Source organism: Pseudomonas sp. PSKL.D1 (assembly GCF_028898945.1).
In the GTDB taxonomy this organism is placed as follows: Bacteria; Pseudomonadota; Gammaproteobacteria; order Pseudomonadales; family Pseudomonadaceae; genus Aquipseudomonas.
On the sequence record NZ_CP118607.1, the window covers coordinates 1,140,593 to 1,195,520 of the forward strand.

Below are 54,928 nucleotides of genomic sequence, written 5' to 3' on the forward strand. Positions count from 1 at the left end.
TCACCGGCGGTTTGCCTGATCGGCGATGGCGGGTTGCAATTCACCTTGCCGGAACTGGCCAGTGCGGTGGAAGCCCAGGTGCCGCTGATCGTGCTGCTGTGGAACAACCAGGGGTATGAGGAAATCAAGAAATACATGGTCAACCGCGCCATCGAGCCGGTTGGAGTGGATATCCATACCCCGGACTTTATCGGCGTGGCGCGTGCGTTGGGTGCCGAGGCTGAGGATGTGGCAGATGTGGAACAGTTGCAGGCCGCGCTTGGGCGGGCAGTTGATCGTAATGGGCCGACGCTGATTCAGGTTGATCAGAACCGGTGGCAGGCGTCGGTTTGCGGTTAAGGCTGCCGGCCTGTCGCGGATGAATCCGCTCCTACAGGGGCTGCGTTGTAGTTGTAGGAGCGGATTTATCCGCGAGAAGCCGGGCCAGGCAGCGCAAAAACGTCACCCTGCACTCGACCTCAACCGCGCCACATCCCGAATCGGCGGCGCGCCATAAAGCCGGCTGTACTCCCGGCTGAACTGCGACGGGCTTTCGTACCCCACCCGGTACGCAGCCACCGCCGCCTCCAGCCCGTCGTTAAGCATCAGGCGCCGTGCTTCCTGCAGGCGCAACTGCTTCTGATACTGCAACGGGCTCATCGACGTCACTGCCTTGAACCGGTGATGCAGCGTAGAGGTGCTGAGGTTGACCTCCCGCGCCAAGTCCTCGATACGTAACGGCAGCTGATAATTCTGGTTGAGCCAGGTGATGGCTTGGCTCACCCGATGCGTTTGGCTGTTGGCCAAGGCGATTTCATACAAGCGGTAGCCTTGGGGGCCGCGCAGCAGCCGATACAGGATTTCACGGCGGCACAGGGGCGCCAGCATGGGGATATCCCGTGGCGTATCCAGCAGGCGGATCAGCCGCAGCAAGGCGTCCAGCAGCTGCGGATCAGTGCGTTCTACATACAAGCCACGCCCAGACGGCAGATTCGGCACCAGCATCGGCCCGCTTTCAGCAATCAGTTGGCTGATTTCGGCTGCGTCCAGATCAAGGCGCAGGCCCAGGCTGGGGTGCTCAGGGCTGGCGTCGAGCCTCACGCCGCTGACGGGCAGGGTTACCGATACCACCATGTAGTGCAGCGGGTCATAAGCGTACTGCTCATCGCCGAGGAACAGGCTCTTGCTGCCCTGGGCAAGAATGCACAACGCGGGTTGGGCGAGCGTCGGCACCGAGCGGACATTTTCGGTGTAGCGCACCAGGTACAAGTCATCGATGGCTGAGGCAGGGCCATGGGGTTCACCGGCATGCCGGCAAATCAGCTCGGCCAGTTCCTGGCGCTGTACTTCCAGGGTCGGATCGATGGACGGGGCGTTGGTCATGGTGGTGTTCCTCTGCTGACCGTCGCAGCATAGGTTTGGGCAATGGCGGGCGCTAGTCGAAACCTGCACGGCGATTGCCTGATCCTGCCGCGCTGCAGGATCAGGCAATCGACAGGCAGTATCGGCCTAACGCGCCGCGCGGGTAAGCCCCTAACCTTGGCAGCCTGGCTTTTTCGTCCGTCTGCTTCAAGGAGATCGTGCAATGACCCTACGACAACCGGTCACACACTTGGCTTTCATCCGCGCCAGCAACGGTCGTTCGGCTGAGCTGGGCGCGCGCCTGCGCGATATGCTCGAACCTTCGTTGCGTACCCCGGGGTGCCTGAGCTTCAACGTGCAGCGTTCGCAAACCGATGACGACCTGTGGCTGCTCAGCGGCAGTTGGCGCGACCAGCAGGCGATGAGTGGTTACTTTGCTTCGCCTACCCTGCAAGTTTTTGGTGAGTTGCTGCAGGAACAGGTGGTCAGCAGCCTTGACCTGCATACCTTTGATTGATGGCTTGGCGCTAGAATGCCGCCTTCGATGAATCAAGCGGAAGGCAACATGGCACGTAGAGAGTTCCCGCAGTTTGAAGCAGTTTCGGCAATGGTCCCGGTGCAAGGTGGGGGTTACAACGCTGCCATTGCAGTCAAGGCGCTGGTCATGGGCGGCGCACCACGTTTTCACAAAGTGCTGGATGGCCAGGTGTTCAGCAGCGCAGTAGCGGCTGACGAAGCCGCCTGCGCCGAACTTGCCCGCCTTCAGGGTGTGTCCGAGGAAGGCGAGCTGGTCTGGTGATCACACCTGTGGGCGGCTCATTTTGAACAGGTTGCCCAGCTCGAAGTAATCCGCCGGGCCACCACCACGCAGGATCGGCTCGGCGGCAGCGGTGTCGTAAATGCCGTTCTTGAGCAGGTGTTCGGCAATGTGCACCGCCACCACTTCGCCCAGAATCAGCCAACTTGGCACCAACTCCTGGTCGGCCCGCTTGAGCTGCACGATCTGGCTTACCTTGCATTCGAAAGCTACCGGGGTCTCGGCCACTCGCGGCACGCTGACGACTCGCGATGGCGCAGTGGTCAGGCCGCTCAGTTCGAACTCATTGATATCGGCCGCCACGGCGGCGCAGCTCTGGTTCATCTGCTCGGCCAGGGGGCGGGTCGCCAGGTTCCACACGAATTCGCCGGTTTGCTCGATGTTGTTCAGGCTGTCTTTGCGCCCGACGCTGCAGAAGCCAATGATCGGCGGGATGTAGTTGAAGGCGTTGAAGAAGCTGTACGGCGCCAGGTTCAGTTGGCCGTCGCTGCTTTGGGAGGAGATCCAGCCGATCGGGCGGGGGCCGACGATGGCATTGAAGGGGTCGTGGGGCAGGCCGTGGCCTTTGGCGGGTTCGTAGTAATACATCTGCGCTGGGCTTGCTGGCCCTACCTCTTGGGGGGTGAGGTGCCTAGTGTGCCAAGCCTTTTGCCACCTGAAAATGATCAAGCCCGGCCGAAGCCGGGCTGGTTGCACGCATCAGGCATCAGCTGATGCGGTGGGCGTTGGTGCGGTCGAAGCCATCTTCGGCGAAGCGTTGGCCGCCGGTGCGGTCGAAGCCGTCTTCGGCGAAGCGTTGGCCGCCGGTGCGGTCGAAGCCGTCTTCGGCGAAGCGTTGGCCGCCGGTGCGGTCGAAACCATCTTCAGCGAAGCGCTGGGCGCCAGTGCGGTCGAAGCCGTCTTCAGCGTAGGTAGCAGACTGGGTCTGAGCTGCGGCGAAGGTGTGGGCGCTAGTGCGGTCGAAACCGTCTTCGGCGTAAGCGCCAGCAGCGAATACCGACAGGGCCAGGGTGAGGATCAGTTTGTTTTGCATGGTCGTTGCTCCGTTGGGTTTTGAGGTTGTTTGTTTCTATGGGTTTAATGCTACGCCGATTAATTTGATTAAAAAGCTCAAAAAATAGCGTTAAACAATCAACTTTATAGATGTATAGGGGCGCAAAAATACTTATCCAGTTCCATGTTGCTGCGCGCTGGTCACGCACAAGCCTCAAGGCGAAGCACAAGCTTCGCCAGCCATTGCAGATTGGGGGCGTAGAATTAATGGCCGGTTAAGGCAGCAAACAATGGCGCGAAAGGCATCAGTTGCTGGAAATGCCCTGCACATTGATCTGGTAACGAGTACTGCGCCCGCCGCCGGGGAGGCGTGTCAGGCAGGCTTTCTCGAGGAGGTCCGCAAGATGGCGGGTTGCAGTGGCCTTGGAGACCTTTGCTACCGCTTGGTACTGGGCAGCACTGATACCGTCCTCAAAACCTCGTGGCCCGCCATCCATAAGCCGGTTGAGCACTTTGACCTGTTCGGGCAGCAAGTTGTCGGCACGGTGGGCATGCCAGAACCTGGCTTTGATCAGTACTCGGTCGACGCGCAGCAACGCCTGATCAAGGCTGCGCAGCAATGTGTCGAGGAACCAGCCCAGCCATTCGGTAATGTCCACATCGCCTTTTTGGCTGCTTTCCAGTACACGGTAATAGCCGGCACGGTCCTCCAGAATGCTCGCGGACATGGCATAAAAGCGAATCGCCTGGCGCTCACCCTGAGCGAGTGCCAGGTCGGTAATGGCGCGCGTCAGCCGTCCGTTGCCATCGTCGAAGGGGTGCAATGTCACGAACCAGAAGTGTGCGATACCGGCGCGTATCAGTGGGTCTAGGCCTGTGGCATGCCGGCTTTCGCTGAACCAGTGTAGAAAACGCTCGAGTTCATCTTCAAGGCCGCTGCGGGGCGGGGCTTCGAAGTGGACGGTGGGTTTGTCGATACGCCCGGAAATGATTTGCATTGGTGCATCGTCACGCAACTGGCCCACCAGTAACGGCTTAGCCAGGAGGTCGTTGTTTTCGGGAAACAACCAATGATGCCAGCTGAACAGGCGTTGCAGGGTCAGGGGGCGTGAGTAACCCTGCGTGGCATCGAGCATCAACGCTGCCAACCCTTCACTGCGTGCATTTGTGGGGCCAGCGTCATTGATACCCAGCCGCCGAGCCAGCGATGAACGTACCGAACCTACGTTCAGCTGTTCACCTTCGATTGCAGAGGAAGTGACGATGTTCTGCAGCAGTGTGTCGAGGATGTTTTCACTTTCGTCGAGTTCGTCTACCGCGCCGACCCTGCCCGACAAGCGACCTTGAGCTTCGACGCAACTGCGCAAAACGGGCGCAAGCTGCGCCTCGTTCCAGCGGAAGTCAGGCCAGTCCGGCTGTTGCCAGACCCAGAAAGGGGCGGTCATGAGTACCTCGACTCGGGGGCGTGAGCCGAATAATAGCGCTATTCGGCTCATTTGATGAGCCGAATAGCCGGATCAGTCGGCTCACGAGAATGGAAAAGGGGGCGTATCGTGTGGATACGCCCCCTTCGTCGAGCCCGTGAACCCCACTCAGTCAGTAGTAATCCGCGAATGCTGCTTGGTGTCTTTCATGGTTGCATACACCAGCAACGAACAGGCGATGCAGCCCGTCACGTACCAGTAGAAGCCGGTTTCCATGCCGTTGCTCTTGAACCACAGTGCCACGTACTCGGCGGTGCCGCCGAAGATCGACACGGTCAGTGCGTAAGGCAGGCCTACACCCAGGGCGCGGATTTCGGTAGGGAACAGTTCGGCTTTGACCACGGCATTGATCGAGGTGTAGCCGCTGACGATGATCAGCGCTGCCATGATCAGGAAGAACGCGCCCCACCAGGTCTGCACGGTGTGCAGGGTGCTGAGGATCGGTACGGTGAACAAGGTGCCCAACACGCCGAAGGCGATCAGGATCGGGCGACGGCCGATCTTGTCGGACAGCCCACCGATCACCGGCTGCAGGCACATGAACAGGAACAGGGTGGCCGCCGAAATGGTGGTTGAGTCACTGATGCTCATGCCCACGGTGTTGACCAGGTACTTCTGCATGTAAGTGGTGTAGGTGTAGAAGGCCAGGGTGCCGCCCATGGTCAGGCCGACCACGGTCATCAGCTCTTTCGGGTGGCGCATCAGTGTGCGCATCAGGCTTTCCTTGGCCTTTTCCTTCTTGGTGAACGAGGCGGTTTCTTCCATGCCGCGACGCAGGTACAGGGCCACGACCGCGCACAGGGCGCCGATCACGAACGGTACACGCCAGCCCCAGGCATACAGCTCTTCGGTGGTCAGTACGTTCTGCAGAATGATCAGCACCGCCAGGGCAATGAGCTGGCCGGAGATCAGCGTCACGTACTGGAAGCTGGAGAAGAAGCCACGGCGGTCCTTGCTGGCCATTTCACTGAGGTAAGTGGCCGAGGTGCCGTATTCACCACCCACCGACAGGCCCTGCAGCAGGCGGGCAAGTACCAGCAGGATGGGCGCGGCAACACCGATGGTTTCGTACCCTGGGGTCAGGGCAATCACCAGCGAACCTGCGCACATCAGTAGTACCGATGCCATCAGTGCGGCTTTACGGCCTTTGCGGTCAGCGTACAGGCCCATCAGCCAGCCACCGATCGGGCGCATCAAAAAGCCCACGGCGAAGATCGCGGCGGTGTTGAGCAACTGTGCGGTGGAGTCGCCGGCGGGGAAGAAGGCTTTGGCGAAGTACAGCGAGAATGCAGCGTAGACGTACCAGTCGTACCATTCGACCATGTTGCCAACGGAGCCGCTGAAGATCGACTTGAGGCGGCTGGCGGTGGATTTTTCCGCGGCGGGCGCAATGGCCGCCCCGGCGGGCAGGGAGGTGGCGTTATCCATCAGGGATACCTTCTCGTTGTTTTTGTGGAGCGCGCCGTAGCGCAGCTTGCCAGGGCAATTGCAGAAGGTGTGCCAAATGGGGGGGGCAATGATTCATTTGAGGGCATGGATGCCCCCAAATGCAGCAGCATCGCGGTCTACGTAGGGGCGAGCTTATCTCGCCAGTAATGGGAAAAGTCGCTTGGAATGTTCAGAAAAGCCTCATCGCAAGCGGATTATTGCCTATTGAAAGCCTTCAATAAGCGGATATCCGCCTATTCACGTATCACAAAATCTTCCCGCACCAACCCATGCCGCTGCATCTTTTCGTTCAGCGTCCGTCGCGGTAGCAGCAGGGCTTCCATGACGCCCTTGATTTCGCCCTTGTGATGGCGCAACGCCGCCCGCAGGCATTGCGCCTCGAACGCCTCCATCTGGTCGGCCAGTGATTGCCCGGCAGGTGCCACCTCAAGGTTTGGCGCCCCCAGCCCAAGCGCATGGCGCTCAGCCGCGTTGGCCAGTTCGCGCACATTGCCCGGCCAATCGTGAGACAGCAGTTGTGCCAATTGCGCCCCCGGCAGTGGCGGGGCGGTACGGCCAAGCTTTTCGGCAGCCGCGCTGGCGAAATGCTCGAACAGCAAAGGGATGTCCTCGCGCCGTTCACGCAAGGGCGCCAGGCGCAATTCGGCCACATTCAGGCGGTAGGCCAGGTCTTCACGGAAGCGCCCGGCGCGGGCTTCTTCCAGCAGGTCGGGCTTGGTTGCGGCAATGATGCGCAGGTCGACGCTGATGCTTTGGTTGGCACCCAGCCGTTCGAGCTTCTGTTCCTGAATCACCCGCAGCAGCTTGGCCTGTTGGGCCAGCGGCATGCTTTCGATCTCATCGAGGAACACCGTACCGCCATTGGCATACTCAAGCTTCCCGATGCGCTTGCCTTGGGCTCCGGTGAATGCACCGCTTTCATGGCCGAACAGCTCGGCTTCGAAAAGCGCCTCGGGGATGGCAGCACAGTTCAGGGCCACGAAGGGCTTGTCGGCACGCGGGCCGAAGTCGTGCAGGCAGCGCGCCACGCGCTCCTTGCCGCTGCCGGTTTCGCCACGGATCAGTACATTGACGGGCAGGCTGGCAAGGTCGAGTACCTGCCGCCGTAATTGCTGCAAGCCTTGGGACATGCCCAGCAACGTGGTTTCCAGGCGTGACTTGAGGTCGGCCTGTTCATGCAGGCGGCGGTTCTCCAGCACCAGCTGGCGCTTTTCCAGCGCCCGGCGCAGGCTACCCAGCAGGTGTTGTGGGGTGAAGGGCTTTTCCAGGAAGTCATAGGCGCCGTTGCGCATGGCTTCCACGGCCATGGGCACATCGCCATGGCCGGTGAGCAGAATCACCGGCAAGTCGGGGTCGTCTGCTTGCAGGCGTTCGAGCAGTTGCAGCCCCCCAATGCCCGGCATGCGCACATCGCTGATGATCACCCCGGGGAAATGCGGTGGCAGATGAGCAAGGCAATCTTCCGCCCGGGCGTACAGCTCAACGCTGAAGCCGGACAGGCTCAGCCACTGTTCAACGGCGCTGCGGATGCTGGCTTCATCATCGACGACGATCACCGAATTCAACATATAGGCTCCAGGTCGCGTGGCAGGGTAAGGCTCAGGCGGGCTCCGCCGGGCAGGTTCTCCACGCACAGTTGCCCACCGGCTTCAGTGATGATGCCATAGGAAATCGCCAGCCCCAGGCCTAGGCCTTCGCCCACGGGTTTGGTGGTGAAGAACGGGTCGAATACCTTGGCCAGGTTGGCTTCGGCAATGCCGCCACCGGAGTCAATGACGCTCAGGCGCCATTGCTCGCTGTCGGGTTCGATACGGACTTCCAGGCGTTTGAAGCGCTTGTCGGCCATGGCATCGAGGGCATTGCGCAGCAGGTTGATCAGGACCTGTTCGAGGCGGATGGCATCGCCACGCACCCAGGCGGGGCGCGCCAGGTAAAGGGCGACTTCAACTTCGTCGCTGCGGATGCGGGTGTCCAGCAGGTGCAAGGCCTGGTCGACCACGTTTGCCAGGTCCAGGCGCTCACGCAGGCCAACGGGGCTGTTGCGGGCGAAAGTCTTCAGGTGACTGGTGAGCGCAGCCATGCGCGTGAGCATCTGCTCCAGCGGTTCCAGGGCCTTGCGCGCGTCGTCGTATCGGCCATGGTCAAGCAGCAGGCGCAGGGTTTCCAGTTGCATGCGTTGGGTGGTCAGCGGCTGATTGATTTCATGGGCCATGGCTGCCGACATCTGCCCCAGTGCGGCCAGCTTGGCCGATTGCACCAAACCTTCCTGGGCCGTGCGCAGTTCGCGGGTGCGCTCTTCAACCTGGCGCTTGAGCTCTTCCCGGCTGCGCTGACGCAGGCGGGCCAGGCGCAGGCGCTGGCTTACGAACAGGGCAGCGAACACCAGGCTCAGCCACACCGCGGCGGCGCCCAGCGCAGCGTTGCGGCCGTCGGCGGCCACCTGTGGCTTGCGCAGCAGGTGCAAGGTCCAGGCCTCGCCTGCGAGGGGCAGGCTTTCCCAAAGGTACTCGGCGTTGCCGTCCGGGCCTTGCACGCGGCTCAGGTGGCTGTTGCTGCCAAAGCGGGTGAGCACGTGATGTTGCAGGGGCACCAGCGGCTGCTTGTCGTACTGCCGGGTTTCGGCCAGTTCGGCGCGGTCGGCACCGGTAAGCGGGTGCAGCTCGCGGTAGCGCCAGCCGTCCTGGTTGGCGATGAAGGTGATGCCGCGCGCGTCGCTGACCAGCAAAATGTCGCTGCCTTGGCGCCATTCGCGCTCAAGCTCCGGGAACTCCAGCTTCACCACCATGGCGCCGAGAAAGCGCCCGTGCTCATCCGTTACGGCGCTCGAGAGGAAGTAACCCGGCACACCGCTTGTCACGCCCACCGCGTAAAAGCGCCCGCTGCCTTGGCTGCGGGTTTGTTTGAAATAGGGGCGAAAGCCGTAGTTGGACCCTACATAAGTGGTCGGCAACCGCCAGTTGCTGGCCGCCACGGCCAGGCCGGTGCGGTCGAGCAGTTCAAGGGTGGAAGAATTTGCCGCACCATTGATGCGCTCCAGCTTACGGTTGAGCGCACCTTGTACCGGCTCGGTGATCGGGCCGCGCAAGGCGTCAATCAGTTCAGGGTCCAGGGCCAGCACCGCGGGCAAGGCACGGTAGCGCTCAATCAGGGTGTGCAAAGTGTTGGCGTACAGCCCCAATTGCAGGCTGGCGCGGCGGGCGTCTTCTTCCATGGCCTGGCGCTTGGCTTTTTGCATTGCCCAGCCGGCGCTCAGGGCAGTGCCAACCACAATCAGCAGGGTGATCAGCCCCAGGCGCAGGGCACGAATGGTGAAGGCCATGGGGCAGGTCCGGGATGAATGGGATATCGAAGCAGGCCTTTTCACAGGGCGCACCCCGTGAAAAGGCTGATACAGCATTACCGCAATTCAAAGCTCTGCTGCTGCACTGCCTCGGAATCCAGCCCGATCTGGACATTGAATTCCCCTGGTTCGGCAACACGCTGCAACTGGCCATTGTAGAACTTCAGATCTTCCTCACTGATGCGGAAGCTGACCGTGCGCGATTCGCCCGGCTTGAGCATCACTTTCTGGAAGTTCTTCAGCTCTTTCACCGGCCGGCTCATCGAAGCCGAGACATCCTGCAGATACAACTGCACCACAGTTTCGCCATCACGCTTGCCAGTGTTTTTCACGACCACCTTGGCATCCAGCGAGTCGCCGCGTTTGAGGTCCGTGTGCGACAGGCTCAGGCCTGAAAGCTCGAAGCTGCTGTAGCTCAGGCCATAGCCGAACGGGTACAGAGGGCCATTGGGCTCTTCGAAGTACTGTGAGGTGTAGTTGCCGGGTTTGCCTGGCGTGAATGGGCGACCGATGCGGGTGTGGTTGTAGTGCATCGGAATTTGCCCAACCGAACGCGGGAAGGTGATTGGCAGCTTGCCCGAGGGGTTGTAGTCGCCAAACAGCACATCTGCAATCGCGTTACCGCCTTCAGTGCCGGAGAACCAGGTTTCGAGAATGGCATCAGCCTGTTCGCGCTCCCAGCCAATCGACAGCGGGCGGCCGTTCATCAGCACCAGCACCAAAGGTTTGCCGGTAGCTTTGAGGGCTTTGATCAGCTCGCGTTGGCTGGCCGGGATTTCCAGGGTGGTGCGGCTCGACGATTCGTGGGACATGCCGCGGGACTCGCCCACCACAGCGACCACCACATCGGACTGTTTGGCGGCCTTGACCGCTTCATCGATCAGCACGGCAGCAGGGCGTGGGTCGTCGACGATTTCCGGGGCGTCGAAGTTGAGGAAGTTCAGGTAGTCGACAATCGCCTTGTCGGCGGTAACATTGGACCCCTTGGCATACACCAGCTTCGCCTTGCCTTCGACGGCGCGGCGCAGGCCCTCGCGTACGGTCACCGAGTGCATTGGCTTACCGTCGGCGGCCCAGCTTCCCATCATGTCGATGGGGGCATCGGCCAGCGGGCCGACCAGGGCGATGGTGCCGGCTTTTTTCAGCGGCAGGGTCTGGTTGCGGTTTTCCAGTAGCACCAGGCTGCGGCGTGCCACATCGCGGGCTGCGTCGCGGTGCAGGCGATCGTCGGTGTAGTAATCTTTCAGGTCGGCTTCGGCCTTGGCAATGCGCACGTATGGGTTTTTGAACAGGCCCATGTCGTACTTGGCGCCGAGCACTTCGCGTACGGCCTGGTCCAGTTCGCGCTGGGTCACTTCGCCGGACTTCAGCAACCCTGGCAGTTCTTCACCGTACAGGGTGTCGTTCATGCTCATGTCGATGCCGGCCTTGATCGCCAGCTTGGCTGCCTCACGCCCGTCACGCGCCACGCCGTGGCGGATCAGCTCCTGGATGGCACCGTGGTCGCTGATGGTCACGCCCTTGAAGCCCCACTCTCCGCGTAGCAGGTCGTTCATCAGCCAGGTGTTGGAGGTGGCCGGCACGCCATTGATCGAGTTCAGCGCCACCATCACACCGCCAGCACCGGCGTCGAGCGCGGCGCGGTAGGGCGGCAGGTAGTCGTTGTACATCTTGGGCAGGCTCATATCGACCGTGTTGTAGTCGCGCCCGCCTTCCACCGCGCCGTACAGGGCGAAGTGCTTGACGATGGCCATGATGCTGTCCGGGTTGGCCGGGCTGCTGCCCTGGAACGACTGCACCATCACCTGGCCGATTTTCGAGGTCAGGTAGGTGTCTTCCCCAAAACCTTCACTGGTGCGGCCCCAGCGGGGATCACGGGCGATGTCGACCATTGGCGCGAAAGTCATGTCCAGTGCGTCGGCGGAAGCTTCGATGGCCGAAGTGCGGCCGACCTTGGCCACGGCGTCCATGTCCCAGGTTGACGCCATGCCCAGCCCGATCGGGAAGATGGTGCGCTCGCCGTGGATGGTGTCGTAGGCGAAGAACATCGGGATTTTAAGGCGGCTGCGCATGGCAGCGTCCTGCATGGGCCGGTTTTCGGGGGCGGTGCGCGAGTTGAACGTGCCGCCGATACGCCCGGCGGCAATTTCCTCGCGGATTTTCGCCTTGGGCATCTCCGGGCCGATGCTGATCAGGCGTAGCTGGCCGATTTTCTCGGCTTCGGTCATCTGGCTGATCAAGTGCTCGATGAAAGCCTGCTTGTCCTGCAGGGGCGGGGCGGTGGGGGCGGCGAGGGCCGCCTGACTGGCAAGGCCCATGGCCAGGCCCAGCAAAGACAGTTTCATCATCAATTCCGTTGTCGAGGCCTATGCCGTATCCACAGTGATACGTGCGCGGCCGAAGTTTTCAGGCGGCTATTGTTGTACGATTCACAGGCAATTCTTCCAGCGGCGGATTATGCCTGAATATGTCGCTTGCGGAGGAACACCCGAATGCCGGGACAACAACTATAAGAACGCCAAGAGACCGAAGGCATGACCCCCCTGAATGAATACGAGCAGCGCCAGATCGCCGAGGCCATTGCCCGGGCGGAGCGGCGTACCGATGCGGAGCTTGTGACCGTGCTGGCCCGGCGGGCCGATGATTACGCCTATTTGCCACTGTTCTGGGCTGCGGTATTGGCGCTGGCCTTGCCTGGGCTTATGCAGGTGATCCTCGGATGGCCCGGCATGCGTGGGCTGCTGGTGGCTAATATTGTGCTGTTTGTCGGCTTGTGCCTGATGCTGCGTCACCCCGCCGTGGCGGCCTGGCTGATCCCCGGTGTGCTGCGGCGCTGGCGGGCTTCGAGCCTGGCCCGGCAGCAGTTTCGTGAACAGAACCTGCAACGTACGGCCGGCGGCACGGGCGTGCTGATCTTTGTCGCCGAGGCAGAACGGCATGTAGAGATTCTGGTTGACCAAGGCATCGATCATCATTTGGATGCCCGGGCGCGGGCAGCGATGGTTGCCCGGTTTGCAGAGCAAGTGCGTAACGGCCATACGCTGCAAGGGTTCGTCGACTGCATCGATGCTTGCGCCGAGCTGCTCAGCGAGCCGGTGCCGCGCACCCATGCGCGCAACGAATTGCCCAACCGCCTGGTGATCATCGACTGAAAGCCTGGACGGCTAGCGTGTAGAATGTGCGCTTCGCTAACCGAGGCACCTGTTTTCCCATGTCCGCCAGTAACCCTGCTTCCTCCGCGCCCGATGCGCGCACCCAGTTTCTTGACCTGCTGAGCGTTGCCCTGCGCGATAACACGCTGGTCAAGCTGGTGCTGGCGCGCCATGTCGGCGCCGACCAGACCTTGCAGCGCATCATCGCCAAGCCGCTGCAGGTGAAGGGGCAACCGCACTTGTCACTGGTCTACCGCCACCAGACCCGCGACATCACCCGTAACCTTGCGCTGGAGCAGGCCCAGGCACTGGTTGCCGAGCTGCTGCCGGAGAGCTTCCGCAATGCCCACTTGTTCGATGGCGAAGGTGAAGTGCAACTGACCTTCAGCAAGAAGGGCAAGCCGATGCTTCAGCGCCATGGCGCGCAGGCGCCGCGTGAGGTCGTTGTCAGCACCGGCCATGACCGGGAGAAAAAGCGCTACCTGGAGCTGTCGCGTCCGTTCTTGCGGGACTTGGGTGTGACCGATGCCCAGGCTGCGCTGATTCCGTCCATGTCGCGCAAATGGAAGCAGATCAACAAATTCATCGAGGTCTTTGACCACGCACTTGCCAATGCGCCGGTACCTGCTGGGCAGGTACTGCGGGTGGCAGACTTCGGTTCGGGCAAGGGCTACCTGACCTTCGCGATGCACGATTACCTGCGTAACAGCCTTGGCCGCGAGGCACAGGTGACTGGCGTGGAGTTGCGTCAGGACATGGTCGACTTGTGCAATGCCGCCGCCGCACGGCTGGAGCATTCAGGCCTGGAGTTCCAGTGCGGTGACGTGCGCAGCGTGGTGCCCGAGGCCATCGAAGTCATGATCGCCCTGCATGCCTGTGACATTGCCACCGACTACGCCATTCACACCGGCATCCGCTGCAATGCCGCGATCATCATGTGCTCGCCGTGCTGCCACAAGCAGATCCGCCCGCAACTGCACAGCCCGGGGCTGCTGCAACCGATGCTGCAGTATGGTTTGCACCTGGGCCAACAGGCAGAAATGCTCACCGACAGCTTGCGTGCGTTGTACCTGGAAGCCTGCGGTTATGAAACCAAGGTCTTCGAATTCATCTCACTGGAGCACACCAACAAGAACAAGATGATTCTTGCGGTGAAGCGCCGGCAGGTGGGGGACAACACGGCGTTGTTGGCGAAGATCGACCAGCTGAAGGCGTTTTATGGGGTGCAGGAGCATTGCCTGGAAACGCTGTTGCGAGGGGATGGGTTGATCTGATCGGGTGGTCGTCTGGAATTCAAGTAGGACATTTCCCAAGACTCTTGAACGGACAAATCTTGCGTCAGTAGCGTTGTAGTGTGGCTTGGTCATTTGCCAGGTAATGAAGTTGTCATTTGACAACCTAGTTGCCATTGGCCCACACTGGAGAGCAGCTGATGTCACGCCCCACTCATGCAAGGAAAGAGGTCGAGCAGGCCTTGAAGCATGCTGAATCACAGGGATGGAAAGTGGTGGCAGGAGGAGGTCACTGTTGGGGAAAGATGCTTTGCCCGCTCAATGACTCTGATTGCCGATGCGGAGAGTTCTGCATCACCAGCATCTGGAGCACGCCAAAAAGTCCTGGCAACCACGCGCGTCAATTGCGACGCGTGGTGGACAACTGCACGGGCACCAATATGGCGAAATGTGCCACGGGCACCGCGCAGGAGTTTTAGCAATGGAATACGAATTCACCCTCAAGTATCAACTTGCCGAAGGCGAGGATGCCGATGCGCTGTTGGAGCGCTTGGCCGAGGCAGGCTGTGACGATGCCTTGGTGGGTATCGGTCAACCGGGAAGGCTGGCCTTGGCATTCGTGCGAGAGTCGTCATCTGCCAAAGAGGCAATTGCAAGCGCGCTCAATGATGTGCGCCAGGCGGTGCCGGGCGCTCGTCTGATCGAGGCGACCCCTGATCTGGTTGGGCTCACTGATGTCGCTGAGCTAGTGGGGGTATCGCGCCAGAACATGCGCAAACTGATGCTCGCTCACATGCACAGCTTCCCCGCCCCCATTCATGAGGGCAGCACTTCGCTCTGGCATCTTGCGGAAGTGCTGGCGTGGTTACAGGCCCGGGGCAGTTATGCCATTGGTGAGCAAATCGTGGAGCTGGCCAGAGAAGCAATGACCGTCAACGTGATTCGGGCACATGAGCGTGTGTTCGGTGCGCCACAAGCGCTGGCGCACTGACCGGCCATCGTAGCACGGTTCAGCGCTGGCCGTTTGGCACGTCTATGGCCAGCTCAGGTAGCCCCAACGGGTGGGTGCTGGCATCGAAGAAATGCAGCTGGGTGTCCGGCAGGTCCCCGAACCGCGTGACGAAATGCTGTTTCTGATTGACCACCGAAGCCTCACTCACCGCTCGAATGGCAATCGACAGATGCTTTGGCCCGGCCTGGCGAATGGCATCCAGCAAATGCTGATCACTGCTGTCCAGGTGCTGCCCGAACAGGCACAGACCTTGGCTTTCAGTCGCCAACTGCCCCATGCACCAGCTCAGGTAATCCGAATTACGTATTGCCCGTAGTTTTTCTTCGCTGCGGTCTTCGTTGACGAACAAGGGTACTTCGCCCGGGATGTTTACGGCAAAACCGTCCAGTAATTCGGCGCTTTCGGCGCTGCGTTGGCGGGTGCTGCCGTCGGGCAGTTTCAGCAGGTGCAGGCCACCGTGCAGGTGAAGAATGCGAGTGCCCTTGGTGCGGGTGCGGCGTACGTCAAAGAAGCCTTCCTCGTCGAAGAGCACGGCAAAACCTTGTGCCGCGTGCTTCACAGCCCAAGGCAAAATCAGGTCGTAGTTGCTGGTGTAGACGCTGCGGTAGGTGCGCAGGGCCTGGTTGATCGAGGCGAGCGTTTGCGGCGGCATCAGTGGCCAAGGCACGTGCACGGTGCGTGTGGCGTGAATTAACCCTTCCTTGATCGAGTAATAGCGGTTGAGCGGCGCGGTGGAGTTGATCGCCAGTGCGGCATTGGCACGCACGGTATGGTTGAGCGTGCTCAACACGGGCTCGAACAACTCGGTACCAAGGGATTTGAACAGCGCCTGGTCACTGATTGCCAGGCCCTTTTTGCGACCCGCACGTTGCGCTTCTTCGAACAGTGAGAAATACCCGAACGGCTTCCACAGTGCACGGCTGGCACCGTTGCCCAGCAACAGGGCGTCGCAGGGGTGGCGTTGGTTCAAGTCTGGCCAGGTGGCAAGGTGGGCGTCGAGAGCGGGCATGCTGTATCCATTCGGGTGGTGCGGGAAACGCTGGCGACTTTAGCATGTCACGCAAGCTGTGCGAGGCTTGGTGTTTGCAATGGCAGTGTCGCCTCAGAAAAGGAGTTCCATCATGCACCGATCCCTGCTGCATACCTTGGCTTTGTTGGTGGCGCTGTCTGCACCCGCGATTCGGGCCGAGGGCGGTAAAACACTGGCTGGCGCTCAAGGCATTCCTTACCCGGCCGTCATTGCCCACCGGGGCGCTTCGTACGACGCCCCGGAGTCCACCGCGCCTGCCTACCTGTTGGCCCGCGAACAGGGCGCCGACTATCTGGAACTCGACCTTCAGCGCACCCGCGACGGCGTGCTGGTGGTAGTTCACGACGATGTACTGGTGCGCACCAGCAACGTCGCTGAACGGTTCCCGGAGCGCAAAAACAGCCCCGTCAGTGCTTTTACCCTCGCCGAACTCAAGAGCCTGGATGCGGGCAGTTGGTTCAACCACGCGTACCCTGATCGCGCTCGGGCATCTTTCGCAAAGCTGCCAATCCTCACGCTGGACGAAGTGATCGATATCGCCGAAGGCAATCCTGGGCGCCAACCCGGCCTCTACATCGAAACCAAGGTGCCTGGCCAGTTTCCCGGTATTGAACAGGACCTCAAGGCACGCCTCGACGCCCGAGGCTGGCTCGACCGACCGGGCCGTGTGGTGCTGCAGACGTTCGATCGCAAAAGCTTGGCGTTGCTGCACGAAGCCATGCCTCAGGTGCCGAAGATCTTGCTGTTATGGGTTGGCACCCAGGCAATCGCCCCGGCATCCGGGCAAGACTTCGCAGCCTCTGGCGAACCCGATAAGGCGGCGTTTTACGCGCGTCAGCAACCCAGGGAAAAGGCCGAGTTCCTGCGCTGGCTTGACCTGGCCAAGCAGGGCGGTGCCATCGGCACCGGCCCATCGGCCACGCGTACGGCACTGGGGGAGCAGAGCTACGCCGACCTGATCCAGCCCTGGATGAACCAGGCCAGCCACGAGCGGGGGCTGCTGGTGCATGTTTACACCCTTGACGAGCCTGTGGACTTCGACAAAGCGATGAAGGCAGGGGTGGACGGGATATTTACCAATCGTACAAGTGAGTTGATGCGCTTCTACCAACGCTCGACTCGATCAGAGTCGGTAACGCTGGACGATCTGGATTACTAGTTCGAAAGATGGCCGTGTTCAATGAGCCAATGCTTTCAGGACGTGGTCGGGATCGTTTCGTATCGCCCGCAAGAGGGCTTTCGCCGGGCCAGTAGGTTCCCTTCGTCCTTGCTCCCAGTTTCTTAGCGTGGCGACCTGGACATCGATCATCCCGGCGAAGCGGGCCTGTGATAATCCCGTAGATTGACGAATGGCCTTGACTTGAAGGGCGTCGATCTCAAACACCCGTGAAGCAGGGCGCTTGCCTTGAACGATTTCATCCATTTGTTGAACGCTTTCCAGCAGCTCTTCAAAAAATTTACTCATGTGCGCCTCCAGTGCTCGACTACACCCTTAAGTGCTTTGCATTGTTCGGTAGACAAGTCAGATTGTTCATTCTTCGGATAGATGTACAGCATGGCTATCTGAGATGAAGCGACGAAATGGTAATAGATGGCTCTGGCTCCACCTCGCTTGCCCCGCCCATTAGCAGCAACGCGCACTTTTCTCAAACCTCCGGTGCCTTCCATCAGGTCACCCAAATCCGGTGAAAGCATCAACTGGATCTGCAGTAATCGGTAGGCTTCGTCGTCAAGTAGCTCTTTAACGCTTCTGGAAAAGATCGGTGTTTCGATGAAAAGCATAGCAGGGTATACGCCATTGGCGTAGTCGCTGGATTTCCCAGCGCTACAGGAGGGTAGACTGTCCGGCGCAGCTGTCTGCGCGGTGCTATGACGCTAGCGAATTTAGAGCCGGCAGCAGATCATCCACTTCTGAGCGTTTTGTAGGATTCTTCCTTGCTAGGCCTCTGGCGCTTTACGCTGCCTGTTCCGCCACACCCGGTATGCCCGAATCCCCGCCCTGACGGAGCCGAACAGCAGCTTCTCCTCCATTTCCCGCGCCATCCCCGAGCGCACCAGCATGCGCAGGAACGTGCCGCGAGCGCGGGCGATGGCAAAGTGGATACCTTGGGCAGCCAGGGTGTCACGCACCTCCCGCAGGGCCGCAATGCCGCTGACGTCGATGCTGCTTACCGCTTCGGCGTCGAACAGTACGGCCTGGGGTTGGGCCTGGCTTTGCACGGCTTCGAGCAGGCGCATCTTGAAGTAGTCGGCGTTGAAGAACAGGATTGCGTCGTCGAAGCGGTACACCACCAGGCCCGGGACGGTGCGCGCCTCCTTGTGCTTGCGAATGTCGACCTGGCCTTCAGTGCCCGGTAACCAGCCCAACACGGCATCGGTGGGCTGATAGATGCTGTAGAGCAAACGCAAGATCGCCAAGGTCACGGCAAACACGATACCCGGCAGCACGCCCAGGCCGAGCACGCCGGCTGTGGTCAGCAGGCACAACCAGAACTCGAAACGGCTCAGGCGTTTTATGCGGCCTAACGAGCGGATGTCGATAAGCCCCCAGCCGGCCATTAGCAGCACAGCACCGAGTGCTGCTTGTGGGATCCATGCCATGGGGGCGGTGAAGAACAGCAGGATCAGGGCAATTACCATGGCCGCAATGATGCCGACCAGCTGGCTTTTGCCGCCCACCATGTCATTGACGGCGGTACGCGAGTCGGCACCACTGATGGCAAAGCCTTGTGACAGGCCCGCCGCCAGGTTGCTCACGCCCAGAGCGACGAACTCGTGGTTGGCGTTTATGGCGTAGCCATGCCGTGCGGCAAAGCTGCGGGCCGTGAGCATGGCGCTGCAGAAACTGACCGTGGCGATACCCAGTGCGTCGCGCAGCAGGCTCTTGGTTTCTGCCAGGTTGCTTTGCGGCCACGCCAGTTGCGGCATGCCGGCGGGCACCGGGCCGAGGATGGCAACACCCAAACGGTCCAGGCCGAGCACCCCGGCCAGTACGGTAAACACAGCAACGGTGACCAGGGCTGCCGGTAGGCGAGGGTAACGGCGTGGCAGCCAGATCAACAGTGCCAGGCCGGCCATGCCGATCAGCAGCGTGAGCCAATGGATTTCGTTTAGGCGCTGGAAAAAATTGACCACGCTCAGCACGAAACCGTCACCTTCAATCTTGAACCCCACCACTTTGGACAGCTGCCCGGCGATCAGGCTCAGGCCGATGCCATTGAGGTAGCCGATGAGGATTGGCCGCGAGAAGAAGCTGGCAATGAATCCGGCCCGCGCCACGCCCGCGGCAATCAGCATCATCCCTACCAGCACGGTAACGATGACTGACAGTTCGGCTATGCGCTGTGGATCGCCCATGGCCAGCGGCGCCACCGCACCGGCTATCATCGCGCAGGTGGCCGCGTCGGGGCCGACCATCAATTGGCGTGAGCTGCCTACCAAGGCATAGACCATCATCGGCAGCACGCAGGCATACAGGCCATATTGAGGCGGCAGGCCAACGATCTGCGCATAGGCAATGGCAATGGGGATCTGGATTGCCGCCACCGACAACCCGGCCTGCAGGTCGGCATGGAACCACTCGCGACGATAGTGCAGCAGGTTGGCCAGGCCCGGCAGCCAGCGGGAGAGAAACATGCGCATTCCTTTCGATATGTTTCGCGGGTGCGTAAAGCATATGCGCAAAGGACGGCAAAAACGAAAAAAGGAGCCAAGGCTCCTTTTGACAGCAGTGACGTTACCGGAACGCCATGCGGGGAATGCGATTTGGAGCGGGTAGAGGGAATCGAACCCTCAACTAAAGCTTGGGAAGCTTTCGTTTTGCCACTAAACTATACCCGCTTGATGTTCGCCTTTTTACCAGAACCTACCTCGAATTAGAAGCCCCGGTTATTAAAAAGCTGTCGGCGCCCATAGCCTGCGGGTAATGGCTACAGGACGCCGATGCGCTCAGATGGCCAATGCATGCTGTCCCTGCGTATACGTGTTGCGTTGACGGGACTCGCGCACGGTCGGTTTGAGGAAGCCGAGCATGGCGCTGCGGGTATCTTCACAGGCGCTTTTGTGTTCCATGTCGAGGAAGTGGCCGGCATCGCGAATCACACTGAACTGGCTGTTGCCCACGTGCTTGCCAAACTGCCGGGCATCTTCAACGGTGGTGTACTCGTCACGGTCGCCGTTGATGAACAGTACCGGGATGTTGATGTTGCGTGCGCCGTTCAGTGCCCGTTCCAGGTCATGCTGCAGCACTTGATTGATGTGGAAATGCATCTGCGCATACTCGTGGCTGTCCAGGCTGCTGACATGCCGGTAATTGAAACGCTTGAACAGTGACGGCAGGTGCTTGCCGATGGTGTCGTTCACCAGGTTGCCAACCTGGTAGCGGTCGCAGGCGGCCAGGTACTGGCAACCGCGCTCCAGGTAGTCGCGCATCGGCTCGTTGATCACCGGCGAGAACGAACTGACCACGGCCTTCTTCACCAGGCGTGGCTGGTGCGCCAGCGCCAGCAGGGTGCAGGCACCGCCCCAGGAAAACGACATCACATGGTCGGCCTGGAAGTGCTCGATCAGCTCAAGGAGGATGTGCGCCTCGGTTTCCTTGGTGATCAGCCGTTCCTGGCGGTTGTGTGGCTTGGACTTGCCAGCATAGGGTTGGTCGTACAGCACGACGTTGAACTGCGGGTGCAGGTTGCGCACCGTCTGGGCGAACGAGGCTGTGGTGGCCAGCGACCCGTTGATCAGGATGATCGTCTTTTCGGCCGCATCCGCGCGATAGAACTCCGTGTAAACCCGATACTGACCTTGGATATCAAGTACAGCAATTTCTGGCCTCATGTCATCGACTCCTGGCGCAAAAAGGGTATTCGCGTCACCTAGGGTGCACGTGCTTTATGACAGGTAGGCATTTGCCTGAAGAAAAATCCGGGGCCCTGTGTCGATCCTTCGTACACGTGTCGACGGCATTGTTTTAGGCGGGCAATTTGCCGTGCCCCATGGCATCTAGGCCTTGGGTAGCCGGCAAAAGGTGTCTTCGACTGCGGCTGTGACTGGCAGGTCACATGCAGACTGACGATTTGGATTCAAGCAGCAGGGTGAGGATCCCGCAAGTGCCGTTCAGGGAATTTTGTGACTTTTGCTGCTGGACGGTCGTATGACGACATCGCGGCCTGCAATGGCCGACCTAGACAGTGGCGACTTCTGCATCCGTCAGCATCCTGAATGCCCCCGGTGCCAGGTCTGGGTCTAATCGGATCGCGCCCATGCTCTCACGATGCAACCCCACCACCTTGTTGTCGAAATGCCCGAACATGCGTTTGACCTGGTGGTACCGCCCCTCCACGATCGCCAGCCGTGCCCGGCGCGGGCCGAGGATGTCGAGCTGGGCGGGCTGGGTGGTGAGGTTTTCGAAGGCGAAATAAAACCCTTCAAGAAACTTGGCGACATAGTGCTCGCCAATGTCGTCCTCGGTTTCGACCAGGTAATGCTTGGGCAGCTTGGTGGCGGGCTGGGTGAGGCGCCGTGACCATTGACCATCGTTGGTCAGAATCATCAGCCCGGTTGTATTGAAGTCCAGCCGACCGGCGATGTGCAGGCCGTCGCGCACATCGGCGGGCAGCAAGTCCAGCACCGTGGGGTGTTGCGGGTCCTGGGTGGCGCTGACGCAACCAGCGGGTTTGTGCAGCATCAGGTAGCGGGCCGGTCGGCCTGCCTGCAGCAGTTGATCGTCCACCTCCACGCGGCTGAACTCGCGCACCTCGGCTTGAGGGTCGGTCACTACTTCGTCGTCTACCCGGACACGGCGCTGCACCAGCAGCAGGCGCACTTGCTGGCGGTTGTAGCAGGGCAGGTTGGCAAGAAAACGGTCGAGGCGCATGGTGACGATGGGGCAGGGCTGGCGGGGGCGCAGTCTAGCGGTTTTCCTCATCGGTTTGCAGGCCGTTGAGCTGGTCAAGCACCTGGGCGCAGCGCGGGCACAGGCAGGATTTGTCTTGCAACTGTGCTGGCAGGGCCTTGAGCACGGCAGGGTCGATGGTCACGCCATAGCACCAGCAGGCCTGGGTAGCGCTGCGAGGGTCGGCCAGGGTGCACTGGTTGAGGGCGCCACAGGCGGGGCAGTGCTGGCTTTCATTCATGGTCTGGTCCGAGTGTTTCACTGCAAACGCGGTTGCGGCCGCTCTGCTTGGCACGGTAAAGCGCACGGTCGGCGCGGGTCAGCAAGGTGTGCAAGGTATCGCCGGTTTGCAAACCGCTCAGGCCGATGCTGGTGGTCAGGCGCAGCGGTTGCTCGTCGTAGTTGAAGGTCAGCTGTTCGGTGCGGCGGCGGATCTTTTCTGCCACATCGATGGCCTGCCTGCCTTCGGCTTCGCGCAGCAACACGATGAACTCCTCGCCACCCCAGCGGCAGAGTATATCCGACTGGCGCAGGCTGCCTTGCAGCACGTTTGCGAACTGGCGCAGCACTTCGTCGCCTGCCAGGTGGCCATGGGTGTCGTTGAGCACCTTGAAATGGTCGAGGTCGATCAGCAGCGCCACCAAGGGCGCGCAGTCACGCTGAGCTTCCTGCAACGCTTGGGCAGCCAGCAAGTCGAAACTGCGCCGGTTGGGCAGGCCGGTAAGGCTGTCGAGGGTGGCCAGTGCCTCGGTGCTGGCCTGGTGGCGCCGGATCATGGCGTGCAGTAACGACAGCACCACCAGGGTGATCATCGTGCAGATGGCCAGGTTCAGGTACAACGAGTGGCGGATGCGGTCCAGAGTCCCGGCCTCGCGCTTGTCCACCAACAGGTACCAGTTCAGCTCCGGCAGCTGCCGCACATTCAGAAAATGGCTGTGCCCGGCACTGTCGGCGTACTCGTGGCTGCCTTCACCTGGCACATTGTGCTGTGCCAGTACCTCGTTCAGTTCGGGATTGTCGCTCAGCGACTGGCCAACCCGCAGGCCATGCGGGCCGCCATCGGAGCCAGTCAGCAGTACCTTGCCATTGCTGTCAGTGAAAAACACCGAGCGCTGGTAGCGCCGCTGGTACTTGTCGATCAACTGGACCACCGACGCCACGCTCAGCCCCACGCCGGCAGCCCCAATGAAGCCTTGCTGATAATCCATCACCTTGTAGTTGATGAACACCGTGAGGCTGTCCTGGTTGGCCATGTCCAGGTCAACGTTGATCTCGTAAGGCGCCTTCAGATCGCGCAGGCGGAAGTACCAGGCATCGCGCCATGTGCCGGGTTCGACCTTCTTGAGCACGCCTTTGGCCTGGTAGTAGGTCAGGCTGCGGTCGGAGACGAAGAAGGAGGTGAAGGTGTCCTGCTTGCCCATGACTTCGCGCAGGTAGCGGGTGATGCGCCGAGTGTCCTGCTCGCCGGCCAGCACCCAGTCCCGCAGGAAAGTATCCTGAGCCATCATCGAGGCAATCAGAACAGGGCGAATGAGGTCTTTCTGGATCTCCGAATACACCGTGTCGGAGGTGAGCGGTAACTCGGTATTGATGATGCCGTCGCGAATTGCGCCGCGCGAAGCGAAGTAGCTCAGCAGCGAAGTGCCAAGAAAGCCGCAGGCCAGCAGTATCAGCAGGGCGAAGGTCAACGAGCGCTGTGAGAACAGGGCAGAGCGTGCAGGCATGATCGTCCCGTGATATGTGCCAGGTGGCTCATTCTAGTGAGATGACCGGAAAAAGACTGCATGTATTTTAGGGGCTTGCCGAGCTGTTTCAAATTGTTGCTGAAATGGCACTGCACCTTGGCGTGACTGTCTTATTCATTGCCGATGAACGCTTTCCATCGGCGCCCGCCAGCGCCGCTGCACGGGCACCCCTGCGGTCCAGGAGGCCGCCATGTCCTATCGAATTCTGTTGGTCGCCCTGCTGGGTCTGATGACTACCGCCTGCGTGCCCTATTACGAGGGCGGCAGCTATTACCGGTCGGATTACTACACCTCTGATCGCTATGTGGCGCCGGGCTATTACCGTTATGACCGCTACTACGTGGCGCCGCAGCCGCGCTATTACTACCAGCCAGCGCCGCGTTACTACCGCCCCGCACCGGTGCCGCAATACCGGCCTCATCCGCAGCCGGGGATGAACCAGTGGCACGGCAACCCGCGCAATGACTACGGCAATCGCCAGCGGTACGACTACGGGCGCGACCGCGACCGCCATGATTACCGCAATGACAGCCGGCGTTATCAGAACGATCGCTGGCATTCCAATGGGCGTGGGGATCGTGACCGCCGGCCAGACGGGGGCCGGGGGCAAGACCGGAACTGGCAGCGGTGATCTGGAAGGGGTTGCCTGGCAACCCCTTCAACCCAAGTCAGCCAGCGGGTGGCGCCCTTCCCACACCTTGCTGAAATGCGCCTCTACCACCGCCGCTGGCACCTGCGCCACATCCGGCCAGTGCCAGCGCGGTTGGTTGTCTTTGTCCAGCAAGCGGGCGCGCACGCCTTCGCTGAATTCCGGGTGACGGCAGCAGTTGAGGCTCATGCTGTATTCCATCTGGAACACCTGAGCCAGTGACAGGTGCCGTGCCCGACGAATCTGTTCCCAGACCAGGTGTGCCGTCAGCGGGCACCCGTCATGCAGCCGTTGCCCTGCTGCAGCCAGCAATGGATCGGCGTGGTGTTTCAGACTATCCAGCGCTCGCCAAGCCGCGGCGGGGTCCGCCACATCCAGCAGGTCGTCGATCATTTTGCGCCTGGGCAACCATTGTGCCTCGGGCAGCTCGGCCCAGGCGCGATGCTGTTCAGCCTTCAGCAGGCTGTTAAGTTGCAGTTCGGTTTGCTCCTGCCAGTTCAGTTGCAGCAGTTCTTCGATCAGGGCGTCCTGCTGGTGCTCGCCCAGAAACCGGTCAGCCAAACCGAGATCGAGTGCATCACGGGCGTTCATGGGGGCTCCGGTCAGCCCCAGAAACAGCCCAAGTTTGCCTGGCAGGCGGGCGAGGAACCAACTGGCGCCCACGTCGGGGTACAGCCCTATGCTGACCTCGGGCATCGCCAACCGGCTGCTGGGTGTGACGATGCGCACACTGGCACCTTGCAGCAGCCCCATGCCGCCACCCAGCACATGGCCATGCCCCCAACACAGCAAGGGCTTGGTGTAGGTATGCAGCAGATGGTCAAGGCGGTACTCGGCGGCAAAAAAAGTAGCTGCCAGCGGTGGCACGCTGCCGGGGTGCTCACGACAGGCCTGAGCCAGCGCCCGCACATCACCACCGGCGCAGAATGCCTTGGGGCCATTGCCTCGCAGCAGCACACATACGATGCCGGGGTCACGCGCCCATTCGTGCAAATGCTCGCCGAGCACTTCGATCATTGGCAGGTTGAGGGCATTGAGTGCCTGGGATGCATCCAGGCTGGCAATACCGATGCGGGCGCCGTCGGCGCCGGTGAGTACCTCGCAGTGAATGGCCATGGACTACCTCGCTCAAGTCATTCCACCAGTATGGCCTGCATGGCCGATCATGCCGGTCGTCGGTCGGATCGATTGACAAGGGGGGATGGCTTACCTAGTGTCGCGCCATTGTTTACGGATGGCCCCATGACTGACGACGACCGCATCAAACTCGAACCCAGCTGGAAGGCCGCGCTGCGCGCCGAGTTCGACCAGCCCTACATGCACCAGCTACGTGAATTCCTGCGCGAAGAGCATGCGGCGGGCAAGGAAATCTACCCGCCGGGGCCGCTGATCTTCAATGCGCTCAACTCCACGCCGCTGGAGCAGGTCAAGGTGGTGATCCTCGGCCAGGACCCGTACCACGGCCCAGGCCAGGCCCATGGCCTGTGCTTTTCGGTGCAGCCCGGAGTGCCGACGCCTCCATCACTGGTGAACATCTACAAAGAGCTGCAGCGCGACCTGAACATCCCGATTGCCAGTCATGGCTACTTGCAAAGCTGGGCAGAGCAGGGCGTGTTGCTGCTGAACACGACCATGACCGTGGAACGCGCCAATGCCGCGTCGCATGCCAAAAAGGGCTGGGAGTTCTTCACCGACCGGATCATTCAGGTGGTCAGTGAACAATGCCCGAATGTGGTGTTCCTGCTGTGGGGGGCGCATGCCCAGAGCAAGCAGAAGTTGATCGATGGCACCAAACACCTGGTGCTCAAGTCGGTGCACCCGTCGCCGCTGTCGGCGTACCGAGGCTTCCTGGGCTGTGGGCATTTCAGCCGGGCAAACGGGTTTCTTGAGCAGCGTGGGCTGGCGCCGATCAATTGGGCGTTGCCGCCCTTGTAATTGATGAGCCGGGCAGAGTTGCGGGCTGTGCGGGGGCAGGCAAGTCCGCTGCTAGCGAGTTTGGTTCCATTTTCTGAACAATGGCTCTGCCAGGAACAGGACGAACAGCAGCCGCATCACCTGCAAAGCCGTTACCAGTGGCACCGACAGCTGCAGGGTTTCCGCCGTCAGGCTCATCTCGGCAATGCCGCCCGGCATCATGCCTAGCGTCAGCGACCGGAAGTCCAGCCCGGTCATCAGGCTCAGCCCCCACGCCGCACTGCCGGCAATTGCCATGCACAACGCCGTGGCTACCAGTGTGCGGCCCAGAAACGAGGGCGCACGGCGGAAGAACGCGCGGTTGAAATGGCAGGCCAGGCCGCTGCCGATCAGCCATTGGCCGATCTGGCTGGCGCCGTTGGGCAAGGCAATCTGCAGGTGGGCCACCAGGCTGACACTCGCTGCCACCAGCAATGGCCCGAACAGCCATGGGTTGGGCTGGCGCAGGCGTTGCCAGGCAAAGCCCATGGCAACACCCAGCGGTGCGATCAAGGCCAGCCAGGCCCAGCTCACGCTGCCGGCATGGTTGAGTGGTACGCCGTTACCCAGCAAAAACTTGAACAGCGCCGGCACACACAGCACCACCGCCAGCACCCGCAAACTCTGCGCCGCCGCCACTTGGCTGAGCACCGCGCCATTGCGGGCGCCGAGGTTGACCATTTCACCCGAGCCGCCGGGCATGCTCGCAAAGAACGCGGTGGCACGGTCTTCACCAGTGCGCCGTAACAGCCAGACACCGATCACACTCGACAGGGTAGTGAATAGCGCCGCACCGACAATCAGCAGCCAATGACTGGCCACCTGCTCGATCACCGCTGGGGTGAAGTGCAAGCCGATGCCCAGGCCGATAATGCATTGCCCGCACTTGCGGCCGTTGGGTATTTCCGACAGCTGCCAGGGCGTGAGGCAACGCACCAGGATGATCGCCAGCAACGAGCCGACCATCCATGGCAAAGGCCAGCCGACCTGGCTGGCGAGGTATCCGCCCGCCAGGCCGACCAGCCCGGTTGCCCAAAACAGCGGTAGTGACCGGTCAGGCATCAGCCACGGCCCGGCGCTGCTGGCTGCGTTTACGCCAGATGCGCAGCAGCGGTAGGGTCAGCATGCAGGCTACCAGCACCCACACGCCCATGCTGATCGGGCTGGACCACAGAATGCCCAGTTCACCGTTGGAGATCGACAGCGCCCGGCGCAGGTTCTGCTCCATCAGGCCGCCGAGGATGAAGCCCAGCAGGATCGGTGACAGCGGGAAGTCCATCTTGCGCAGGATGTAGCCCATGATGCCGATGCCCACCATCAGGAACAGGTCGAAGGTGGTGGCATGCACGGCGTACACGCCGATTGCGGTGATAATTGCGATCACCGGCACCAGCGCCCAGTTCGGTACGGCGAGGATGCGGGTGAAGATGCGGATCATCGGGATGTTCAGGATCACCAGCATGATGTTGGCGATGAACAGCGAAGCGATCAGGCCCCAGACGATGTCCGGCTGTTGTTCGAACAGCAGCGGGCCCGGGGTGATGTTGTACAAGGTCAGGGCGCCGATCATCACCGCCGTGGTACCCGAACCTGGCACACCCAGGGTCAGCATGGGCACCAGCGCGCCGCAGCAGGAGGCGCCGATGGCGGTTTCAGGCGCAGCCAGGCCACGGGCATCGCCCTTGCCGAATTTGCCTTTTTCACCGGCGATGCGCTTCTCGGTCATGTAGGCCACGGCACTGGCCAGGGTCGCACCGGCCCCCGGCAGTACGCCCATGATGAAGCCCAGCAGGCCGCAGCGAATGTTGACCACGAACACCGAGGCCGCTTCCTTGAAGTTGAACAGCATGCGCCCGGTGGCTTTGACTGCCTGGTGGCCATGGTGGGTCTTCTCCAGCAGCAGCAGGATTTCGCTGATGGAGAACAGCCCCAGTACCAGCACCACGAACTGGATGCCGTCGGCCAGGTGCACACTGTCACCGGTAAAGCGGTATACGCCGCTGTTGGCGTCGATGCCGACAGCCGAGAGGAACAGGCCAATCAGGGCGGCGATGAAGGTTTTCAGCGGCTTGTCACCGGCCATCCCTCCCAGCGCAACGATGGCGAACACCATCAGCACGAAGTACTCCGCCGGCCCGAAAGCGATGGCCCATTTGGCCAGTAGCGGGGCGAACAGCACCATGCCGCAGGTAGCAATCAGCGCGCCGATGAACGAACTCCACGCCGACAGCGACAGTGCCACACCCGCCAGGCCGTTACGTGCCATTGGGTAGCCGTCGAGAGTGGTCATCACGGTGGAGGCTTCGCCCGGGATGTTCAACAGGATCGAGCTGATGCGCCCGCCGTACTCGCAACCCAGGTAGACCGCCGCCAGCAGAATCAGCGCAGACTCCGGCGGCAGGCCAAGGGCGAAGGCGATGGGGATCAGCAGGGCCACGCCGTTGATCGGGCCCAGGCCCGGCAGCAGGCCAACCACGGTGCCGATCAGGGTGCCGGTGAGGGCGGTGACCAGGTTGTAGGGGCTCAGGGCGACGCCGAAGCCCTGGCCCAGGTAGCTCAAAGTATCCATGTGTCAGTTCTCCAGTACGCTCAGCAGGCCGAGGGGCAGGGGCACGTCCATGACGCGGTCGAACAGCCAGTAGAGAAACACGCTCATGGCGGCCACCACGAGGGTGCTGTGCAGCCATCGGCCACCGTACAGGCGGGCCATCGGCAGGCCGACAAGGATCGAACTGAGGATGAAACCAAGGGCCTCGAAAGTACTGGCGAAGACGATCAGCAGGCCGACGCAGGCGGCGATTTTGGTCAGGGTTTCACGGTCCAGTTCGGGCTCGTCATCCTTGCGCACGATTGGCGTAGGGCGGATGGCGAGGTACAGCAGGGCCAGGCCAAGCAGGCCAAGCATCAGCAGCGGGAAGGCGCGTGGGCCAACTGGTTCATAGGAAAAGGCAGCCTGGTAGGGCCAGGCCATTACGGCCAGGGCGGCGCACACCGCCAGCAAAACCAGTGCGAACAGGCGTTGCAGGATCATCGGGAAGTCCTCTGTCGAAAAACGACGCGGTCTTGGTCTGTAGGAGCGGCCTTGCCGGACCGGTCGGATCGGCGTCCCGGCGAGGCCGCTCTTACACAGAGCGGCTTACTGGATCAGGCCGAATTCCTTGGCCAGCGCCTTGTAGTCCGCCACCTGCTTCTTCACATAACCGTCCAGCTCTTCACCGGTCATGGCGAACGGGAACAGCTCGCGCTGGTCACGCAGCTTGGCGAAGTCCTCGGAGGCCAGCATCTTGTCGAAAGACTGCTTCCACCAGGCGTAATCCTCGTCGCTTACCTTTGGCCCGAGGTAGAAGCCACGCACCACCGGCCAGACGATGTCGTAGCCCTGTTCCTTGGCGGTGGGGATGTCCTTCATCTCCGGCTCGTCCAGGCGGTTTTCCGAGAACACGGCAAGGATGCGCATGTTGCCGCTCTGAATGTGCGGCATGGAGTCGGAAATATCGGTAGAGCCAACCTGGATGTGGCCCCCCAGCAGGGCCGTGGCGATCTCACCGCCACCTTCGAGTGCTACATAGCGCAGGTCGCGGGGGTTGATGCCGGCGGCCTTGGCAATCAGTGCAGTTTGCATCCAGTCCTGGCTGCCTACAGTGCCGCCGGACCCGATCACGACTTTGCTCGGGTCTTTCTTCAGCGCCGCGACCAGGTCGTCGAGGGTTTTGTAGGGCGAATCGCTTTTCACTGCGATGGCACCGTAGCTGGTGCCGACCGCCGCCAGCCATTTCACTGCATTTTCATCGAAACGGCCGAACTTGCCCTGGGCCAGGTTCAACAGCGAACCGCTGGACCAGGCTACCAAGGTGCCTGCATCCCCGGGCCGCTGAGCCACCACGGCGTTGTAGGCCACCGCGCCGACACCACCAGGCATGTAAGTGACGCGCATCGGCTTGCTGAGGATCTTCTCTTCCACCAGTGCGCTTTGCACCAGTTTGCAGGTCAGGTCGAAACCACCGCCCGGCGAGGCCGGGGCGATGCATTCAGGGCGTTTCGGTTCGGCGGCGAGGGCGTTGCCGGCCAGCAGCAGGCAGCCGGTGGCGAGGGCGAGGCGGCGCAGTGAAAAGGTCATCGTCAATCTCCGTGAGCGTTGTTGTTATGGGTTACCACAGGGCGACGCTGTAGCTCACCAGCAGCCGCACCTCGTCCGCGTCGCGGGCGAAGTTGGAGCGGAAGGTGGCGTTACGCAGGCGCACGGCGACGTTTTTCAACGGGCCGCTTTGTACCACGTACTTGAACTCGGTGTTGCGCTCCCATTCCTTGCCCTCGCTGCCATCGGCGCGGCTGACGTTGTCGCCGTTGATGTAGCGGGTCATGAAGGTCAGGCCTGGGATGCCGAGGGCGGCGAAGTTGTAGTCGTAGCGCACTTGCCAGGAGCGCTCATCGGCACCGGCGAAGTCGTTGATCTGCACGAAGTTGACCAGGTACGGGTCGGCGCCGTCGACGTATGGGAACGCGCTGTCGCCGGACAGGTGCTGATAGGCAGCACTCACCTTGTGCCCGCCCAGCGCGTAGCTGAGCATGCCGTTGACGGTGGTGTTGTCGATGTTGCCAGCCTTGGCCGCGCCCTGGTCGTCGCTCATTGCCAGGCGCAGGTCGGCGCCGAAGGTGCCCGGGCCCCACGGTTGGGTGGCAAGCATGCCGAGGAAGTGCTGGCGATAGATATCATCGAGCTGGGCGTAGTGATAGCTGCCGGTGATGCGGTCGGTGAACTTGTAGTCCAGGCCCGCCAGGTCGAAGTTGTCGGCCGTGAACGTGCCGCCGAAGCGGCCGTTCTTGTTGTTGAGGGCCAGGTCTTCCCAGTTGGTGTCGTTGCGGTCCTTGGCCTTTTCCAGGCGCCCGCCCGTGAAGGTTAGGTTCTTGATCTCGTTGGAGGTCAGCAGGCCGCCTTCGAAGGTTTGCGGCAGGATGCGCCCGTCGTTGGGCTGCAGGGTTGGCAATTCAGGCATCAGCGTGCCGACCTTCAGTTCGGTCTTGGAAACCTTGATCTTGCCGGTCAGGCCAAGCTTGGAGTATTCGTCGGCAGCCTTGCCGTCGTCATGGGTGGGCAGCAGGCCGGTGTCGGTGCGGTCGGGGCTGGAGTCGAGTTTGACGCCCAGCATGCCCAACGCGTCCAGGCCAAAACCCACGGTGCCATCGGTGTAGCCGGACTCGAAATTGAGCATGAAGCCCTGGGCCCATTCGTCGCGCTTGGATTGCTGCGCGCTGGTGCCGTCGCGGAAGTCGCGGTTGAAGTACATGTTGCGGGTTTCGAAGGTGGCCGTGCTGTCTTCGAAGAAGGCGGCCTGGCTCATCGGGGCGACACCGGCAAGCGCGAGTGCACTGGCGATGGCAGAAGGGCGTGCGGACAGGGAACGGCTAGGCGCAAGCGCCTGAGGCTGCGATGACAGCATCGGGATGACTCCGTTTATTATTCTTGTTCGATGCACCTTGCTGGTGCTTATTTCGGCGCGTGGAGCGACCGTGGTGCGATGCTAGGTAACGAACCTTTCGCTAACCTTTCAGCGCGAAAGGTTTGTTACAAGGGGCTTCACAGGCCTTGCGACAGCGGTACACTCCGCGCCACTGCCCCACCCGAGCTGGGAGAAATCGATGCGTGTGTTGTTGGTCGAAGACCACCTGCCACTGGCCGAAAGCGTGGCTCAGGCCCTCAAAAGCCATGGTTTGACCGTGGATGTATTGCACGACGGCGTGGCCGCCGACCTGGCCCTGGCCAGTGAGGAATATGCCGTTGCCGTGCTGGATGTGGGCCTGCCGCGCATGGACGGTTTTGAAGTGCTGGCGCGCCTGCGTAGCCGCGGCAAGACGGTGCCGGTGCTGATGTTGACCGCCCGCAGCGACGTCAAGGACCGGGTGCACGGCCTTAACCTGGGGGCCGACGACTACCTGGCGAAGCCGTTTGAACTCACCGAGCTTGAAGCCCGTGTCAAAGCGTTGCTGCGCCGCAGTGTGCTGGGCGGCGAGCGCCAGCAGCGTTGCGGCCCGTTGGTTTACGACCTCGACACCCGGCGTTTCAGCTTGGGCGAAGACAACCTCACGCTGACTTCCCGCGAGCAAAGCGTGCTCGAAGCGCTGATCGCTCGCCCCGGGCGGGTGATGAGCAAGGAGCAGCTCGCTGCCCAGGTGTTTGGGCTGGACGAAGAAGCCAGCCCCGATGCGATCGAAATCTACATCCATCGCCTGCGCAAGAAACTCGACGGCCACCCGGTGGCCATCGTGACTTTCCGCGGCCTGGGCTATTTGCTCGAGCACCGCGATGCGTGACAACGGCAGCCTGCGCGGTCGGCTGCTGGGCAACCTTGCGCTGCTGCTGGTGGTGCTGATGCTGGCCAGCGGCCTGAGTGCCTACTGGAACGGGCGTGAGGCCGCTGATACCGCCTACGACCGTACCTTGCTGGCTTCAGCCAGGACGATCGCCGCGGGCCTGTCGCAGCGCGACGGCACGTTGAGCGCCGATGTACCGTACGTGGCACTGGATACGTTCGCCTACGACAGTGCCGGGCGCATCTACTACCAGGTGCTGGATATCAACCAAAAGCTGATCTCCGGCTACGAAAAGCTCCCGCCGCCGCCGCCGGGCACCCCGCGCACCGATGATTACCCTGCATTGGCGCGCTTTTACGATGCGACTTACCTCGGCCAGGACGTGCGGGTGGTCAGCCTGCTCAAGGCCGTGACCGAGCCGAACATGAACGGCATGGCCGAAATCCGCGTGGCCGAAACCGAAGAGGCGCGGGTGCGCATGGCCCGCGGCTTGATGGCCGACACACTGCTACGCCTGGGCATGCTGGCGCTCGGCGCGTTGGTGATGGTCTGGTTTGCGGTGAGCGCGGCGCTGCGACCACTGGAGCGCCTGCGTACGGCGGTGGAGGAGCGCCAGCCGGATGACCTGCGTGCACTGCCGGTCGTGCAGGTACAGCGTGAGCTGGACCCGTTGGTGCGCGCCCTGAACCACTTCACCGAGCGCTTGCGCGGGCAGTTCGAGCGGCAGGCTCAATTCATTGCCGAGGCTGCCCATGAACTGCGTACCCCCTTGGCTGCACTCAAGGCCCGGGTGGAACTGGGGTTGCGTTCGCAGCAGCCTGACGAGTGGCGGCAAACGCTCGAATCTGCAGCCCAGGGCACAGATCGCCTGACTCACTTGGCTAACCAGCTGTTATCGCTTGCGCGGGTGGAAAACGGTGCCCGGGCGATTGCCGAAGGTGGTGCGCAGCGCCTGGACTTGAGCCAGCTTGCCCGTGAACTGGGTATGGCGATGGCACCGTTGGCCTACAACCGGGGGGTGGCATTGGCGCTGGAGGCCGAGGCGCCGGTGTGGCTCAAAGGCGAGCCGACTTTGCTCAACGAATTGCTCAGCAACCTGGTGGATAACGCATTGGCCCATACGCCATCGGGTGGCAACGTGATCCTGCGTGTGCTCGCGCCTGCGCTACTTGAGGTGGAGGATGATGGGCCGGGTATTCCCGAAGACGAGCGTGAACGGGTGTTCGAGCGATTCTACCGGCGTAGTGCACAGGGGAGCGGCCTTGGGCTGGCCATTGTGGGGGAAATCTGCCGGGCACATCTGGCGCAGATCAGCCTGCATGACGGGGAGAAGGGCGGGTTGAAGGTTCGGGTGAGTTTCATTGCGGATTGACGGTTAGCCGTGCGGAATTTCCCGAGACGAAACCCGCACGGGCATCACTCTATCCGCGCAACATGCTCCGCGCTTCCAGCAGTTCGCCCATCTCCAGTTCCGTACCGAAAGGCAGCCCCAGATGCCGGTAGGCCGGCAGCGCCGCCAACGGCCGGTTACGCCCTCGCAGGCTGATGCAGCGGGCAATCTGCACCACATCGATGTAGTCGACCTTGTCGGTTTGGCGGTCCAGGTCCTGCACTTGGCTGGGCAGGTTCACCAACTGCTCCGGAAACTCCCAGGACGAAAGGATTTTGTCACCAAGCACGGGCTGAATCTGCTCGATCACATAGTGCAGGCACACCGGGTCGGAAAGCAGCTCATTGTGCTCTTCGGCATAGATCAGCACGGGCAGGGCGCCGATCTGATTCACCAACCCGCCAAGGGTTGCCTGGTCTGGTTTGAGCTGAGTGTAGCGACGGCACAACTCGTAGCTGATACCGGCAACTTCCAGGCTGTTGGCCCAGATATCCCGCAACTTTTGCTCTACAGCCGGCGAGCGAGCATGGAAAATCTGCTCGATCACCAGGCCGATCGCCAGGTTGCAACTGTAGTTGATCCCCAGTCGCGTGATGGCAGTGTGCAGGTCCGTGACTTCTACCGCCGCGCGCAACAGGGGGCTGTTGACCACTTTGATCAGGCGCGCTGACAGCGCAGCGTCGCGGCCGATCACCTTGCTCAACGCGGCAACGCTGATTTCGCTGTCTTCGGCGGCCTCGCGGATGCTCAAGGCAACCTCGGGCAGCGTCGGCAGGACCAGGTCATCGTTGTCGATGGCGGCAAGCAACTGCGCTTGGACCATCTCGGCCAGCTTGTTCATGGACTTCTCTACTGCAAAGGTGTCAGCGCTGGATTTCTCGATCGCGGTCCAGTTCGTATGGCAGGTCGAGTACCTGCAGGCTTGGCCCTTCCAGGCTGCCCAAGTGCAGCTTGCCGCTTTCCACGGCCTCGGCGCTCAATACTGCGAGCAGTTCACAGCCAAGGGCCGCGTTTGCGGCGATCACCACTTCACCCACCGACGAGCCATGAACCGGCGAGAAAATCTCGGTGGCTGGCGTTGGGGCCTCGCACGCATCGAGCGCCAGGCGATATTGCCGGCGCTTGAGCTTGCCCAGGTACTGCATGCGGGCAACGATTTCCTGGCCGGTATAGCAGCCCTTCTTGAAACTTACGCCATCGACCGCCTGCAAGTTGATCATCTGGGGGATGAAGAGTTCGCGAGTCGGGCCCATGACCTGACCGATGCCCGCACGTACCTGCCCCAGCAGCCAGTCGTTCAGTGGCGCTTCGGGCAATGCAGCGGCCAGTTTCTCACGAACCGTTGCAGCAACCTCGGCAGGGGCCCACAGCTCGGCGCGGCCTTCGGAGACGGTGATGGCAATCAATCCGTCCTGGCGCACGGTGGAGCCGGCGTGTTCAGGCAGGGCCAGGCCCAACGCTTGCAAAACATCAGCACCGCCCTGCAAGCCAAAACGTGCCCATGCCGCGCTTTCGTCAGCCAGCGTGGCCTTGGAGAACACGGCGTACTTCTTCAGGTCGGCCAGTTGCGGCTCAAGCAGCTCGCTGGCCATTGCCAGCAGGTAACCGTTGCCTTCGGGCAAGATTCGGAAGCTCGACTGCATGCGCCCCTTGACCATGCAGCGTGCGCCAAGGCTGGCATGCTCCTGGCTCAGGTAGTTGATATTGCAGGTCAACTGACCCTGCAGGAACTTGCCGGCATCGGAGCCGCGGACGGCGAGGATGCCCTCATGGGACAGAGGGCAGAAGAAAGCGGAATCGGCCATGGGTGATCGCGGTGGCTAAAGACTGGCGGCCATCATAGAACGCCAGTAACAAAATAGGTAGGTGACTAGACCAACGCCCGGTGTCGCGTGCCCGGTTGCGCGGTATACTGCGCGACCATTCGAGGAGGGCCCCATGGTCGAACAAACTGAACTCAACCGGCTTTTCTGGCATAGCCGCCGTGGCATGCTTGAGCTGGACGTGCTGCTGGTGCCATTCACTCAAGAGGTCTACCCGACCCTGAGCGAAGCCGACCGCGAACTGTATGTGCGCCTGCTGAGCTGCGAGGATCAGGACATGTTCGGCTGGTTCATGGAGCGCACCGAGTCCGAAGACCCGGAACTGCAGCGCATGGTCCGCATCATCCTGGACCGTGTCCAGCCCAAGTAATTGGTTCGAGTGCCGCTGGCAGGGGTCGCTACTCTTGCTGGCGTGCTACCTGATTGGCCAGGTGCTGGCGCTGGGTGCCATCTGGTTGAGTGATGTGCCCCAGTGGGTTGATCTGCCTGCCACACTTGGTTGTGTTGCCCACGCTTGGTGGGCAATTCCACGACGAATTCTACTGACGCATGCACAGGCCGTGACGGGCTTGCGCCGTGATGTGCTCGGCTGGCGAGTCTACAGCCGCGCGATGGGTTGGCAGCCGGTGCGGCTGTGCCGGGATAGCGTGGCCTTGCCGGTGCTTGTAGTACTACGCTTCAAGCGGGTGGGGTGCTGGTTCGGCGAGAGTCAATGTATCCCCCAGGATGCCCTTGGCATGGATGAGCATCGTCGGCTGCGCGTGCGGCTGAAGTTCAGCCGACGCAGGTTTGGCAGCGCTTCCACAGGGCGGGCCCCAGGCCTGTAGGAGCGGCTTCAGCCGCGATGCGGGCGTCGCCGAGTTCAGCCCGGACTGAGCACGGTATCTCGCGCCTCTGCCAGCATCCCTGGGTAATCCAGCGTGTAATGCAACCCGCGGCTCTCCTTGCGCTGCATTGCCGAACGAATCATCAACTCCGCCACTTGCGCCAGGTTACGCAGTTCGATCAGATCCCGGCTGACCTTGTAATTGCTGTAAAACTCGTCGATTTCGTCAAGCAACAGGCGGATACGGTGCTCGGCACGCTGCAAGCGCTTGCTGGTGCGCACGATGCCAACATAGTCCCACATGAAACGCCGCAGTTCGTCCCAGTTGTGCGCAATGATCACGTCTTCGTCCGAATCGGTGACCTGGCTGGCATCCCAGCCTGGCAAGGTGGTGGGCATGCTGACCCGGTCCAGATGTGCCTGGATGTCCGCCGCTGCGGCACGGCCATAAACGAAACATTCCAGCAGCGAGTTGCTGGCCATGCGGTTGGCACCGTGCAGGCCGGTGAAGCTGGTTTCGCCAATGGCGTACAGGCCCGGCACGTCGGTGTGCCCGCGATCGTCGACCATGACGCCACCACAGGTGTAATGGGCAGCTGGCACCACCGGGATTGGCTGGCGGGTAATGTCGATGCCGAATGTCAGGCACCGCTCGTAGACGGTCGGGAAATGGTTCTTTATGAAGTCTGCCGGCTTGTGCGTGATGTCCAGGTACACGCAATCAACGCCCAGTCGCTTCATTTCGTGGTCGATGGCGCGGGCCACGATGTCACGGGGTGCCAGCTCTTCTCGCGGGTCGAAGCGCGGCATGAAGCGCTCGCCGTTGGGCAGGCGCAGCAGTGCACCTTCACCGCGCAAGGCCTCGGTGATCAGGAAGCTTTTGGCCTGCGGGTGGTACAGGCAGGTAGGGTGGAACTGGTTGAATTCCAGATTCGCCACCCGGCAACCGGCGCGCCAGGCCATGGCAATGCCATCACCGCAAGCGCCATCGGGGTTGCTGGTATAGAGATAGACCTTGGCGGCGCCACCGGTGGCCAGCACGGTGAACCGGGCACCGTAGGTGTCTACCTCGCCGGTGTTTCGGTTCAGGACGTAGGCACCCAGGCAACGCTCCCCGTCAAGCCCCAGCCTGCGCTCGGTAATCAGGTCGACCGCCACGCGCTGTTCAAGCAGTTCGATGTTAGGGCGTTGGCGTGCCTGCGCCAGCAGTGTGGTGAAGATGGCTGCACCGGTGGCGTCAGCGGCATGGATGATGCGACGGTGGCTGTGGCCGCCCTCACGGGTGAGGTGAAACTCGAAGCCGCCGTCGTCGACGCTGTAATGCTCGTCACGCGTGAACGGTACGCCCTGTTCGATCAGCCACTCGATGGCCTCGCGGCTGTGCTCGACGGTGAAGCGCACGGCGTCTTCGTCGCACAGGCCACCACCGGCGTTAAGCGTGTCCTCGACATGGGACTGCACGGTATCGGTGTCGTCAAGCACGGCGGCAACACCGCCTTGGGCCCAATAGGTGGAACCGTTGGCCAGGTCACCCTTGCTCAGTACGGCAATGCGCAGGTGGCCGGGAAGGTTCAGTGCCAGGCTGAGACCGGCGGCGCCGCTGCCGATCACCAGGACATCATGTTGGAATTGTTGGCTCATGTCGGGACACTAGTAATCTTTGGAAGTGGCACGGCACAATAGTCACGCGCAGATGGCATTGTGAAACTATCGTGAATGCAGGCCGGGTTGCCTTTATAGCAGCCTGCGGTGGCCAATTTCCATGCCACATGTGATGCGGTGTAGCACTTGCGGGGAACTTTCCGTCATGGCCGGAAATCCTATGAAGGCTGCCCGCACGCCACCATTTGCCGCGGCGACGCAGGGCGGCAGCTCTATCCGGGCTGACACCTGCGTATTCGAAACCTGATTATTGATGCAGCGCGCCGTGACCGCGCCGTGTCTTTCCTGCAAGCCGACCAAGGGCTGCAGGAATCTTGCTTGGAGGGGAGAACTTTTGCGCAAAGCCCGAGTCTATGGTTGCAAGCCTGAACGATGGCTGTTGCAACGCTCCTTCGAGTTCACTGAGGAGTGTTCATGCTAACCCAGGAAGAGGATCAGCAGCTTGTAGAGCGCGTACAGCGCGGTGACAGGCGAGCGTTTGATCTGTTGGTGCTGAAGTATCAGCACAAGATTCTCGGGTTGATCGTGCGGTTCGTCCACGACACCCACGAGGCCCAGGATGTAGCGCAGGAAGCCTTTATCAAGGCCTATCGCGCGCTTGGCAATTTCCGCGGAGACAGTGCGTTTTATACCTGGCTGTACCGCATCGCCATCAACACGGCGAAGAACTACTTGGTGTCCCGTGGAAGACGGCCACCAGACAGCGATGTGAGCTCCGAGGACGCGGAGTTTTACGACGGCGATCATGGTCTCAAGGATCTCGAGTCCCCAGAGCGCTCGTTGTTGCGGGATGAAATCGAAGGCACTGTCCATCGCACCATCCAGCAACTGCCCGAAGATTTGCGCACGGCGTTGACCCTGCGTGAGTTCGACGGGTTGAGTTACGAGGACATTGCCAGTGTCATGCAATGCCCGGTGGGTACCGTGCGCTCTCGAATCTTCCGCGCTCGGGAGGCCATAGACAAAGCCCTGCAGCCGTTGTTGCAGGAAACCTGAGACAGCGGCGACAGCCAAGAGAGGAACCGCCATGAGTCGTGAAGCTTTGCAGGAATCGCTGTCCGCGGTAATGGACAACGAAGCGGACGAACTGGAATTGCGTCGGGTGTTGAACGCCGTCGACGATGCCGAAACCCGTGCTACCTGGTCGCGTTACCAGGTAGCTCGTGCAGCCATGCACAAGGAACTGCTGCTGCCCAAGCTGGACATCGCTTCGGCGGTCTCTGCAGCGCTGGCTGATGAAGCCGTGCCGGCCAAAACCAAGCAAGGCCCGTGGCGCAGCATTGGCCGCCTGGCCGTTGCCGCTTCGGTCACTGTAGCCGTGCTGGCCGGTGTACGCATGTACAACCAGGACGAGATCACGGGCGCCGAGCTGGCTGCTCAGCAACCGGCACAGCAAGGCCTGAGCATGCCACAAACTCAAGGCCCGGCTGTTTTGGCAGGCTATAGTGAAAGCAGTGAGCAACCGACCGGGCCGATGGCCAATGGCGTGCTGCAGAACCAGGCCGGCTGGGATCAGCGTCTGCCGGGTTATTTGCGCCAACACGCGCAGGAATCCGCGCTCAAGGGCACTGAAAGCGCCCTGCCGTATGCCCGCGCCGCCAGCCTGGAAAACCGCTAAGTAAGGAGGATCATGCGCGCGCTACCTCTCCTGTCGCTGCTTATTGGCAGCTTCATGACGGTGCCAGCATTGGCGGCCAATTCTTCGCCCGAGGCGAGCGAATGGCTGAACAAGCTGGCACAGGCCGAGCAAAAGCAGAGTTACCAGGGTTCTTTCGTTTACGAACGAAACGGCAGCTTTTCTTCCCACGACATCTGGCATCGTGTTCAGGACGGTAAAGTCAGCGAGCGGCTGTTGCAGCTCGATGGCGCCGCCCAGGAAATCGTGCGGGTGGACGGCAACGTGCAGTGCGTGAGTGGCGCCTTGGTCAGTGGTGTAGGCACCCCGCCCGACTCTGCTCCACGTGTGCTTGATCCCCTTAAACTGATGAGTTGGTACGACCTGCGCCTTGCAGGCAAGGCTCGGGTAGCCGGTCGCGACGCAGTGATCGTCACCCTTACGCCGCGGGACCAGCATCGATATGCATTCGAGCTGAATCTGGACCGTCAGACAGGCTTGCCACTGCGCTCGTTGATGCTCAACGACAAGGGCCAATTGCTGGAGCGGTTCCAGGTAACCCGCCTGGATACCGACCGACCACCTACCGACGAAGATCTTCAGCCAGGTACTGGCTGCAAGCCCGTTGAACATTTGGCCCGCACCGCTTCCGAAAGCGTTGCGGGTTGGCGCTCGGACTGGCTCCCGCCTGGCTTCGAGCTGATTAACAGTGCCGTGCGCCGCGACCCTGCACGAGACAGTACTGTCAGCAGCCTGATGTATGACGACGGTCTGGCCCGCTTCTCGGTGTTTCTGGAACCCGTCAAGGACAATTCCGGTGCAGATGTGCGCACCCAGCTTGGCCCTACCGTGGCTGTTTCGCGCCGCTTGAACACACCCAAAGGCAAGGTGTTGGTCACCGTCGTCGGTGAAATTCCGCTGGGCACCGCCGAGCGCATTGCGTTGTCAATGCGGCCCCAGGATGCCCAGGCGCGCCAGTGATGGCGCGCCTTTTCGGCCCGAAGCAAGGAAGACGGACATGCGGCTGAAATGAAATTAAAGCATTGTCATTTGCAATCCATCCGTAAATTTTTTATAGGTCAGACTTCTTGGAGCCTGGCCTTTCCTGCGTTTGCAGGGGGCCTTTCTAACTTACGCTCGTTGTGACGGGAGCCGTATGTCAATACCACGCTTGAAAACCTACCTATCGATGTTCGCCGCCGTGCTCATGCTTGGCCAGGTGCTTACGGCCCAAGCCCAGGAAGCCCTGCCGGACTTCACTACCCTGGTCGAGCAGGCCTCGCCGGCCGTGGTCAACATCAGTACCAAGCAGAAGCTGCCGGACCGTCGCATCGCCTCCGGGCAGATGCCGGACCTGGAAGGGCTACCGCCGATGTTCCGAGAGTTCTTCGAGCGTAATATCCCCCAGCAGCCGCGTTCGCCGCGCGGTGATCGTCAGCGCGAGGCCCAATCATTGGGCTCGGGCTTCATCATCTCCAGCGACGGCTATGTGTTGACCAACAACCACGTTGTTGCCGATGCCGACGAGATCATCGTCCGCCTGTCGGACCGCAGCGAGCTGCAGGCGAAGCTGGTCGGCACTGACCCGCGTACGGACGTGGCCCTGCTCAAAGTCGATGGCAAGAACCTGCCGACCGTCAAGCTGGGTGACTCCGAAAAACTCAAGGTCGGTGAGTGGGTGCTGGCTATCGGCTCGCCATTCGGCTTCGACCATTCGGTGACCAAAGGTATCGTCAGCGCCAAGGGTCGTACGCTGCCCAACGATACCTACGTGCCGTTCATCCAGACCGACGTGGCCATCAACCCGGGTAACTCCGGTGGCCCGCTGTTCAACATGAACGGTGAAGTGGTAGGCATCAACTCGCAGATCTTCACCCGTTCGGGCGGCTTCATGGGCCTGTCGTTCGCCATTCCGATCGATGTGGCCATCGACGTTTCCAACCAGTTGAAGAAGGACGGCAAAGTCAGCCGTGGCTGGCTGGGCGTGGTGATTCAGGAGGTCAACAAAGACCTGGCTGAGTCGTTTGGCCTCGACAAACCGGCTGGCGCTCTGGTGGCCCAGGTGCTGGAAGACGGCCCGGCAGCCAAAGGCGGCCTGCAAGTGGGTGACGTGATTCTGAGCATGAACGGCCAGCCGATCGTCATGTCCGCCGACTTGCCGCACCTGGTTGGTACCTTGAAAGATGGCCAGAAGGCCAAGTTGGAAATCATCCGTAACGGCAAGCGCCAGAACCTGGATATCACCGTAGGTGCCATGCCGGACGACGACGCCGACATCGCTGCTGGCACCGGTGCCGATGGCAGTGCCGAGCGCAGCAGCAACCGTCTGGGTGTGTCGGTGTCTGACTTGACCGCCGAGCAGAAAAAGACGCTGGAGCTCAAGGGCGGCGTGGTCATCAAGGAAGTCCAGGACGGCCCGGCAGCCATGATTGGCCTGCGTCCGGGTGACGTGATCAGCCACCTGAACAACCAGGCCATCGCTTCGGCCAAGCAGTTCACCGAAATTGCCAAGGAATTGCCGAAAAATCGTTCGGTGTCGATGCGTGTGTTGCGTCAGGGGCGTGCGAGCTTCATTACCTTCAAACTGGCTGAATAAGCCGTTTCGCAGGTAGCAAAGGGCAGCTTCGGCTGCCCTTTTTCATGAAAGTTCACAATTGAAAGCGCGATAGATGTGTACAGTCCGATAGAGGAATCTCCCATATCCCAGCAGCTTAAGGTACAATTCCCGGCTATTTTTCGGCGGGCGTCCGGCTCGCAGCCTTTTCGAGTGTTGACCCGTGAGTGATTTGAGTCATATCCGCAATTTCTCCATCATCGCCCACATCGACCATGGCAAGTCGACGCTGGCCGATCGCTTCATCCAGATGTGCGGTGGCCTGTCGGCACGCGAAATGGAAGCTCAGGTGCTGGACTCCATGGATCTGGAGCGTGAGCGCGGTATCACCATCAAGGCCCACAGCGTCACGCTCAATTACAAGGCGCAAGACGGCAAGGTCTACCAGCTGAATTTCATCGATACCCCCGGCCACGTGGACTTCACCTATGAAGTTTCCCGCTCGCTGGCGGCCTGCGAGGGTGCGCTGCTGGTAGTGGATGCGGGGCAGGGCGTTGAAGCCCAGTCCGTGGCCAACTGCTACACCGCCATCGAGCAGGGCCTGGAGGTCATGCCAGTCCTGAACAAGATGGACCTGCCCCAGGCCGACCCGGACCGCGTCAAGGACGAGATCGAGAAGATCATCGGCATCGACGCCACTGATGCCGTTGCTTGCAGCGCCAAGAGCGGTATGGGCGTGGACGAGGTGCTGGAGCGCCTGGTGCAAACCATCCCTGCACCTGAGGGTGATATCGAAGCGCCACTGCAAGCGCTGATCATCGACTCCTGGTTCGACAACTACCTGGGTGTTGTCTCCCTGGTGCGCGTGCGCCATGGCCGCGTGAAGAAGGGCGACAAGATCCTGGTCAAGTCCACCGGCAAGGTGCATTTGGTCGACAGCGTCGGTGTCTTCACGCCGAAACACACCCAAACCGCCGACCTCAAGGCCGGTGAAGTGGGCTTCATCATTGCCAGCATCAAGGACATTCACGGTGCACCGGTCGGTGACACCCTGACTTTGTCCACGACCCCTGAAGTGGAAGTGCTGCCAGGCTTCAAGAAGATCCAGCCGCAGGTTTATGCGGGCCTGTTCCCGGTCAGTTCCGACGATTTCGAGGACTTCCGTGACGCCCTGCAGAAACTGACCCTGAACGACTCGTCGCTGCAATACATGCCGGAAAGCTCCGATGCACTGGGCTTTGGCTTCCGTTGCGGCTTCCTCGGCATGCTGCACATGGAGATCATCCAGGAGCGCCTGGAGCGCGAGTACGACCTGGACCTGATCACCACCGCGCCAAGCGTGATTTACGAGCTGGAGCTGAAAACCGGCGAAACCATCGTTGTCGACAACCCGTCGAAGCTGCCGGACGTTTCGGCCGTTGCCGACTTCCGCGAGCCGATCGTCACCGCGACCATCCTGGTACCGCAGGAGCACCTGGGTAACGTCATCACCCTGTGCATCGAGAAACGTGGCGTACAGCGTGACATGCAGTTCCTGGGCAGCCAGGTGCAGGTGCGTTACGACATGCCGATGAACGAAGTGGTACTGGACTTCTTCGACCGCCTGAAATCCACGAGCCGCGGTTATGCGTCGCTGGACTATCATTTCGATCGCTACCAGTCTGCCAACCTGGTCAAACTGGATGTACTGATCAACGGCGACAAGGTCGATGCCCTGGCATTGATCGTGCATCGCGACAATGCGGCCTATAAAGGCCGTGCGTTGACTGAGAAGATGAAAGAACTGATCCCCCGGCAGATGTTCGACGTAGCGATCCAGGCAGCCATTGGCGGCCAGATCATTGCGCGCACAACCGTCAAGGCGCTCAGAAAGAACGTACTGGCCAAGTGTTACGGTGGTGACGTCAGCCGTAAGAAGAAGCTGCTGGAGAAGCAGAAGGCCGGTAAGAAACGCATGAAACAGGTTGGTAACGTGGAGATTCCACAAGAAGCCTTCCTCGCCGTGCTCAGGTTGGATAGCTAGGTCCTATGTCGCTAAATTTCCCGCTGTTGCTAGTCATCGCTGTAGCCGTCTGCGGCCTGTTGGGCTTGATCGACCTGCTGTTCCTGGCGCCACGCCGGCGGGCAGCGGTCGCCAACTATCAAGGCAGTGTCACGCAGCCAGAAGTGGCCGTTGTCGAGCGCCTGAGCAAAGAGCCGCTGCTGGTGGAATACGGCAAGTCGTTCTTTCCGGTGCTGTTCATCGTGCTGGTGCTGCGCTCGTTTCTGGTTGAGCCGTTTCAGATTCCTTCGGGGTCGATGAAGCCGACGCTGGAAGTAGGCGACTTCATCCTGGTGAACAAGTTCTCCTACGGCATTCGCCTGCCGGTGATCGACAAGAAAGTCATCGAGGTCGGTGACCCGCAGCGCGGCGATGTAATGGTGTTCCGCTACCCGAGCGACCCGAACGTCAACTACATCAAGCGTGTGGTTGGCCTGCCGGGCGACCAGATCCGATACACCAGCGACAAGCGGCTGTTCGTCAACGGCCAGCCAATTGCCGAACAGCTGGTCGGTGCCGAGCCGGGTACCTTGGGCAGCGCTGAGCTGTACAAGGAAAAGCTCGGCGAAGCCGAGCACCTGATCCGCAAGGAAATGACCCGTTATCGCATGCCCCCGGACCAGCAATGGACGGTACCCGCCGGCCATTACTTCATGATGGGCGACAACCGCGACAACTCCAACGACAGCCGTTACTGGGATGACCCTAACATTCCCAAGGAACTGCACGGCATGGTTCCGGACCGGAACATCGTCGGCAAGGCCTTTGCGGTGTGGATGAGCTGGCCAGAGCCCAAACTCAGCCACCTGCCCAACCTGTCGCGGGTCGGCCTGATCCATTGATACCCATCGGCGCTGTCCTGCAGACAGCGCCGAATGCATTTCTGACATAGGCTGTGTTCTCAGGGATCGAGAGATTCGCCGCTCACCGCGACGGACCACAGCCAAACAGTCTTTCAGGATGTTGATTTGAACAACGCGTTTAGAAAACCACGGGTGGCTGCATGAGTGCTTCCCTTGCCCGCCTCGAGCGCAAGCTCGGCTACACCTTCAAGGATCAGGACCAGATGCTGCTGGCCCTGACCCACCGCAGCTATGCCGGGCGCAACAACGAGCGCCTGGAGTTTCTGGGTGACTCCATTCTCAATTTCGTGGCCGCAGAGGCGCTGTTCGAGCGTTTTCCGCAGGCCCGCGAAGGCCAGCTGTCGCGCCTGCGCGCCCGTTTGGTAAAAGGGGAAACCCTGGCCCGTCTGGCCCGTGGCTTTGACTTGGGCGAGTACCTGCGCCTGGGTTCTGGCGAACTCAAGAGCGGCGGCTTTCGCCGCGAGTCGATCCTGGCCGATGCGCTGGAAGCCCTGATCGGTGCCATCTACCTGGATGCCGACATGGAAACCGCGCGCGAGCGCATCCTGGCCTGGCTGACCGATGAATTCGACAGCCTGACCTTGGTCGACACCAATAAAGACCCGAAAACCCGCCTGCAGGAGTTTCTGCAGTCGCGTAGCTGCGAGCTGCCACGTTACGAGGTGGTGGATATCCAGGGCGAACCGCACTGCCGTACCTTCTTCGTCGAATGTGAAGTGGTGCTGCTGAACAACAAGAGCCGTGGCCAGGGCGTGAGCCGGCGTATTGCCGAGCAAGTCGCTGCCGCCGCTGCATTGATCGCCCTGGGCGTGGAGAATGGCAATGACTGATATCAACCCGACCCGTTGCGGCTATGTGGCCATCGTCGGCCGCCCCAACGTGGGCAAGTCGACCCTGCTGAACCACATTCTGGGTCAAAAGCTTGCGATCACTTCGCGCAAGCCGCAAACCACCCGCCACAACATGCTCGGCATCAAGACCGAGGGTGATGTGCAGGCGATCTACGTCGATACGCCCGGCATGCACAAGGCCAACGACAAGGCGCTGAACCGTTACATGAACCGTAACGCGTCGGCTGCGCTCAAAGACGTCGACGTGGTCATTTTCGTGGTCGACCGTACCCGCTGGACCGATGAGGACCAACTGGTGCTGGAGCGCGTGCAGTATGTGACCGGCCCGCTGATCATCGCGGTCAACAAGACCGACCGCATGGAAGAGAAGGCTGAGCTGATCCCACATCTGCAGTGGTTGCAGGAACAATTGCCAAACGCTGAAGTGATGCCGATTTCGGCGCAGCAGGGGCACAACCTCGAGGCGCTGGAAGCCCAGATCGCCAAGCACCTGCCGGAGAATGATCACTTCTTCCCGGAAGACCAGATCACCGACCGCAGCAGCCGCTTCCTGGCAGCCGAACTGGTACGCGAGAAGATCATGCGCCAGTTGGGTGCGGAGCTGCCGTACCAGATCACCGTCGAAATCGAAGAGTTCAAGCAGCAAGGCCATGTGTTGCACATCCATGCGCTGATCCTGGTTGAGCGTGACGGCCAGAAGAAGATCATCATTGGTGACAAGGGCGAGCGTATCAAGCGCATCGGCTCCGAAGCGCGCAAGGACATGGAAGTGCTGTTTGATGCCAAAGTGATGCTCAACCTTTGGGTGAAAGTGAAAGGCGGCTGGTCCGACGACGAGCGCGCCCTGCGTTCGCTGGGTTACGGCGACCTGTAAGCCCCGAGCAATCGGCTTATCCTGTGGGAGCGGGTTTACCCGCGAATGCGATGGTGGATTTACCGCCGCATTCGCGGGTAAACCCGCTCCCACAGTTGTTTGTGAAGCATAGAGATCTCATATGGATCAACCCTCCCCCCTGCCGGCCTACGTCCTGCACAGCCGCCCCTACAAGGAGACCAGCGCGCTGGTGGACTTGTTCACGCCCCAGGGCCGCCTGCGGGCGGTGCTGCGCCGTGCGCGCGGTAAGGGTGGCAGCCTGGTGCGGCCATTTGCGCCGCTGGAAGTGGAACTGTTCGGCAAGGGTGAACTTAAAAACGTCAGGCGCCTGGACACCGTCGGCATCGCCGCCTGGCTGCATGGCGACGCGCTGTTCAGTGGCCTCTACCTCAACGAATTGCTGATGCGCCTGCTGCCCGCCGAGGCACCGCAGCCCGAGCTGTTCGAGCATTACGCCCTGACCCTGCAGGCGCTGGCTGGCGGACGACCACTTGAGCCTTTGCTGCGCTCGTTCGAGTGGCGGTTGCTGGAAGACCTGGGCTACACCTTTTCGCTCGACCATGACGTCAACGACTATCCGGTCGAAGCCGACGGCCTGTACCGCCTGCGGGTCGATGCGGGCCTCGAGCGCGTATACCTGGCCCAACCCGGCCTTTTCAACGGCACCGAGCTGCTGGCACTGGCCCAGGCCGACTGGGAAGCGCCCGGGGCGTTGTTGGCAGCCAAGCGCCTGATGCGTCAGGCATTGGCGGTACATTTGGGGACAAAACCCTTGGTCAGCCGGGAACTGTTTCGCAAGCGTTGATCACGACGTATGCTGTGGGGCTAAATCTTCAGGAGAGCCTTTCGTGACTCACAGCAACCGCATGCTTCTCGGCGTCAACATCGACCACGTGGCGACTCTGCGTCAGGCTCGGGGTACACGCTATCCGGACCCGGTCAAAGCCGCGCTGGACGCAGAGGAAGCGGGTGCCGACGGCATCACCGTGCACCTGCGTGAAGACCGCCGTCATATCCAGGAACGCGATGTACTGCTGCTCAAGGATGTGCTGCAAACCCGCATGAACTTCGAAATGGGCGTCACTGAAGAGATGATGGCCTTTGCCGAGAAAATCCGCCCGGCGCATATCTGCCTGGTGCCTGAAACCCGCCAGGAACTGACCACTGAAGGTGGCCTGGACGTGGCTGGCCAGGAAGCGCGTATCAAGGCGGCAGTCGAGCGTCTGGCACGTACCGGTGCCGAAGTATCGCTGTTCATCGATGCCGATGAGCGGCAGATCGAAGCTTCGCGCCGCGTGGGTGCGCCCGCCATCGAACTGCACACTGGCCGTTATGCCGATGCCGAAACCCCGACCGAGGTGGCTGAAGAACTCAAGCGCATCGTTGACGGTGTCGCATTTGGCGTTGGCCAAGGCCTGATCGTCAATGCTGGCCATGGCCTGCACTATCACAACGTCGAGGCAGTGGCGGCGATCAAGGGCATCAACGAGCTGAACATTGGCCATGCGTTGGTGGCCCACGCCTTGTTCGTCGGCTTCAAGGCGGCGGTGGCGGAGATGAAGGCGCTGATCGTGGCAGCTTCGCGCTGATTGTTCGATTGCCTGTACCGGCCCTTTCGCGGGTACAGGCAGCCTCTTCACTCTGCTCGAAATACCAAGGTGAACCGGGTCGGCCCTGAAGGGCTGCTGCTCACCTCGACCCTCCCCCCATGCAACTGCATGATTGACTTGACGATCGCCAGCCCTAATCCGGTCCCGCCTTCCAGCCGCGAACGCCCGGACCCCACCCGGTAGAAGCGCTCGAACAATTGCGGCCAATGTTCCTCGGCAATTCCTGGCCCCTGATTTTCCACCCACATCAGCGCCTCGCTGCCGCGGCGTTCGACGCCCAACTGCACCGGCATTCCCTGCGGCCCATGGCGAATGGCATTACTCAGCAGGTTCGACAGCGCCCGCTGAAACATCAAGCGATCTGCCAGCGCTGTTCCCCAGCCTTGTATGCGCAATTCGATGGCCTTCAGTTCGGCGCTAAAGCCAAACAGCTCCAGCACCTGCCCGGCCTCGTCGGCCAGCGCCAGCGGCTTGAACCCAACTTGCACCTGCGGCTGGCTGACCTGGGCGAGAAACAGCATGTCATTGATGATGCGGTTGAGCCGGGTAAGTTCTTCGATGCTGTCTTCCAATACTTCCCTGTAGTTTTCACTGTCGCGCTCGCGGGCAAGGGTGACCTGTGCCTTGCCCATCAAGTTGCTCAACGGTGTGCGAAGCTCGTGGGCGAGGTCGTCGGAAAATTGCGACAGCTGCTGCACTCCTTGGTCCAGCCGGTCGAGCATGACATTGATGCTGCCCGCCAACTCGGCCAGCTCCAACGGCAGCCCGGTGGCGGGTAAGCGGTGCTGCAAATCCTGGGCTGAAACGCGCCCGGCAATACGCCGAAAGTGGCGCAGCGGTTTAAGGCCACGCTGCATCAGCCACCAGGCTCCCGCACCGATCAATATCAGCAGCAACGGCAAGGCCAGCAGGGTCGAATGCAGGTAAGCCTGGAGTAAATCGTTGTCATCCGCGCGGTTAAGCGACATCGCCACCCGCACCGGCGTGTCATCGCGCAGACGCATCACCCTCGTCACAGTCAGTATCTGGTTGCCTGTGCTGTCGCGCCACTCATGGTAAGTCAGCCGTATTTCGGCAGGAAACTCGCCCACACGTGACTCCAGTGCCGGGCCGAGGCTCAGAAGGTGAGGGTGCCGCCCATCCAGTGCCAGCACGCTGAGGCTGAGGTTGTCATGGCCCATGACCAGGTCGAGCAGCGGGTGGGCGCGGGTGCCGAGGTCTTCGCTGCGCAGGTCTACCCGAAGGTTGTGCTCCACCTGCAGCATCTTGCGCGCGAGGTCCTTGCGGGCGCGGCTATCAAGCTCGTGATCGAGCGCGAACACGGCCAGGCAGGCCAACAGCAACACCAGTGCTGCGCCCATCAGGGTTACACCCAGGCCCAGGCGCAGAGACAGGCTGGCCTGTTTCAAGGGCGTGCCTCCAGCACATAGCCAACCCCACGCAGGGTGTGGATCAGTTTGTCTACGAACGGGTCGTCAATTTTTGCCCTGAGGCGGCGAATCGACACTTCGACCACATTGGTGTCGCAGTCGAAATTCATGTCCCACACCAGCGAGATGATCTGGGTACGCGAAAGCACTTCGCCGCTCTGGCGCATCAGTAGATGCAGCAGCGCGAACTCCTTGGCTGTGAGATCGATCCGTTGCCCGGCGCGGTAGGCCCGGTGGCGGCCAGGGTCCAGTTCAAGGTCGGCAACGCGCAGGGTGCTGGGCTGCAATTGTTGATCGTTACGCCGCAGCAGGGTGCGAATACGCGCCAACAGTTCAGGAAACTCGAAGGGCTTGAGCAGGTAATCGTCTGCCCCCAGGTCCAGCCCCTTGACCCGGTCTGCCAGGCGGCCGTGGGCGGTGAGCATCATGATGCGGGTAGCCGAGTCGCTGCGCAGCCGCTGCAGGACTGTCCAGCCATCAAGCTCCGGGAGGTTGACGTCGAGAATGATCAAGTCGTAAGGCTGTTGGCGGGCCAGGTGCAGGCCATCGGTGCCGGTGTGGGCGCAGTCCACCACGTAGCCGTTTTCGCGCAGGCCTTGTTGCAGGTAATCGGCGGTGCGCAGTTCGTCTTCGATGATCAGCAGGCGCATAACAGGCTCGTGAGGTGATAGGGAGGGCGATTGTTGACCCTGAAGTGGGATCAGGGTCAACGGGCGGGATGTTACGGCATGAGAGTGCTTGGGTTGGGTAGATAACGGAATTGTAATGTTGACGTTATGTGGCCGGCTGTTTCGGCGTTTGCGGCACATTGCAAGACTGTAATGCCCACCTCACCTTCGTGTTAGCTGACCCTCGATACGATGGCCCTGTCAGATCGGTTATCACGAGGCAAACACGATGAAACTGAGCAACTACCTGCTGCTGGCCACCTTGGCCTTGAGCAGTGCCGGCGCCTATGCCGAAGGCGGGGCCGAGCGCGCGCAGCAGTTTTGGGAGGCTTTCCGCCAGGACCAGCAGCGCCTGCATGGTGACAAGCAGCAAGCGATCGCAGAGCGCGAGCGCAAAGTGCAGGAAGTTGCCCGCGAGGTGGCCAAGGATTAAGGCAGCAGCCCTTGCGTTGCGACAGCTCCTCAACGCAAGTGTGACTTCGGCGCCCCGAGGGGCGCCTTTTTTACTTGCGAGCCAGCAGCGTGGCGCGGCGTGGCGCGGGCAGGCCCTCGACGGTTTTGCTGTGGTCGTTCGGGTCGAGGAAATCGCCCAGCGACTGGTAGCGCATCCACTCTGTACTGCGCTGCTCCTCGACGCTGGTCACGCTGACGTCCACACAGCGCACATCACTGAAGCCGGCCCGGCGCAGCCAGCGCTCCAGCGCCGGGACCGAAGGCAGGTACCAAACATTACGCATTTGCGCATAACGGTCTTCTGGCACCAGCACATGCTGCTCGTCACCTTCGATAACCAATGTCTCCAATACCAGTTCGCCACCTTTCACCAGGCAGTCTTTGAGCGCCAGCAGGTGCTCGATCGGCGAGCGGCGATGGTAGAACACGCCCATGGAGAAGACGGTATCGAACCCTTCCAGGTTGGCCGGCAAGTCTTCCAGCGCGAACGGCAGGTGCCAGGCAGGCAGGTCGGGCAGGTATTGTTGCACTGCCTGGAACTGGCAGAAGAACAGCCAGTTGGGGTCTACGCCGATGACCATGTCGGCCCCGGCCCCAAGCATGCGCCACTGGTAATAGCCGTTGCCGCAACCCACATCCAGCACTCGCTTGCCCTTGAGGTCCAGGTGCGGACCGACGCGTGACCACTTCCAGTCCGAGCGCCATTCGGTGTCCACGTGTACGCCAAACAGGTCGAATGGCCCTTTGCGCCACGGCGAAAGCCCCATCAGCGCCTGGCGTACTTGCGCGCGCGTGGCGTCGTCGCAGTCGCAATCAAGGCGTAGGCCTTCTTTGAGGTCGATTTCGGTCGGCTGCAGGGCCGGCAGTGCGTCCAGTGCACCGCGCCAGCGATCCAGGTCGCCATGGCCTTTTTCCAGTTTGGCATCCAGTTGCGCTTGCAGGCCTTGCGACCAGGAAGCCAGCGGCGTGCCCGCCAGGCGGCGGGTGAGGGGGGACAAATCGATCATGGCAGGGCTATCAGCGAGGCGAAATTAAGGCATTGGAACCACGGCACCACCTTGGAGAAGCCCGCGGCGTGCAGACGTTCGGTGTGGGCTTCGAGGGTGTCCGGTTTCATGACGTTTTCTATGGCACTGCGCTTCTGGGCGATTTCCAGTTCGCTGTAGCCATTGGCGCGTTTGAAGTCCAGGTGCAGCTCGTTGAGCAGGGCTTGCTGATCGTCATCGGCAAAGCGCAGTTTTTCCGAGAGGATCAGCGCGCCGCCCGGTAGCAAGGCTTGATGGATACGGGCGAGCAACGCCTGGCGCTGGTCAGGTGCGATGAACTGCAGGGTGAAGTTCATCGCCACTACCGAGGCTGGCTCAAGGGGCAGGGCAAGAATATCGGCCTCCAGCACTTGCACGGGCAGCAGTTCCTGGAACATCGAATCCTGTGCGGTCAGGTACTGGCGGCAGCGTTCGACCATCGCCGCGGAGTTGTCTACAGCGATGACCCGGCAACCGTCGCTGCGCACATGGCGGCGCAGCGACTGCGTCACTGCACCGAGCGAGGCGCCCAGGTCGTACAGTGCTGTATGCGGCTGGGCAAAGCGGGCTGCGAGCACGCCCAGATTTTCCACGATGGTGGGGTAACCCGGCACCGAGCGCTTGATCATGTCCGGGAACACGCGCACCACGTCTTCGTTGAAGGCGAAGTCGGGCACTTGCTCCAGGGGTTGAGAGAAAAGGCGGTCAGGGGATTGGGTCACAGGAGGCTCAGCAGACACTGTCGAAGGCCGTCATTCTATCCAAAAGACTCCCTGGCTGCCTATTTATCGGACCAGAGCACACGGGGAGGGAGCGCGGTTCCACTACTCATGAATCTGTCATTGCAAGGCGAACTTTCTGTCAAGTAATTATTGATCGCCTGATCTCTGCAATACGGTCTGAATATTAATATTCATCCACGAATGGCTTGGGCCGATCGTATTGGCTTGAATATTTTGGAGATCTTCATGGGTGATGATGTTATCGAAAGTTCGATATTGATTGAGGCTGCTGAAGGCGTGATGCCGGAACACAAGCCATATACCAAACTGACGGAGGAAGAGCAGGTTTTGCTGGTGCCGGATCAAATTTTCAGATTCAAGGAAAATGAGCCGGCATTCATTTTTAGCAAGGAGAACCTGGTTTCGATCAGGCGGTATGTAAAAAAAATACGTCAGCTGCCTCAAGAGGAAGAAGTTTCAAATAATGTAGTGTTTCCCTCCATGGGGATTCAGGCCGTTGATGTGAACGGCTTTTACAATAATTTGCGCTCCCATGCGGGTATGTGGGACGGCATTGAAAATTTGTGCAAAACAACGGGGGCTGACCTACAGGTATTCGCCGAGGATTTGCTCGCTGAGGGCGGAGCATTTATTGATGAAATAAAAGGCATGGAAAGTTGGGGTGTAGGGGGCTCCACCGAGCCGTCCAAAGATCAGGATTTGCCTGCTGACGAAGAGGCGCTATTCAAGGAAAGCGTGGAAAATTATCTGGGTGGTCTTTCAGATAATATAAAAGATAAGCTGGAAGGTATTCGTACACTTAAGAAGATTATCGATGTGTTTGGTAATGATATCTTTAATGTCTTGGAGCCTACCGCAACGAGTTTGTCGCTGGCCATTGCGCAGAATGATAACTCCGGAATGCTGGCTGATTTGGAAGAAAAGATTGGAACGCTGGATGTTGAAATAAAACAACTCCTTGATGAATATAATTCTCTTGTTGGGACATCCTTTGCGGGTTTGGTTTTTGGCCCCATCGGGCTGCTGGTGACTGGGGGTATCTACGGGGCGCAGGCCGAGACAGTGAGAGCCCAGAAGAACGAAAAGATAGCCGAGCGGGAAGAATTGGCTAAATCCAAAAACCTGTTAATCGTGGGGGGTGGAGATTTCGATTTCATACGAGCAGATGTAGAGGATATAAAATTCCGCTTGGTGGATGTCGGCACGGCTGTCAAGAACCTCGAGGATGTATGGGTGCTGCTGGAAAGCTACATGACTACATCATTGGCTAAGGCAGGGCGGGTTACAACCCAGCTTGCTTTAAAGCGCTTCGTACGGAATTTCGAACTTGTCATAAAGCCGTGGGAAAAGATCCAGGGTGTTACTAAAAACATATCGAAGCTGTTCAATGAGGTCATGTGACGAGGGGGAGTTATGGTTGACGGTAAACACGTATTGCCCGAGCTTGAAGTGATGTATCAGGTGGAAACAGAAATGCGTGCTATCTACTACGGTGGTACGGCAAATATGCTGCCTGCCGTGCGTGAGCAGCTGCTGGATCTTGTGAGTTACATTGTTGTTGCTAACAACACACTACGAGAGAAGACGGTGTTGGCACTTGTGATGTTGGATAATGAGCTTGATAGCCCGGGGTCGAGCGTTCATGAAGATGATCTGGTTGCGCTGCGTTATGCAGTTCAAACAGAGGTTTCTCAAGTTGTGGCCGCGATGGAAAAGGTTGCAGGCTACCGAGCACCCAGTATTCAGACGTTAAAAAACCAGCAAGAGGAGTTGGTTGCGACGCGCCGCGAATCCATGGCAAGAGTTCAGGAACAGGTGATAAAAAAAGAGCAGGATCTAAAGGGCCTGGATGAAATTTTAAAGACACTGGATCGGCCTTCTGTGCATAAAGCGCTGAGCAACGCGATTCCAAAGGAGAGTGATATTGATGTGGCGCTTGCCACATTCAAAGACCCTACGGTGAGCCCGGAATTGGTCAAGGCTGCTCTGCACAATCTCAATAAAAATATGGAAGTATTGGCACAAGGGCGTGAATTTGCTGATGTTCTCAAGGCCAGGCGGACGCTGTGCAAAGCCAGGGACGAGAGTGCCAAGACACAGCGGG

Annotated in this window: 56 protein-coding genes and 1 tRNA gene (2 of these 57 cut by a window edge); 27 read left to right on the forward strand and 30 right to left on the reverse strand. The window is 60.8% G+C overall.

Annotated features, from left to right (window positions below; genetic code table 11):
• Window positions 1–339, forward strand: the 3' end of a protein-coding gene (locus PVV54_RS05000) for a 5-guanidino-2-oxopentanoate decarboxylase (protein WP_274908879.1). The gene continues 1,299 nt to the left of window position 1, outside the view; only the last 339 of its 1,638 coding nucleotides appear in the window; the start codon falls outside the window, past its left edge; it ends in the stop codon at window positions 337–339.
• Window positions 340–441: 102 nt separating this feature from the next.
• Here PVV54_RS05000 and PVV54_RS05005 read toward each other — a convergent pair whose 3' ends face one another.
• Window positions 442–1,362: an AraC family transcriptional regulator gene (locus tag PVV54_RS05005; RefSeq protein ID WP_274908880.1), complete on the reverse strand. Its 921-nt coding sequence runs from the start codon at window positions 1,360–1,362 to the stop codon at window positions 442–444.
• Window positions 1,363–1,564: 202 nt separating this feature from the next.
• Between PVV54_RS05005 and PVV54_RS05010 the strand changes: the two genes are divergently transcribed.
• Window positions 1,565–1,858, forward strand: a complete 294-nt coding sequence (locus PVV54_RS05010; protein ID WP_274908881.1) for a putative quinol monooxygenase — start codon at window positions 1,565–1,567, stop codon at window positions 1,856–1,858.
• Window positions 1,859–1,906: 48 nt separating this feature from the next.
• Window positions 1,907–2,140 carry a hypothetical protein gene (locus tag PVV54_RS05015; RefSeq protein ID WP_274908882.1) on the forward strand — a complete coding sequence of 78 codons (234 nt, stop codon included), beginning with the start codon at window positions 1,907–1,909 and terminating at the stop codon, window positions 2,138–2,140.
• On the opposite strand, the gene PVV54_RS05020 is transcribed toward PVV54_RS05015, so the two are convergent.
• The 7 genes from PVV54_RS05020 to bglX form a co-directional block, all read right to left on the reverse strand.
• Window positions 2,141–2,746, reverse strand: a complete 606-nt coding sequence (locus PVV54_RS05020) for a flavin reductase family protein (protein ID WP_274908883.1) — start codon at window positions 2,744–2,746, stop codon at window positions 2,141–2,143.
• Window positions 2,747–2,864: 118 nt separating this feature from the next.
• A complete protein-coding gene (locus PVV54_RS05025) occupies window positions 2,865–3,191 on the reverse strand; it encodes a hypothetical protein (RefSeq protein WP_274908884.1) in 327 nt (108 codons plus the stop codon).
• 265 nt (window positions 3,192–3,456) lie between these two features.
• Entirely contained in the window at window positions 3,457–4,596 is a 1,140-nt protein-coding gene (locus tag PVV54_RS05030) for a Fic family protein (RefSeq protein ID WP_274908885.1), read from the reverse strand.
• Between the two features lie 147 nt (window positions 4,597–4,743).
• The gene (locus PVV54_RS05035) at window positions 4,744–6,063 is read right to left on the reverse strand and encodes an MFS transporter (RefSeq protein ID WP_274908886.1); all 1,320 of its coding nucleotides are present in this window, start codon (window positions 6,061–6,063) and stop codon (window positions 4,744–4,746) included.
• A gap of 254 nt (window positions 6,064–6,317) precedes the next feature.
• Entirely contained in the window at window positions 6,318–7,652 is a 1,335-nt protein-coding gene (locus PVV54_RS05040) for a sigma-54-dependent transcriptional regulator (RefSeq protein ID WP_274908887.1), read from the reverse strand.
• Complete coding sequence (locus PVV54_RS05045; protein WP_274908888.1) at window positions 7,646–9,403, reverse strand: sensor histidine kinase; 1,758 nt, start codon at window positions 9,401–9,403, stop codon at window positions 7,646–7,648. The genes PVV54_RS05040 and PVV54_RS05045 overlap by 7 nt, the downstream gene beginning before the upstream one ends.
• Before the next feature lie 77 nt (window positions 9,404–9,480).
• The gene (gene bglX, locus PVV54_RS05050) at window positions 9,481–11,772 is read right to left on the reverse strand and encodes a beta-glucosidase BglX (RefSeq protein WP_274908889.1); all 2,292 of its coding nucleotides are present in this window, start codon (window positions 11,770–11,772) and stop codon (window positions 9,481–9,483) included.
• Between the two features lie 186 nt (window positions 11,773–11,958).
• On the opposite strand from bglX, the gene PVV54_RS05055 reads away from it, so the two are divergent.
• The 4 genes from PVV54_RS05055 to PVV54_RS05070 all read left to right on the forward strand — a co-directional run bounded on the left by PVV54_RS05055 (window position 11,959) and on the right by PVV54_RS05070 (window position 14,799).
• Window positions 11,959–12,576: a TPM domain-containing protein gene (locus tag PVV54_RS05055; RefSeq protein WP_274908890.1), complete on the forward strand. Its 618-nt coding sequence runs from the start codon at window positions 11,959–11,961 to the stop codon at window positions 12,574–12,576.
• Between the two features lie 59 nt (window positions 12,577–12,635).
• Window positions 12,636–13,850: a class I SAM-dependent methyltransferase gene (locus PVV54_RS05060; protein ID WP_274908891.1), complete on the forward strand. Its 1,215-nt coding sequence runs from the start codon at window positions 12,636–12,638 to the stop codon at window positions 13,848–13,850.
• A 158-nt stretch (window positions 13,851–14,008) separates the two neighbouring features.
• Complete coding sequence (locus PVV54_RS05065; protein ID WP_274908892.1) at window positions 14,009–14,287, forward strand: hypothetical protein; 279 nt, start codon at window positions 14,009–14,011, stop codon at window positions 14,285–14,287.
• Between the two features lie 2 nt (window positions 14,288–14,289).
• Complete coding sequence (locus PVV54_RS05070) at window positions 14,290–14,799, forward strand: helix-turn-helix transcriptional regulator (protein ID WP_274908893.1); 510 nt, start codon at window positions 14,290–14,292, stop codon at window positions 14,797–14,799.
• Between the two features lie 19 nt (window positions 14,800–14,818).
• On the opposite strand, the gene PVV54_RS05075 is transcribed toward PVV54_RS05070, so the two are convergent.
• Window positions 14,819–15,829 (reverse strand): DUF4917 family protein, encoded by a 1,011-nt coding sequence (locus PVV54_RS05075; RefSeq protein ID WP_274908894.1) that lies wholly within the window; start codon window positions 15,827–15,829, stop codon window positions 14,819–14,821.
• A 112-nt stretch (window positions 15,830–15,941) separates the two neighbouring features.
• Between PVV54_RS05075 and PVV54_RS05080 the strand changes: the two genes are divergently transcribed.
• Complete coding sequence (locus PVV54_RS05080; protein WP_274908895.1) at window positions 15,942–17,009, forward strand: glycerophosphodiester phosphodiesterase family protein; 1,068 nt, start codon at window positions 15,942–15,944, stop codon at window positions 17,007–17,009.
• Between the two features lie 18 nt (window positions 17,010–17,027).
• Here the strand turns inward: PVV54_RS05080 and nadS are convergent, their stop codons facing one another.
• The 8 genes from nadS to PVV54_RS05120 all read right to left on the reverse strand — a co-directional run bounded on the left by nadS (window position 17,028) and on the right by PVV54_RS05120 (window position 23,464).
• On the reverse strand, window positions 17,028–17,315 hold the full coding sequence (gene nadS / locus PVV54_RS05085; protein ID WP_274908896.1) for a NadS family protein: 288 nt from the start codon (window positions 17,313–17,315) through the stop codon (window positions 17,028–17,030).
• On the reverse strand, window positions 17,312–17,632 hold the full coding sequence (locus PVV54_RS05090) for a type II toxin-antitoxin system RelE/ParE family toxin (RefSeq protein ID WP_274908897.1): 321 nt from the start codon (window positions 17,630–17,632) through the stop codon (window positions 17,312–17,314). The genes nadS and PVV54_RS05090 overlap by 4 nt, the downstream gene beginning before the upstream one ends.
• Window positions 17,633–17,788: 156 nt before the next feature.
• Window positions 17,789–19,486 carry a SulP family inorganic anion transporter gene (locus tag PVV54_RS05095; RefSeq protein ID WP_274908898.1) on the reverse strand — a complete coding sequence of 566 codons (1,698 nt, stop codon included), beginning with the start codon at window positions 19,484–19,486 and terminating at the stop codon, window positions 17,789–17,791.
• 130 nt (window positions 19,487–19,616) lie between these two features.
• Window positions 19,617–19,690, reverse strand: a tRNA-Gly gene (locus PVV54_RS05100).
• A gap of 108 nt (window positions 19,691–19,798) precedes the next feature.
• Window positions 19,799–20,683: an alpha/beta fold hydrolase gene (locus tag PVV54_RS05105; RefSeq protein ID WP_274908899.1), complete on the reverse strand. Its 885-nt coding sequence runs from the start codon at window positions 20,681–20,683 to the stop codon at window positions 19,799–19,801.
• A 346-nt stretch (window positions 20,684–21,029) separates the two neighbouring features.
• Window positions 21,030–21,722 (reverse strand): pseudouridine synthase, encoded by a 693-nt coding sequence (locus tag PVV54_RS05110; RefSeq protein WP_274908900.1) that lies wholly within the window; start codon window positions 21,720–21,722, stop codon window positions 21,030–21,032.
• 34 nt (window positions 21,723–21,756) lie between these two features.
• A complete protein-coding gene (locus tag PVV54_RS05115) occupies window positions 21,757–21,981 on the reverse strand; it encodes a cysteine-rich CWC family protein (protein WP_274908901.1) in 225 nt (74 codons plus the stop codon).
• On the reverse strand, window positions 21,974–23,464 hold the full coding sequence (locus PVV54_RS05120) for a sensor domain-containing diguanylate cyclase (RefSeq protein WP_274908902.1): 1,491 nt from the start codon (window positions 23,462–23,464) through the stop codon (window positions 21,974–21,976). Before PVV54_RS05120 ends, PVV54_RS05115 begins: the two co-directional genes overlap by 8 nt.
• A gap of 211 nt (window positions 23,465–23,675) precedes the next feature.
• Between PVV54_RS05120 and PVV54_RS05125 the strand changes: the two genes are divergently transcribed.
• Window positions 23,676–24,116 (forward strand): hypothetical protein, encoded by a 441-nt coding sequence (locus PVV54_RS05125; RefSeq protein ID WP_274908903.1) that lies wholly within the window; start codon window positions 23,676–23,678, stop codon window positions 24,114–24,116.
• 27 nt (window positions 24,117–24,143) lie between these two features.
• Here the strand turns inward: PVV54_RS05125 and PVV54_RS05130 are convergent, their stop codons facing one another.
• The gene (locus PVV54_RS05130; RefSeq protein WP_274908904.1) at window positions 24,144–25,250 is read right to left on the reverse strand and encodes an enoyl-CoA hydratase/isomerase family protein; all 1,107 of its coding nucleotides are present in this window, start codon (window positions 25,248–25,250) and stop codon (window positions 24,144–24,146) included.
• A gap of 126 nt (window positions 25,251–25,376) precedes the next feature.
• Between PVV54_RS05130 and ung the strand changes: the two genes are divergently transcribed.
• Entirely contained in the window at window positions 25,377–26,069 is a 693-nt protein-coding gene (gene ung / locus PVV54_RS05135) for a uracil-DNA glycosylase (protein ID WP_274908905.1), read from the forward strand.
• 51 nt (window positions 26,070–26,120) lie between these two features.
• On the opposite strand, the gene PVV54_RS05140 is transcribed toward ung, so the two are convergent.
• From PVV54_RS05140 to PVV54_RS05160, 5 genes are all read right to left on the reverse strand, one after another.
• Window positions 26,121–27,149 carry an AbrB family transcriptional regulator gene (locus PVV54_RS05140; protein WP_274908906.1) on the reverse strand — a complete coding sequence of 343 codons (1,029 nt, stop codon included), beginning with the start codon at window positions 27,147–27,149 and terminating at the stop codon, window positions 26,121–26,123.
• Window positions 27,142–28,656 (reverse strand): tripartite tricarboxylate transporter permease, encoded by a 1,515-nt coding sequence (locus PVV54_RS05145; protein WP_274908907.1) that lies wholly within the window; start codon window positions 28,654–28,656, stop codon window positions 27,142–27,144. Before PVV54_RS05145 ends, PVV54_RS05140 begins: the two co-directional genes overlap by 8 nt.
• Before the next feature lie 3 nt (window positions 28,657–28,659).
• Entirely contained in the window at window positions 28,660–29,118 is a 459-nt protein-coding gene (locus PVV54_RS05150; RefSeq protein WP_274908908.1) for a tripartite tricarboxylate transporter TctB family protein, read from the reverse strand.
• Window positions 29,119–29,223: 105 nt separating this feature from the next.
• A complete protein-coding gene (locus tag PVV54_RS05155; RefSeq protein WP_274908909.1) occupies window positions 29,224–30,204 on the reverse strand; it encodes a Bug family tripartite tricarboxylate transporter substrate binding protein in 981 nt (326 codons plus the stop codon).
• A 31-nt stretch (window positions 30,205–30,235) separates the two neighbouring features.
• Window positions 30,236–31,525, reverse strand: a complete 1,290-nt coding sequence (locus PVV54_RS05160) for an OprD family porin (RefSeq protein WP_274908910.1) — start codon at window positions 31,523–31,525, stop codon at window positions 30,236–30,238.
• A 199-nt stretch (window positions 31,526–31,724) separates the two neighbouring features.
• Here PVV54_RS05160 and PVV54_RS05165 point away from each other — a divergent pair, with 199 nt between their 5' ends.
• Both PVV54_RS05165 and PVV54_RS05170 read left to right on the forward strand, forming a co-directional pair.
• Window positions 31,725–32,396, forward strand: a complete 672-nt coding sequence (locus tag PVV54_RS05165; RefSeq protein WP_274908911.1) for a response regulator — start codon at window positions 31,725–31,727, stop codon at window positions 32,394–32,396.
• Window positions 32,389–33,768 (forward strand): sensor histidine kinase, encoded by a 1,380-nt coding sequence (locus PVV54_RS05170; RefSeq protein ID WP_274908912.1) that lies wholly within the window; start codon window positions 32,389–32,391, stop codon window positions 33,766–33,768. The genes PVV54_RS05165 and PVV54_RS05170 overlap by 8 nt, the downstream gene beginning before the upstream one ends.
• Window positions 33,769–33,817: 49 nt before the next feature.
• Here PVV54_RS05170 and PVV54_RS05175 read toward each other — a convergent pair whose 3' ends face one another.
• The gene (locus PVV54_RS05175) at window positions 33,818–34,627 is read right to left on the reverse strand and encodes an HDOD domain-containing protein (protein WP_274908913.1); all 810 of its coding nucleotides are present in this window, start codon (window positions 34,625–34,627) and stop codon (window positions 33,818–33,820) included.
• Between the two features lie 22 nt (window positions 34,628–34,649).
• Window positions 34,650–35,591 (reverse strand): CAF17-like 4Fe-4S cluster assembly/insertion protein YgfZ, encoded by a 942-nt coding sequence (gene ygfZ / locus PVV54_RS05180; RefSeq protein WP_274908914.1) that lies wholly within the window; start codon window positions 35,589–35,591, stop codon window positions 34,650–34,652.
• 133 nt (window positions 35,592–35,724) lie between these two features.
• Here ygfZ and PVV54_RS05185 point away from each other — a divergent pair, with 133 nt between their 5' ends.
• On the forward strand, window positions 35,725–35,979 hold the full coding sequence (locus PVV54_RS05185) for an FAD assembly factor SdhE (protein WP_008094993.1): 255 nt from the start codon (window positions 35,725–35,727) through the stop codon (window positions 35,977–35,979).
• A complete protein-coding gene (locus PVV54_RS05190; RefSeq protein ID WP_274908915.1) occupies window positions 35,963–36,436 on the forward strand; it encodes a protein YgfX in 474 nt (157 codons plus the stop codon). Before PVV54_RS05185 ends, PVV54_RS05190 begins: the two co-directional genes overlap by 17 nt.
• A 35-nt stretch (window positions 36,437–36,471) precedes the next feature.
• On the opposite strand, the gene nadB is transcribed toward PVV54_RS05190, so the two are convergent.
• Window positions 36,472–38,076 carry an L-aspartate oxidase gene (gene nadB / locus PVV54_RS05195; RefSeq protein ID WP_274908916.1) on the reverse strand — a complete coding sequence of 535 codons (1,605 nt, stop codon included), beginning with the start codon at window positions 38,074–38,076 and terminating at the stop codon, window positions 36,472–36,474.
• A 435-nt stretch (window positions 38,077–38,511) separates the two neighbouring features.
• Here nadB and rpoE point away from each other — a divergent pair, with 435 nt between their 5' ends.
• The 10 genes from rpoE to pdxJ all read left to right on the forward strand — a co-directional run bounded on the left by rpoE (window position 38,512) and on the right by pdxJ (window position 48,484).
• On the forward strand, window positions 38,512–39,093 hold the full coding sequence (gene rpoE, locus PVV54_RS05200) for an RNA polymerase sigma factor RpoE (RefSeq protein ID WP_003252049.1): 582 nt from the start codon (window positions 38,512–38,514) through the stop codon (window positions 39,091–39,093).
• Between the two features lie 31 nt (window positions 39,094–39,124).
• Window positions 39,125–39,715, forward strand: a complete 591-nt coding sequence (locus PVV54_RS05205) for a sigma-E factor negative regulatory protein (RefSeq protein ID WP_274908917.1) — start codon at window positions 39,125–39,127, stop codon at window positions 39,713–39,715.
• A gap of 12 nt (window positions 39,716–39,727) precedes the next feature.
• Window positions 39,728–40,693 (forward strand): MucB/RseB C-terminal domain-containing protein, encoded by a 966-nt coding sequence (locus tag PVV54_RS05210; RefSeq protein WP_274908918.1) that lies wholly within the window; start codon window positions 39,728–39,730, stop codon window positions 40,691–40,693.
• Between the two features lie 208 nt (window positions 40,694–40,901).
• Entirely contained in the window at window positions 40,902–42,308 is a 1,407-nt protein-coding gene (locus tag PVV54_RS05215; protein ID WP_446731451.1) for a DegQ family serine endoprotease, read from the forward strand.
• Between the two features lie 181 nt (window positions 42,309–42,489).
• The gene (lepA, locus tag PVV54_RS05220; protein WP_079226743.1) at window positions 42,490–44,289 is read left to right on the forward strand and encodes a translation elongation factor 4; all 1,800 of its coding nucleotides are present in this window, start codon (window positions 42,490–42,492) and stop codon (window positions 44,287–44,289) included.
• Between the two features lie 5 nt (window positions 44,290–44,294).
• Window positions 44,295–45,149, forward strand: coding sequence for a signal peptidase I (lepB, locus tag PVV54_RS05225; RefSeq protein ID WP_274908920.1), 855 nt, complete (start codon window positions 44,295–44,297; stop codon window positions 45,147–45,149).
• 161 nt (window positions 45,150–45,310) lie between these two features.
• The gene (gene rnc, locus PVV54_RS05230) at window positions 45,311–46,000 is read left to right on the forward strand and encodes a ribonuclease III (protein WP_274908921.1); all 690 of its coding nucleotides are present in this window, start codon (window positions 45,311–45,313) and stop codon (window positions 45,998–46,000) included.
• On the forward strand, window positions 45,993–46,895 hold the full coding sequence (gene era, locus PVV54_RS05235; protein WP_274908922.1) for a GTPase Era: 903 nt from the start codon (window positions 45,993–45,995) through the stop codon (window positions 46,893–46,895). Before rnc ends, era begins: the two co-directional genes overlap by 8 nt.
• Before the next feature lie 121 nt (window positions 46,896–47,016).
• Window positions 47,017–47,700 carry a DNA repair protein RecO gene (gene recO, locus PVV54_RS05240; protein ID WP_274908923.1) on the forward strand — a complete coding sequence of 228 codons (684 nt, stop codon included), beginning with the start codon at window positions 47,017–47,019 and terminating at the stop codon, window positions 47,698–47,700.
• Between the two features lie 61 nt (window positions 47,701–47,761).
• The gene (pdxJ, locus tag PVV54_RS05245) at window positions 47,762–48,484 is read left to right on the forward strand and encodes a pyridoxine 5'-phosphate synthase (protein ID WP_218115272.1); all 723 of its coding nucleotides are present in this window, start codon (window positions 47,762–47,764) and stop codon (window positions 48,482–48,484) included.
• Window positions 48,485–48,531: 47 nt separating this feature from the next.
• Here the strand turns inward: pdxJ and PVV54_RS05250 are convergent, their stop codons facing one another.
• Both PVV54_RS05250 and PVV54_RS05255 read right to left on the reverse strand, forming a co-directional pair.
• Window positions 48,532–49,914: a heavy metal sensor histidine kinase gene (locus PVV54_RS05250; RefSeq protein WP_274908924.1), complete on the reverse strand. Its 1,383-nt coding sequence runs from the start codon at window positions 49,912–49,914 to the stop codon at window positions 48,532–48,534.
• Window positions 49,911–50,585 carry a heavy metal response regulator transcription factor gene (locus PVV54_RS05255; protein WP_274908925.1) on the reverse strand — a complete coding sequence of 225 codons (675 nt, stop codon included), beginning with the start codon at window positions 50,583–50,585 and terminating at the stop codon, window positions 49,911–49,913. Before PVV54_RS05255 ends, PVV54_RS05250 begins: the two co-directional genes overlap by 4 nt.
• A gap of 247 nt (window positions 50,586–50,832) precedes the next feature.
• Between PVV54_RS05255 and PVV54_RS05260 the strand changes: the two genes are divergently transcribed.
• Window positions 50,833–51,036: a hypothetical protein gene (locus tag PVV54_RS05260; RefSeq protein WP_274908926.1), complete on the forward strand. Its 204-nt coding sequence runs from the start codon at window positions 50,833–50,835 to the stop codon at window positions 51,034–51,036.
• A 70-nt stretch (window positions 51,037–51,106) separates the two neighbouring features.
• On the opposite strand, the gene cmoB is transcribed toward PVV54_RS05260, so the two are convergent.
• Together cmoB and cmoA are read right to left on the reverse strand one after the other, a co-directional pair.
• A complete protein-coding gene (cmoB, locus tag PVV54_RS05265; RefSeq protein ID WP_274908927.1) occupies window positions 51,107–52,063 on the reverse strand; it encodes a tRNA 5-methoxyuridine(34)/uridine 5-oxyacetic acid(34) synthase CmoB in 957 nt (318 codons plus the stop codon).
• Window positions 52,060–52,803 carry a carboxy-S-adenosyl-L-methionine synthase CmoA gene (gene cmoA / locus PVV54_RS05270; protein WP_274908928.1) on the reverse strand — a complete coding sequence of 248 codons (744 nt, stop codon included), beginning with the start codon at window positions 52,801–52,803 and terminating at the stop codon, window positions 52,060–52,062. The genes cmoB and cmoA overlap by 4 nt, the downstream gene beginning before the upstream one ends.
• Window positions 52,804–53,049: 246 nt before the next feature.
• On the opposite strand from cmoA, the gene PVV54_RS05275 reads away from it, so the two are divergent.
• Both PVV54_RS05275 and PVV54_RS05280 read left to right on the forward strand, forming a co-directional pair.
• The gene (locus PVV54_RS05275) at window positions 53,050–54,225 is read left to right on the forward strand and encodes an alpha-xenorhabdolysin family binary toxin subunit A (protein ID WP_274908929.1); all 1,176 of its coding nucleotides are present in this window, start codon (window positions 53,050–53,052) and stop codon (window positions 54,223–54,225) included.
• A 12-nt stretch (window positions 54,226–54,237) separates the two neighbouring features.
• Window positions 54,238–54,928, forward strand: partial view of an alpha-xenorhabdolysin family binary toxin subunit B gene (locus tag PVV54_RS05280; protein WP_274908930.1) — the 5' portion only. It continues 254 nt past the right edge of the window; the window shows 691 of its 945 coding nt (coding positions 1–691); the start codon lies at window positions 54,238–54,240; its stop codon lies beyond the right edge, outside the window.

What these genes read in the sequence shown, in the direction of transcription:
- PVV54_RS05005 (WP_274908880.1), bottom strand. Translation starts at nt 1,362, where the DNA reads ATGACCAACGCCCCGTCCATCGATCCGACCCTGGAAGTACAGCGCCAG.
- PVV54_RS05010 (WP_274908881.1), top strand. Translation starts at nt 1,565, where the DNA reads ATGACCCTACGACAACCGGTCACACACTTGGCTTTCATCCGCGCCAGC.
- PVV54_RS05015 (WP_274908882.1), top strand. Translation starts at nt 1,907, where the DNA reads ATGGCACGTAGAGAGTTCCCGCAGTTTGAAGCAGTTTCGGCAATGGTC.
- PVV54_RS05020 (WP_274908883.1), bottom strand. Translation starts at nt 2,746, where the DNA reads ATGTATTACTACGAACCCGCCAAAGGCCACGGCCTGCCCCACGACCCC.
- PVV54_RS05025 (WP_274908884.1), bottom strand. Translation starts at nt 3,191, where the DNA reads ATGCAAAACAAACTGATCCTCACCCTGGCCCTGTCGGTATTCGCTGCT.
- PVV54_RS05030 (WP_274908885.1), bottom strand. Translation starts at nt 4,596, where the DNA reads ATGACCGCCCCTTTCTGGGTCTGGCAACAGCCGGACTGGCCTGACTTC.
- PVV54_RS05035 (WP_274908886.1), bottom strand. Translation starts at nt 6,063, where the DNA reads ATGGATAACGCCACCTCCCTGCCCGCCGGGGCGGCCATTGCGCCCGCC.
- PVV54_RS05040 (WP_274908887.1), bottom strand. Translation starts at nt 7,652, where the DNA reads ATGTTGAATTCGGTGATCGTCGTCGATGATGAAGCCAGCATCCGCAGC.
- PVV54_RS05045 (WP_274908888.1), bottom strand. Translation starts at nt 9,403, where the DNA reads ATGGCCTTCACCATTCGTGCCCTGCGCCTGGGGCTGATCACCCTGCTG.
- bglX (WP_274908889.1), bottom strand. Translation starts at nt 11,772, where the DNA reads ATGATGAAACTGTCTTTGCTGGGCCTGGCCATGGGCCTTGCCAGTCAG.
- PVV54_RS05055 (WP_274908890.1), top strand. Translation starts at nt 11,959, where the DNA reads ATGACCCCCCTGAATGAATACGAGCAGCGCCAGATCGCCGAGGCCATT.
- PVV54_RS05060 (WP_274908891.1), top strand. Translation starts at nt 12,636, where the DNA reads ATGTCCGCCAGTAACCCTGCTTCCTCCGCGCCCGATGCGCGCACCCAG.
- PVV54_RS05065 (WP_274908892.1), top strand. Translation starts at nt 14,009, where the DNA reads ATGTCACGCCCCACTCATGCAAGGAAAGAGGTCGAGCAGGCCTTGAAG.
- PVV54_RS05070 (WP_274908893.1), top strand. Translation starts at nt 14,290, where the DNA reads ATGGAATACGAATTCACCCTCAAGTATCAACTTGCCGAAGGCGAGGAT.
- PVV54_RS05075 (WP_274908894.1), bottom strand. Translation starts at nt 15,829, where the DNA reads ATGCCCGCTCTCGACGCCCACCTTGCCACCTGGCCAGACTTGAACCAA.
- PVV54_RS05080 (WP_274908895.1), top strand. Translation starts at nt 15,942, where the DNA reads ATGCACCGATCCCTGCTGCATACCTTGGCTTTGTTGGTGGCGCTGTCT.
- nadS (WP_274908896.1), bottom strand. Translation starts at nt 17,315, where the DNA reads ATGAGTAAATTTTTTGAAGAGCTGCTGGAAAGCGTTCAACAAATGGAT.
- PVV54_RS05090 (WP_274908897.1), bottom strand. Translation starts at nt 17,632, where the DNA reads ATGCTTTTCATCGAAACACCGATCTTTTCCAGAAGCGTTAAAGAGCTA.
- PVV54_RS05095 (WP_274908898.1), bottom strand. Translation starts at nt 19,486, where the DNA reads ATGTTTCTCTCCCGCTGGCTGCCGGGCCTGGCCAACCTGCTGCACTAT.
- PVV54_RS05105 (WP_274908899.1), bottom strand. Translation starts at nt 20,683, where the DNA reads ATGAGGCCAGAAATTGCTGTACTTGATATCCAAGGTCAGTATCGGGTT.
- PVV54_RS05110 (WP_274908900.1), bottom strand. Translation starts at nt 21,722, where the DNA reads ATGCGCCTCGACCGTTTTCTTGCCAACCTGCCCTGCTACAACCGCCAG.
- PVV54_RS05115 (WP_274908901.1), bottom strand. Translation starts at nt 21,981, where the DNA reads ATGAATGAAAGCCAGCACTGCCCCGCCTGTGGCGCCCTCAACCAGTGC.
- PVV54_RS05120 (WP_274908902.1), bottom strand. Translation starts at nt 23,464, where the DNA reads ATGCCTGCACGCTCTGCCCTGTTCTCACAGCGCTCGTTGACCTTCGCC.
- PVV54_RS05125 (WP_274908903.1), top strand. Translation starts at nt 23,676, where the DNA reads ATGTCCTATCGAATTCTGTTGGTCGCCCTGCTGGGTCTGATGACTACC.
- PVV54_RS05130 (WP_274908904.1), bottom strand. Translation starts at nt 25,250, where the DNA reads ATGGCCATTCACTGCGAGGTACTCACCGGCGCCGACGGCGCCCGCATC.
- ung (WP_274908905.1), top strand. Translation starts at nt 25,377, where the DNA reads ATGACTGACGACGACCGCATCAAACTCGAACCCAGCTGGAAGGCCGCG.
- PVV54_RS05140 (WP_274908906.1), bottom strand. Translation starts at nt 27,149, where the DNA reads ATGCCTGACCGGTCACTACCGCTGTTTTGGGCAACCGGGCTGGTCGGC.
- PVV54_RS05145 (WP_274908907.1), bottom strand. Translation starts at nt 28,656, where the DNA reads ATGGATACTTTGAGCTACCTGGGCCAGGGCTTCGGCGTCGCCCTGAGC.
- PVV54_RS05150 (WP_274908908.1), bottom strand. Translation starts at nt 29,118, where the DNA reads ATGATCCTGCAACGCCTGTTCGCACTGGTTTTGCTGGCGGTGTGCGCC.
- PVV54_RS05155 (WP_274908909.1), bottom strand. Translation starts at nt 30,204, where the DNA reads ATGACCTTTTCACTGCGCCGCCTCGCCCTCGCCACCGGCTGCCTGCTG.
- PVV54_RS05160 (WP_274908910.1), bottom strand. Translation starts at nt 31,525, where the DNA reads ATGCTGTCATCGCAGCCTCAGGCGCTTGCGCCTAGCCGTTCCCTGTCC.
- PVV54_RS05165 (WP_274908911.1), top strand. Translation starts at nt 31,725, where the DNA reads ATGCGTGTGTTGTTGGTCGAAGACCACCTGCCACTGGCCGAAAGCGTG.
- PVV54_RS05170 (WP_274908912.1), top strand. Translation starts at nt 32,389, where the DNA reads ATGCGTGACAACGGCAGCCTGCGCGGTCGGCTGCTGGGCAACCTTGCG.
- PVV54_RS05175 (WP_274908913.1), bottom strand. Translation starts at nt 34,627, where the DNA reads ATGAACAAGCTGGCCGAGATGGTCCAAGCGCAGTTGCTTGCCGCCATC.
- ygfZ (WP_274908914.1), bottom strand. Translation starts at nt 35,591, where the DNA reads ATGGCCGATTCCGCTTTCTTCTGCCCTCTGTCCCATGAGGGCATCCTC.
- PVV54_RS05185 (WP_008094993.1), top strand. Translation starts at nt 35,725, where the DNA reads ATGGTCGAACAAACTGAACTCAACCGGCTTTTCTGGCATAGCCGCCGT.
- nadB (WP_274908916.1), bottom strand. Translation starts at nt 38,076, where the DNA reads ATGAGCCAACAATTCCAACATGATGTCCTGGTGATCGGCAGCGGCGCC.
- rpoE (WP_003252049.1), top strand. Translation starts at nt 38,512, where the DNA reads ATGCTAACCCAGGAAGAGGATCAGCAGCTTGTAGAGCGCGTACAGCGC.
- PVV54_RS05205 (WP_274908917.1), top strand. Translation starts at nt 39,125, where the DNA reads ATGAGTCGTGAAGCTTTGCAGGAATCGCTGTCCGCGGTAATGGACAAC.
- PVV54_RS05210 (WP_274908918.1), top strand. Translation starts at nt 39,728, where the DNA reads ATGCGCGCGCTACCTCTCCTGTCGCTGCTTATTGGCAGCTTCATGACG.
- PVV54_RS05215 (WP_446731451.1), top strand. Translation starts at nt 40,902, where the DNA reads ATGTTCGCCGCCGTGCTCATGCTTGGCCAGGTGCTTACGGCCCAAGCC.
- lepB (WP_274908920.1), top strand. Translation starts at nt 44,295, where the DNA reads ATGTCGCTAAATTTCCCGCTGTTGCTAGTCATCGCTGTAGCCGTCTGC.
- rnc (WP_274908921.1), top strand. Translation starts at nt 45,311, where the DNA reads ATGAGTGCTTCCCTTGCCCGCCTCGAGCGCAAGCTCGGCTACACCTTC.
- era (WP_274908922.1), top strand. Translation starts at nt 45,993, where the DNA reads ATGACTGATATCAACCCGACCCGTTGCGGCTATGTGGCCATCGTCGGC.
- recO (WP_274908923.1), top strand. Translation starts at nt 47,017, where the DNA reads ATGGATCAACCCTCCCCCCTGCCGGCCTACGTCCTGCACAGCCGCCCC.
- pdxJ (WP_218115272.1), top strand. Translation starts at nt 47,762, where the DNA reads ATGCTTCTCGGCGTCAACATCGACCACGTGGCGACTCTGCGTCAGGCT.
- PVV54_RS05255 (WP_274908925.1), bottom strand. Translation starts at nt 50,585, where the DNA reads ATGCGCCTGCTGATCATCGAAGACGAACTGCGCACCGCCGATTACCTG.
- PVV54_RS05260 (WP_274908926.1), top strand. Translation starts at nt 50,833, where the DNA reads ATGAAACTGAGCAACTACCTGCTGCTGGCCACCTTGGCCTTGAGCAGT.
- cmoB (WP_274908927.1), bottom strand. Translation starts at nt 52,063, where the DNA reads ATGATCGATTTGTCCCCCCTCACCCGCCGCCTGGCGGGCACGCCGCTG.
- PVV54_RS05275 (WP_274908929.1), top strand. Translation starts at nt 53,050, where the DNA reads ATGGGTGATGATGTTATCGAAAGTTCGATATTGATTGAGGCTGCTGAA.